This is a genomic window from Caballeronia temeraria (assembly GCF_001544795.2).
GTDB classification, from domain to species: Bacteria; Pseudomonadota; Gammaproteobacteria; order Burkholderiales; family Burkholderiaceae; genus Caballeronia; species Caballeronia temeraria.
Map to the genome: position 1 here is coordinate 57672 of NZ_FCOI02000002.1, position 56935 is coordinate 114606.

At 63.5% G+C, this 56935-nt stretch carries 52 protein-coding genes (1 of these 52 running past the window's edge); 19 read left to right on the forward strand and 33 right to left on the reverse strand.

All coding sequences use genetic code 11. The features are described 5' to 3' along the window. Positions 1 to 165: 165 nt before the first annotated feature. The 17 genes from AWB76_RS02720 to AWB76_RS02800 all read right to left on the reverse strand — a co-directional run bounded on the left by AWB76_RS02720 (position 166) and on the right by AWB76_RS02800 (position 20369). Positions 166 to 699: an ATP synthase subunit I gene (locus AWB76_RS02720; RefSeq protein WP_061158604.1), complete on the reverse strand. Its 534-nt coding sequence runs from the start codon at positions 697 to 699 to the stop codon at positions 166 to 168. Between the two features lie 224 nt (positions 700 to 923). Beyond that, positions 924 to 2060 carry an SLC13 family permease gene (locus AWB76_RS02725; RefSeq protein ID WP_061158605.1) on the reverse strand — a complete coding sequence of 379 codons (1137 nt, stop codon included), beginning with the start codon at positions 2058 to 2060 and terminating at the stop codon, positions 924 to 926. A gap of 13 nt (positions 2061 to 2073) precedes the next feature. Beyond that, positions 2074 to 2976, reverse strand: coding sequence for a ParB/RepB/Spo0J family partition protein (locus AWB76_RS02730; RefSeq protein ID WP_061158606.1), 903 nt, complete (start codon positions 2974 to 2976; stop codon positions 2074 to 2076). Between the two features lie 45 nt (positions 2977 to 3021). Further along, positions 3022 to 3801 (reverse strand): ParA family protein, encoded by a 780-nt coding sequence (locus tag AWB76_RS02735; protein ID WP_061158607.1) that lies wholly within the window; start codon positions 3799 to 3801, stop codon positions 3022 to 3024. A gap of 78 nt (positions 3802 to 3879) precedes the next feature. Further along, on the reverse strand, positions 3880 to 4545 hold the full coding sequence (gene rsmG / locus AWB76_RS02740; protein WP_061158608.1) for a 16S rRNA (guanine(527)-N(7))-methyltransferase RsmG: 666 nt from the start codon (positions 4543 to 4545) through the stop codon (positions 3880 to 3882). After that, positions 4542 to 6506 carry a tRNA uridine-5-carboxymethylaminomethyl(34) synthesis enzyme MnmG gene (gene mnmG, locus AWB76_RS02745; protein ID WP_061158609.1) on the reverse strand — a complete coding sequence of 655 codons (1965 nt, stop codon included), beginning with the start codon at positions 6504 to 6506 and terminating at the stop codon, positions 4542 to 4544. Before mnmG ends, rsmG begins: the two co-directional genes overlap by 4 nt. Before the next feature lie 155 nt (positions 6507 to 6661). After that, positions 6662 to 7429: an ABC transporter ATP-binding protein gene (locus AWB76_RS02750; RefSeq protein ID WP_061158610.1), complete on the reverse strand. Its 768-nt coding sequence runs from the start codon at positions 7427 to 7429 to the stop codon at positions 6662 to 6664. Then, positions 7429 to 9201, reverse strand: coding sequence for a branched-chain amino acid ABC transporter ATP-binding protein/permease (locus tag AWB76_RS02755; protein WP_061158611.1), 1773 nt, complete (start codon positions 9199 to 9201; stop codon positions 7429 to 7431). Before AWB76_RS02755 ends, AWB76_RS02750 begins: the two co-directional genes overlap by 1 nt. A gap of 4 nt (positions 9202 to 9205) precedes the next feature. Next, entirely contained in the window at positions 9206 to 10261 is a 1056-nt protein-coding gene (locus tag AWB76_RS02760; protein ID WP_061158612.1) for a branched-chain amino acid ABC transporter permease, read from the reverse strand. A gap of 146 nt (positions 10262 to 10407) precedes the next feature. After that, the gene (locus tag AWB76_RS02765; protein WP_061158613.1) at positions 10408 to 11580 is read right to left on the reverse strand and encodes an ABC transporter substrate-binding protein; all 1173 of its coding nucleotides are present in this window, start codon (positions 11578 to 11580) and stop codon (positions 10408 to 10410) included. Between the two features lie 262 nt (positions 11581 to 11842). Continuing rightward, positions 11843 to 13009, reverse strand: a complete 1167-nt coding sequence (locus AWB76_RS02770; RefSeq protein WP_061158614.1) for an ABC transporter substrate-binding protein — start codon at positions 13007 to 13009, stop codon at positions 11843 to 11845. A 521-nt stretch (positions 13010 to 13530) separates the two neighbouring features. Then, positions 13531 to 14502, reverse strand: coding sequence for a branched-chain amino acid ABC transporter permease (locus AWB76_RS02775; protein WP_061158982.1), 972 nt, complete (start codon positions 14500 to 14502; stop codon positions 13531 to 13533). Then, positions 14502 to 15386 (reverse strand): branched-chain amino acid ABC transporter permease, encoded by an 885-nt coding sequence (locus AWB76_RS02780; protein WP_061158615.1) that lies wholly within the window; start codon positions 15384 to 15386, stop codon positions 14502 to 14504. The genes AWB76_RS02775 and AWB76_RS02780 overlap by 1 nt, the downstream gene beginning before the upstream one ends. 102 nt (positions 15387 to 15488) lie before the next feature. Next, entirely contained in the window at positions 15489 to 16709 is a 1221-nt protein-coding gene (locus tag AWB76_RS02785; RefSeq protein WP_061158616.1) for an ABC transporter substrate-binding protein, read from the reverse strand. 75 nt (positions 16710 to 16784) lie between these two features. Next, positions 16785 to 17546 (reverse strand): ABC transporter ATP-binding protein, encoded by a 762-nt coding sequence (locus AWB76_RS02790; RefSeq protein ID WP_061158617.1) that lies wholly within the window; start codon positions 17544 to 17546, stop codon positions 16785 to 16787. Beyond that, complete coding sequence (locus AWB76_RS02795; protein ID WP_008352429.1) at positions 17543 to 18322, reverse strand: ABC transporter ATP-binding protein; 780 nt, start codon at positions 18320 to 18322, stop codon at positions 17543 to 17545. Before AWB76_RS02795 ends, AWB76_RS02790 begins: the two co-directional genes overlap by 4 nt. 370 nt (positions 18323 to 18692) lie before the next feature. Continuing rightward, positions 18693 to 20369 (reverse strand): GMC family oxidoreductase, encoded by a 1677-nt coding sequence (locus AWB76_RS02800; RefSeq protein ID WP_061158618.1) that lies wholly within the window; start codon positions 20367 to 20369, stop codon positions 18693 to 18695. Positions 20370 to 20773: 404 nt separating this feature from the next. Here AWB76_RS02800 and AWB76_RS02805 point away from each other — a divergent pair, with 404 nt between their 5' ends. Further along, complete coding sequence (locus tag AWB76_RS02805) at positions 20774 to 21676, forward strand: LysR family transcriptional regulator (protein WP_061158619.1); 903 nt, start codon at positions 20774 to 20776, stop codon at positions 21674 to 21676. Positions 21677 to 21781: 105 nt separating this feature from the next. After that, on the forward strand, positions 21782 to 22312 hold the full coding sequence (locus AWB76_RS02810) for a class IV adenylate cyclase (protein WP_061158620.1): 531 nt from the start codon (positions 21782 to 21784) through the stop codon (positions 22310 to 22312). Here AWB76_RS02810 and AWB76_RS02815 read toward each other — a convergent pair. Beyond that, positions 22270 to 22773, reverse strand: a complete 504-nt coding sequence (locus AWB76_RS02815) for an Lrp/AsnC family transcriptional regulator (RefSeq protein ID WP_061158621.1) — start codon at positions 22771 to 22773, stop codon at positions 22270 to 22272. The two genes, AWB76_RS02810 and AWB76_RS02815, sit on opposite strands and share 43 nt — an antisense overlap. A gap of 249 nt (positions 22774 to 23022) precedes the next feature. Then, on the reverse strand, positions 23023 to 23253 hold the full coding sequence (locus tag AWB76_RS02820; protein WP_061158983.1) for a DUF3717 domain-containing protein: 231 nt from the start codon (positions 23251 to 23253) through the stop codon (positions 23023 to 23025). 178 nt (positions 23254 to 23431) lie between these two features. Here AWB76_RS02820 and AWB76_RS02825 point away from each other — a divergent pair, with 178 nt between their 5' ends. Beyond that, positions 23432 to 24118: a response regulator transcription factor gene (locus AWB76_RS02825; RefSeq protein WP_014192702.1), complete on the forward strand. Its 687-nt coding sequence runs from the start codon at positions 23432 to 23434 to the stop codon at positions 24116 to 24118. Positions 24119 to 24198: 80 nt separating this feature from the next. Then, positions 24199 to 25653 carry a sensor histidine kinase gene (locus AWB76_RS02830; protein WP_061158984.1) on the forward strand — a complete coding sequence of 485 codons (1455 nt, stop codon included), beginning with the start codon at positions 24199 to 24201 and terminating at the stop codon, positions 25651 to 25653. A 55-nt stretch (positions 25654 to 25708) separates the two neighbouring features. Here the strand turns inward: AWB76_RS02830 and AWB76_RS02835 are convergent, their stop codons facing one another. The 8 genes from AWB76_RS02835 to AWB76_RS02870 all read right to left on the reverse strand — a co-directional run bounded on the left by AWB76_RS02835 (position 25709) and on the right by AWB76_RS02870 (position 35850). Next, positions 25709 to 26179 carry an SET domain-containing protein gene (locus AWB76_RS02835; protein ID WP_061158622.1) on the reverse strand — a complete coding sequence of 157 codons (471 nt, stop codon included), beginning with the start codon at positions 26177 to 26179 and terminating at the stop codon, positions 25709 to 25711. A gap of 180 nt (positions 26180 to 26359) precedes the next feature. Beyond that, on the reverse strand, positions 26360 to 27472 hold the full coding sequence (locus AWB76_RS02840; RefSeq protein ID WP_061158623.1) for an NADH:flavin oxidoreductase/NADH oxidase: 1113 nt from the start codon (positions 27470 to 27472) through the stop codon (positions 26360 to 26362). A gap of 91 nt (positions 27473 to 27563) precedes the next feature. Then, positions 27564 to 28286 carry a glutamine amidotransferase gene (locus AWB76_RS02845; RefSeq protein ID WP_061158624.1) on the reverse strand — a complete coding sequence of 241 codons (723 nt, stop codon included), beginning with the start codon at positions 28284 to 28286 and terminating at the stop codon, positions 27564 to 27566. Between the two features lie 153 nt (positions 28287 to 28439). After that, on the reverse strand, positions 28440 to 29084 hold the full coding sequence (locus AWB76_RS02850; protein WP_061132508.1) for a MarR family winged helix-turn-helix transcriptional regulator: 645 nt from the start codon (positions 29082 to 29084) through the stop codon (positions 28440 to 28442). 728 nt (positions 29085 to 29812) lie between these two features. Beyond that, positions 29813 to 30925, reverse strand: a complete 1113-nt coding sequence (locus tag AWB76_RS02855) for a YbdK family carboxylate-amine ligase (protein WP_061158625.1) — start codon at positions 30923 to 30925, stop codon at positions 29813 to 29815. Between the two features lie 42 nt (positions 30926 to 30967). Continuing rightward, positions 30968 to 32170 carry a cation:proton antiporter gene (locus AWB76_RS02860; protein WP_061158626.1) on the reverse strand — a complete coding sequence of 401 codons (1203 nt, stop codon included), beginning with the start codon at positions 32168 to 32170 and terminating at the stop codon, positions 30968 to 30970. A gap of 824 nt (positions 32171 to 32994) precedes the next feature. After that, on the reverse strand, positions 32995 to 34797 hold the full coding sequence (gene mnmC / locus AWB76_RS02865; protein ID WP_061158627.1) for a bifunctional tRNA (5-methylaminomethyl-2-thiouridine)(34)-methyltransferase MnmC2/FAD-dependent 5-carboxymethylaminomethyl-2-thiouridine(34) oxidoreductase MnmC1: 1803 nt from the start codon (positions 34795 to 34797) through the stop codon (positions 32995 to 32997). 18 nt (positions 34798 to 34815) lie between these two features. After that, positions 34816 to 35850: a VTT domain-containing protein gene (locus tag AWB76_RS02870; RefSeq protein ID WP_061158985.1), complete on the reverse strand. Its 1035-nt coding sequence runs from the start codon at positions 35848 to 35850 to the stop codon at positions 34816 to 34818. Positions 35851 to 36147: 297 nt separating this feature from the next. Here AWB76_RS02870 and AWB76_RS02875 point away from each other — a divergent pair, with 297 nt between their 5' ends. Next, on the forward strand, positions 36148 to 36426 hold the full coding sequence (locus tag AWB76_RS02875) for an HU family DNA-binding protein (protein WP_008352404.1): 279 nt from the start codon (positions 36148 to 36150) through the stop codon (positions 36424 to 36426). A 76-nt stretch (positions 36427 to 36502) separates the two neighbouring features. Here AWB76_RS02875 and AWB76_RS02880 read toward each other — a convergent pair whose 3' ends face one another. Continuing rightward, positions 36503 to 37759: a GTP-binding protein gene (locus AWB76_RS02880; RefSeq protein WP_061158628.1), complete on the reverse strand. Its 1257-nt coding sequence runs from the start codon at positions 37757 to 37759 to the stop codon at positions 36503 to 36505. Positions 37760 to 37895: 136 nt separating this feature from the next. After that, complete coding sequence (locus AWB76_RS02885) at positions 37896 to 38339, reverse strand: lytic transglycosylase domain-containing protein (RefSeq protein ID WP_061158629.1); 444 nt, start codon at positions 38337 to 38339, stop codon at positions 37896 to 37898. A 601-nt stretch (positions 38340 to 38940) separates the two neighbouring features. On the opposite strand from AWB76_RS02885, the gene gspD reads away from it, so the two are divergent. From gspD to AWB76_RS02945, 12 genes are all read left to right on the forward strand, one after another. Next, a complete protein-coding gene (gspD, locus tag AWB76_RS02890) occupies positions 38941 to 41331 on the forward strand; it encodes a type II secretion system secretin GspD (protein WP_061158630.1) in 2391 nt (796 codons plus the stop codon). Beyond that, a complete protein-coding gene (gene gspE, locus AWB76_RS02895) occupies positions 41328 to 42815 on the forward strand; it encodes a type II secretion system ATPase GspE (protein WP_061158631.1) in 1488 nt (495 codons plus the stop codon). The genes gspD and gspE overlap by 4 nt, the downstream gene beginning before the upstream one ends. A gap of 4 nt (positions 42816 to 42819) precedes the next feature. After that, positions 42820 to 44037 carry a type II secretion system inner membrane protein GspF gene (gene gspF, locus AWB76_RS02900; RefSeq protein WP_061158632.1) on the forward strand — a complete coding sequence of 406 codons (1218 nt, stop codon included), beginning with the start codon at positions 42820 to 42822 and terminating at the stop codon, positions 44035 to 44037. Continuing rightward, complete coding sequence (locus tag AWB76_RS02905) at positions 44037 to 44450, forward strand: hypothetical protein (protein ID WP_061158633.1); 414 nt, start codon at positions 44037 to 44039, stop codon at positions 44448 to 44450. The genes gspF and AWB76_RS02905 overlap by 1 nt, the downstream gene beginning before the upstream one ends. Before the next feature lie 153 nt (positions 44451 to 44603). Next, the gene (gspG, locus tag AWB76_RS02910; RefSeq protein ID WP_061158634.1) at positions 44604 to 45074 is read left to right on the forward strand and encodes a type II secretion system major pseudopilin GspG; all 471 of its coding nucleotides are present in this window, start codon (positions 44604 to 44606) and stop codon (positions 45072 to 45074) included. Positions 45075 to 45091: 17 nt separating this feature from the next. After that, positions 45092 to 45565: a GspH/FimT family pseudopilin gene (locus AWB76_RS02915; protein WP_061158635.1), complete on the forward strand. Its 474-nt coding sequence runs from the start codon at positions 45092 to 45094 to the stop codon at positions 45563 to 45565. Further along, on the forward strand, positions 45565 to 45954 hold the full coding sequence (gene gspI / locus AWB76_RS02920; protein WP_061158636.1) for a type II secretion system minor pseudopilin GspI: 390 nt from the start codon (positions 45565 to 45567) through the stop codon (positions 45952 to 45954). The genes AWB76_RS02915 and gspI overlap by 1 nt, the downstream gene beginning before the upstream one ends. Next, the gene (locus AWB76_RS02925) at positions 45932 to 46606 is read left to right on the forward strand and encodes a PulJ/GspJ family protein (protein WP_074171282.1); all 675 of its coding nucleotides are present in this window, start codon (positions 45932 to 45934) and stop codon (positions 46604 to 46606) included. Before gspI ends, AWB76_RS02925 begins: the two co-directional genes overlap by 23 nt. Beyond that, positions 46603 to 47721 (forward strand): type II secretion system minor pseudopilin GspK, encoded by a 1119-nt coding sequence (gene gspK, locus AWB76_RS02930; RefSeq protein WP_061158638.1) that lies wholly within the window; start codon positions 46603 to 46605, stop codon positions 47719 to 47721. The genes AWB76_RS02925 and gspK overlap by 4 nt, the downstream gene beginning before the upstream one ends. Positions 47722 to 47757: 36 nt before the next feature. Further along, complete coding sequence (gene gspL / locus AWB76_RS02935) at positions 47758 to 49095, forward strand: type II secretion system protein GspL (protein WP_061158639.1); 1338 nt, start codon at positions 47758 to 47760, stop codon at positions 49093 to 49095. After that, the gene (locus AWB76_RS02940) at positions 49092 to 49595 is read left to right on the forward strand and encodes a type II secretion system protein M (protein ID WP_061158986.1); all 504 of its coding nucleotides are present in this window, start codon (positions 49092 to 49094) and stop codon (positions 49593 to 49595) included. The genes gspL and AWB76_RS02940 overlap by 4 nt, the downstream gene beginning before the upstream one ends. Further along, a complete protein-coding gene (locus tag AWB76_RS02945; protein ID WP_061158640.1) occupies positions 49592 to 50371 on the forward strand; it encodes a type II secretion system protein N in 780 nt (259 codons plus the stop codon). Before AWB76_RS02940 ends, AWB76_RS02945 begins: the two co-directional genes overlap by 4 nt. On the opposite strand, the gene AWB76_RS02950 is transcribed toward AWB76_RS02945, so the two are convergent. Beyond that, positions 50372 to 51904: an efflux transporter outer membrane subunit gene (locus tag AWB76_RS02950; protein ID WP_061158987.1), complete on the reverse strand. Its 1533-nt coding sequence runs from the start codon at positions 51902 to 51904 to the stop codon at positions 50372 to 50374. 186 nt (positions 51905 to 52090) lie between these two features. Next, a complete protein-coding gene (locus AWB76_RS02955) occupies positions 52091 to 52366 on the reverse strand; it encodes a hypothetical protein (RefSeq protein WP_061158641.1) in 276 nt (91 codons plus the stop codon). Positions 52367 to 52573: 207 nt separating this feature from the next. Between AWB76_RS02955 and AWB76_RS02960 the strand changes: the two genes are divergently transcribed. Together AWB76_RS02960 and AWB76_RS02965 are read left to right on the forward strand one after the other, a co-directional pair. Beyond that, positions 52574 to 53068, forward strand: coding sequence for a MarR family winged helix-turn-helix transcriptional regulator (locus tag AWB76_RS02960; RefSeq protein WP_061158642.1), 495 nt, complete (start codon positions 52574 to 52576; stop codon positions 53066 to 53068). Between the two features lie 126 nt (positions 53069 to 53194). Further along, positions 53195 to 54757: a DHA2 family efflux MFS transporter permease subunit gene (locus AWB76_RS02965; RefSeq protein ID WP_061158643.1), complete on the forward strand. Its 1563-nt coding sequence runs from the start codon at positions 53195 to 53197 to the stop codon at positions 54755 to 54757. A 1-nt stretch (position 54758) separates the two neighbouring features. On the opposite strand, the gene AWB76_RS02970 is transcribed toward AWB76_RS02965, so the two are convergent. Together AWB76_RS02970 and gshA are read right to left on the reverse strand one after the other, a co-directional pair. Further along, complete coding sequence (locus AWB76_RS02970; RefSeq protein WP_061158644.1) at positions 54759 to 55316, reverse strand: hypothetical protein; 558 nt, start codon at positions 55314 to 55316, stop codon at positions 54759 to 54761. Between the two features lie 133 nt (positions 55317 to 55449). Further along, positions 55450 to 56935, reverse strand: partial view of a glutamate--cysteine ligase gene (gshA, locus tag AWB76_RS02975; RefSeq protein ID WP_061158645.1) — the 3' portion only. Its footprint extends 134 nt past the window's final position; 1486 of the gene's 1620 nt are visible here — the last part of the coding sequence; its start codon lies beyond the right edge, outside the window; it ends in the stop codon at positions 55450 to 55452.

Sequence of the window (56935 nt, forward strand, 5' to 3'; positions counted from 1 at the left end):
ACCCAAATTGTCAAAAATCTTTCGCCGCCCATCGCTTCCGAGCCGCCGCTTCGCGTCGCGGCTCCGGGGCAAGGGGCCCGAGTGCGGTACACGGTCCGCACTTGTTCATCCGTGATGCTACTTGCAACCTGTGCTGCAGGCACTTACCTGGGACGTCAAGAATCGTCACCGCAGCGCCATTGCCACCCAGTAAGTCTTGAGAGCGACGATGTACGTGACGAGCAGCGGCAACCACAACGCGCTCTTGTACCAGTACGCGACCGCCACGAACATGGCGATCGTCGCTCCCATCTTGAGCGCCTCGCCGATCATCCAGCTCATGATCGTCTCCGCGCCGCTCTTTGCGCTCAGGCGCGCGGCGAACAAGGCGCTCGGCACCCAGCAGATTGCTCCCCCCAGAAATGCGGACAGCGCAGCATCGCCCGGCGGCTTGTAGAACAGCCACCACAACAGCGTCGCACCCAGGGACAAAACCATTTGCGCTGCCACCACCTTAAACGGAGTGACACGCGATGGACGACTCACCTCGGGCCCAAACAGCTTCTGTGCCTGATCCCGCGTGAGCGGAACGATATTGTTATCTTGCGCTTCGGCATCCCACGATTCGCTCGACGAAGGGCGCGGCTGATTTCCGGAGGCGTTTTCATCGCCGGCTGAGTGAGCGTCCGGCGCTCGATTTTGCTCTCGCACCGCCTTCAAACCTTCAACCTAAAAGTCCCGGGAAATCACCTTGCGCTTTCGCTGCGCTTTCGAGGTGGCCTAGCTGATAAATCCGGGCGATTGTAAGCGATTGTTGTCACGGATTCAATAGTTTAGGTGCGTCAAAAACCAAGCAGACGAACCTTAAAAATTGGTCTCGAAAGCGAGACTTTCCTTGCAATTGCAAGGAGATTCTCAGTCCGTAGCGAAGCATTCGCCGGCGGTCAGATGAGCGCCCAGCCGATGACCGTTGCCACGATCCAGAACGGTATGGACACCATGTGAAACGGCATCCACATGCCTTTTTCGCCTGAAAGTCTGACGGCGATGAGATTCGCGAGCGAGCCGATCGCGATGCCGAAACCGCCGACGCTCACGCCGAACGCGAGGGCGCGCCAGTCCCTGGAGAACTCCGCGAGCACGATCGCGGCGGGCACGTTGCTGATCGCTTGGGATAGCACGGCGCCCGCTGCATAGGCGCGCACGGGCGTATTGATACCGATATGCGCGATGCCCGCGTGAATCGACGGCAACGCGGCCGCGCTGCGCAGCACGATGAACATCATCACGAAGATGAGCAGCAACAGCCAGTCGATCTTGAGAACGACTTCGCGGCGCCACACCAGGAAAACGAGCGCGAGGGCGGCAAGCGCGGGGCCGGCATGATGCGCGTCGGCGAGCGCGACGAACGCCGCGAATGCAAGCACGCTCACGCCGCACAGAAGAAGGTCGACGCGATGCTCTTCGACATCGCCGGACAAATCGAGCGGCGTGGCGCGAAACATCGCGAAGGTGACGATGCCGAGCAGCGCCATCAATGCGGCGCACAGCGGCAGCATCGTCCAGACGAAGGCCGGGAAGCCGACGCCGCTCGTCTGCCACAGGAAAAGGTTCTGCGGGTTGCCGAGCGGCGTGAGAATCGAGCCTGCGTTGACCGAAAGCGCGATCACGATGACGAGCCGCTTGATCGGCAAGGGCGCGAGCTTGTGCAACGACAACGCGAGCGGCACGACGGCAAAGAGCGCGACGTCGTTGGTCAGCACGGTCGACAGCCCCGCGGCGAGCGCCACGAGCAGCAACGCCAGCGTGCGCTCGCCATGAATGTGATGCACGAGCCGATGCGCCGACCACATCAGGAATCCTGACAATTCGATCGCTTTCGTCAGGATCAAAAGGCCGGCGAGCGTGAGCACGGTCTGCCAGTCGACGAGGCCGGGCAGCGACGACAACGGCCGCGGATGCGCGATCTGCAGCACGATGAGCGCGAAGACGAGGATCGCGAGAACCGGCTCTTTCGAGACGGCTCTCCAGATACGCGCCAGAACGTCGAAACGTGCGCGCTTGGCGTGGAACTCGGACAAGATGCGCGCGAAATCAGGCTGCCGGGGTCGGCGTTTCGACGCTGCCGCGCAGCTTCGTCAGAATGCCCTCGAGTGAGTCGAGATTGCCGAAATCGATGGTGAGCTTGCCGCGCCCTCGTCCGCCCAGCTTGATCTTGACGTTCGCCGCGAGCAGGTCCGACAACTCTTCTTCCAGCCGGCGAGTATCACGTCCGCCGTCGTTTGCGGCGCGTGCTTTTGTCGCGGGGGCTTCCTTGGTCGTCGCCGCAACGAGACGCTCGGTTTCACGCACCGACAAGCGTCGATTCACGACGTGATTGGCGAGCTGGATCTGCGTCGCGGCATCGACGGCGAGCAGCGCGCGCGCGTGGCCCATGTCGAGATCGCCGGCGAGGAGCATCGTCTGAACGGGTGTCGCCAGGTTTAAAAGGCGCAGCAGGTTCGATACGGCGCTGCGCGAACGCCCGACCGACTCGGCCGCCTGTTCGTGCGTGAAGCTGAATTCATCGAGCAGACGCTGAATGCCCTGCGCCTCTTCCAGCGGGTTCAAATCCTCGCGCTGGATGTTTTCGATCAGTGCCATCGCGGCGGCGGCCTGATCTGGCACGTTTTTTACGAGCACCGGCACTTCATCGAGACCGGCGATGCGCGCCGCGCGGAATCGTCGCTCGCCCGCGATGATTTCGTAGCGATCGTCGCCGATGGAGCGCACGAGAATCGGCTGCATCAGCCCTTGCGCGCGGATGCTCGCTGCGAGCTCCTGAAGCGCGCCTTCGTCCATGCGCGTTCGCGGCTGGTACTTGCCCGCCTGCATCTTGTCGAGCGGCAACACCGATGGCGTTCCCTCGCCGCGCACGGCTTCCGTAATGTCGACGCTGCCGCCGAGCAATGCATCCAGGCCTCGGCCCAAACCCTTCTTTTTCATTACAGCGCTCATTTCGGTTCCTCCGTCGGCGTTCCCTGCCGCATCGAATGGGTTTGTTTAGTGCATGTCGAGCGAACGTACACGCTCGATCATTTCCGCGCCGAACTGGATATAGGCCTGCGCCCCGCGCGACGACTTGTCGAACACGACGCCCGGCAGCCCGTAACTCGGCGCTTCGGCAAGGCGCACGTTTCGCGGGATCACGACATCGAACAATTTGCTGCCGAAGTGTTCCTTCAGTTGATCCGACACTTGCTGCTGCAGCGTAATCCGGGGATCGAACATGACGCGCAGCAGGCCGATCACCTTCAACTCACGGTTCAGGTTCGCGTGAACCTGCTTGATCGTGTTCACGAGGTCGGACAGCCCTTCCAGCGCGAAATATTCGCATTGCATGGGGATCACCACGCCGTGCGCCGCGCACAACGCATTGAGCGTCAGCAGCGAAAGCGCCGGGGGGCAATCGATCAGCACGAAGTCATAGTCATCGACTACTTCGTCGATTGCAGCGCGAAGAATGCGTTCGCGGTTCTCCATATGCACGAGCTCGACTTCGGCGCCCGCGAGTTCGCGGTTCGCCGGCAGCACGTCATAGTCGACGGCTTCCGGACGCGTGCGCGCGTCACGCAGCGTCACGCCATCGACGAGAACCTCGTAGACGGTGTTTTCGCACGCTGCCTTGTCGATACCGCTGCCCATCGTCGCGTTGCCCTGCGGGTCAAGGTCGATCAGCAGCACACGCTGGCCGAGCCCCGCGAGACTCGCCGCGAGATTGACCGCAGTTGTGGTCTTTCCAACGCCGCCCTTCTGATTTGCGACGCAGAAGATTTTTGCCATCGTTTTGTGTCCTCGTTTCTCTTCGCTGTCAGAAGATCAGCGTGCCTGGAATGGCGGATGAAAACCCTCAACGGACCGTCATATCGGCTCGACGGTAATCTCGACGAGATGCCGCTCCGCGTCGAGCATCGGCACGTTCAGACGCTCAATGCCCAGCACGGTGGCGCCCGGCGGGACGCGCGCGGCTTCGGCGTCGGGCCTCACACCCTTCATCGCGAGAATCCGTCCGTTGTCCGCAACCAGATGACGCGAAAGTGTAACGAAATCGGAGAGCTCTGCGAACGCGCGCGACACGATTACATCGAATTTTTCTGGTACTTCGATTCCCGGACGTAAACTTTCGACGCGCCCCGTCACTACCGCAAGATTGTTCAGACCTAACTGAACCTTCACCTGCGACTGAAACGCGGTTTTCTTGTGGACGATATCGTTCAACGTGACATGCAATTCCGGCAGCGCGATCGCCAATACGATTCCCGGTAAACCGCCGCCGGAACCGACGTCCAGCGCAGCCGCGGGTTGACGCGCCGACACCGCCGGGACGATCGCGAGCGAATCCAAAATGTGCTGGATCATCATCTGATGTGGATCGCGGATCGCCGTCAGGTTGTAGACGGAATTCCATTTGCCGAGCAGCGCAACGTAATCGAGCAGCTTTTGACTTTGCGACGAAGACAGCGTGAGACCGAGTTCGGCGACGCCCTTCTCGAGCGTCGTTGTGAGAGATAAGCTTCGCTCCGTCATTGAACCGCCGTCGTGTTACCGGAGGTTGAATCGTCGCCCGTCGAATTGCGGCCGCGACGGCCCGCGCCGCGCTTCAGATGAACCATCAGCAGAGAAATGGCAGCCGGTGTGATGCCGGAGATACGCGACGCCTGACCGATCGTCTCAGGGCGGTGCTGAATCAGCTTCTGGCGAGCTTCGAAGGACAGCCCGCGCACTTCGTTGTAGTCGAGCGCGTCAGGCAAGCGCGTGTTTTCCTGCGCGCCGTTGCGTACGATTTCGTCCGCCTGACGGTCGATATAGCCTTGGTACTTCACGCCGATCTCGATCTGTTCCTTGATTTGGGCGAGCAGAACCGGATCTTCGGCAAGCGGCGTCTCCGGACCGCACGCGCCATCGCGGAGCGCACAAATTCCATCGTACGAAACACCCGGACGGCGCAGCAGATCCGCCAAACTGTATTCGTGGTCGATTGGTTTACCGAGCAAAGTCGTCGCTTCTTCCGCGGGCAGCGTCTTCGGATTCACCCAAGTCGAACGAAGACGCTGTGTTTCACGTGAAACAGCATCGCGCTTGCGGCTGAATGCATCCCAGCGGATATCGTCGACGACGCCCAGCTCACGGCCAATCTCCGTCAGACGCATATCCGCATTATCTTCGCGGAGCGACAGACGATATTCTGCCCGGCTCGTGAACATCCGATACGGCTCCGACACGCCACGCGTGACGAGATCGTCGACGAGAACGCCCAGATACGCCTGATCGCGGCGCGGGGACCACGCTTCCTTCCCTCGCACGTGCAAACCAGCGTTGATACCCGCCAGCAACCCTTGCGCGGCGGCCTCTTCGTAACCGGTTGTGCCGTTGATCTGCCCTGCGAAGAACAAACCGTTGATCGCCTTCGTTTCGAGCGACGCCTTCAGCCCGCGCGGATCGAAGTAGTCGTACTCGATCGCATAGCCTGGGCGAAGGATATGCGCATGTTCCAGACCGCGCATCGAGCGGACGAGATCGAGCTGGACATCGAACGGAAGGCTCGTCGAGATGCCATTCGGATAGAACTCGTTCGTGGTGAGACCTTCCGGCTCCAGAAAAATCTGGTGAGCGTCTTTGGAAGCGAAACGATGAATCTTGTCTTCGATCGACGGGCAATAACGCGGCCCGACGCCTTCGATAACGCCCGTATACATCGGCGAGCGATCGAGACCTGAACGGATGATGTCGTGCGTCTGAGCATTCGTATGCGTCACCCAGCACGGCATTTGACGCGGATGCTGCTCTACCCGCCCGAGGAACGAGAAAACCGGAATCGGATCGAGATCGCCCGGCTGCTCTTCGAGCTTCGAAAAATCGATCGTACGGCCATCGATGCGCGGCGGCGTGCCGGTTTTGAGGCGGCCTTGCGGCAGCTTCAGCTCCTTGAGACGCGCGGAAAGCGAGATCGCAGCCGGATCGCCCGCGCGACCACCGACGTAGTTATTCAGGCCGACGTGAATCTTGCCGTCCAGGAACGTGCCCGCCGTCAGCACGACTGCGCGCGAACGGAATCGAAGCCCGACTTGGGTCACGGCACCGACGACGCGGTCCCCTTCGACCATCAAATCGTCGACGGCCTGCTGAAACAGCCACAAATTCGGCTGATTTTCGAGTCGATGGCGGATCGCCTGCTTGTACAGGAGGCGGTCAGCCTGCGCCCGGGTCGCCCGAACCGCCGGTCCTTTCGACGAATTGAGAATCCGAAACTGAATTCCCGATTCGTCCGTCGCGGCCGCCATAGCGCCGCCGAGAGCGTCGACTTCCTTGACGAGATGCCCTTTGCCGATTCCGCCAATCGACGGGTTGCAGCTCATCTGGCCTAGCGTCTCGATGTTATGGGTCAAAAGCAACGTTTTGCAGCCCATTCGAGCCGAGGCAAGCGCCGCCTCGGTGCCCGCGTGACCGCCGCCGACGACGATCACATCAAATTCTGTGGGATAAAGCATTGAGATATCGTGTACGAACGACACGAACCTAGAGAGGGAATAGCTTTGAATTATAACGGTTTCTCCCGCCCTCGAATTCGACCGGGCGGCTGAAGGCGAAAAAAATGGCGTGTTTCACGTGAAACACGCCACCAGATGACACCGCAAGCGTCGCGCTATGCGACCTTTTTCGTCAGACCAAGATAAGTTTCGATGACTTGCGGGTCGTGCTGAAGCGCATCGGCACTTCCCTCCAGCGCAAACTCGCCGGTTTCGAGAACGTAGCCGTAATCGGAAATCTGCAGGGCCGCCCGAGCATTCTGCTCGATCAAAAGGGTCGCGACGCCCGTTTGTCGCAGCGCGCTGATGATGTGAAAAATCTCCTTCACGATCAGCGGTGCCAGCCCGAGGCTCGGCTCGTCGAGCATTAGCAACTGCGGCTTTCCCATCAATGCACGGCCGACGGCCAACATCTGCCGCTCTCCGCCCGAAAGCGTGCCCGCCGCCTGCTTCCTTCGCTCTTTCAGACGCGGGAAAAGCGCAAAAACATGATCCATCTGATCGAGATAATTCCGCTCGCCCGCCTTCTTCCGTCGATACGCGCCGAGCACGAGATTGTCTTCGACGGCCATCGTCGCGAACAACTCGCGCTTTTCCGGCACGAGGCACATTCCACGTGAAACACGACGCTCAATCGCCAAGGCCGAAATATCCTCGCCGAGATAACGCACCACGCCCTTCGCGTGTCCCGTTTGCGGCAACGCGCCCATGATTGCATTGAGCAGCGTCGATTTCCCCGCTCCGTTCGGCCCGATGACCGATACGATCTGCCCTGCCCCGACGGTGAGCTTGCCGTCGTGCAACGCTTCGACTTTGCCATAGCGGACGGACAGGCCATCCACTTGCAGAATCGGGTTTCCTACTGCGTTCGATACGTTTGCCATCATTCCACCCCGCCCAAATAGGCTTCGAGCACCGCCGGATCCTTTTGAACATCTTTCGGCAATCCTTCGGCGATCTTGGTGCCGAACTCCATCACCACCAGCCGATCCGTCAGATTCATCACGAAATCCATGTCGTGCTCGACCAGAAGAATGCTCATCCCCTCGGCGCGAAGTTTTCGCAGCAAATCGGCGAGTTGTAATTTTTCTTGATACCGCAAACCGGCTGCCGGTTCGTCGAGCAGCAAGAGTGTCGGATCGCAGCACAGCGCCCGCGCGATCTCCATGATCCGCTGCTGACCGAGCGCGAGACTGCCGGCCTCACTGTAAATATGTTTGTCGAGACCGACGCGCTTGATCTGCTTCGCCGCCTCGGCCATCAATCGCGTCTCTTCGGCTGCATTCAGACGCACGACGCTGCGCCAAACGCCGGTGTTGCCCCGCAGATGTGCGCCGATCGCGACGTTTTCCAGAACCGTCATCCCGGGCAGCATCTTGACGTGCTGAAACGTCCGTCCTATGCCGCGTTTGACGATTTCCCGGGAAGTCAGCTTCTCGATGCGTTCGCCGTGGAAACTGATCGCGCCGCTGGTCGCCTGAAGAACGCCCGTGACCAGATTGAAGGTCGTGGACTTCCCCGCACCGTTCGGTCCGATCAACCCGATGATCTCGCCCGCCTTCACCTCGAAGCTCACGTCGTTGACCGCGACCAGCCCGCCAAACTGCTTGCGCGCCTTTTCTACGACGAGCAGACGTTCGCCGGCTGCTGGTTTGCTGCGTTGCGGCAAAGCATCGCCATGATCCGGCACATGCGCACGCGGCCCGCGCGGAAAGAGACGCGCCACGAAAGGCCACACGCCCTGTCGCGCATATTGCAGGAGCAGCACCATCACGACACCGAAAACGATCACCTCGAAATTGCCGTTAGCGCCGATCAGCTTCGGCAGCAGCGTCTGCAGGTAATCCTGCAGAACGGTGAGGATCGTCGCCCCGAGAATCGCACCCCAGACATGTGAGACGCCGCCCACCACCGCCATGAACAGGAATTCGATGCCGTGATTCAGCCCGAACGGCGTCGGGTTCACCGCCCGCTGCAAATGGGCGTACAGGAAGCCCGAAATGGCCGCCAGAACCGCGGCGTAGATGAAGATCACCACGCGCATCCACGCCGTGTTGACGCCCATCGCCTCGGCCATCGTGCCGCCGCCGCGCAGCGCACGAATGGCACGGCCAGGCCGGCTATTAAGCAGATTCTGAACGGAGATCACCGCGAGCAGCACGACAACCCAGATCAGGTAGTAGATGCTGCGCCCCGATTCCAGCTCCCAGCCGAACACGCTGAGAACCGGAATGCCGTTGATGCCGTCGTACTTGCCGAGCAGCTCCATGTTGCCGAACAGATAGAACAGCGACAGTCCCCACGCGATCGTCCCGAGCGGCAGGAAGTGCCCGGACAGACGCATCGTGATGAGGCCCAGCAGCAACGCGATAAACGCCGTCAGCACGACGCCCGCGATCAGCGCGAGCCACGGCGAGACGCCATAGCGCGTCGTCAGGAAGGCCGTCGCATAGGCGCCTACGCCGACGAACGCGGCCTGTCCGAAGCTCGTCATCCCGCCGATGCCCGTCAGCAGCACCAACCCGATCGCGACGATCGAATAGAGGCCGATGTAGTTCAGCAGCGTGATCCAGTACTCGGGCACGGCGACCGGTCCGGGCAGGATCGGCAACGCGAAGACGATCAGCAGAAAGATCCAGAAAGAACGGAATTTCATCGGCTTACTCCTCGTCTTCATCGGAATGCGGGCTCGCCAGGCTTCGCCACAGCAGGACCGGAATAATCAACGTGAAGACGATCACCTCCTTGTACGCGCTCGCCCAGAACGACGAATACGATTCGAGCAGTCCCACGAGCAGCGACCCCGCCGCCGCGAGCGGATAGCTCACCAGACCGCCGACGATAGCGCCCACGAAGCCCTTCAGACCGATCAGGAAGCCCGAGTCGTAGTAAATCGTCGTGATGGGCGCCACGAGCACGCCGCAGAGCGCGCCGAGGCCCGCCGCGAGCGTGAACGCGAGCCGCCCTGCCTGCGTCGTGCCGATGCCCACCAGCCGCGCGCCAAGGCGATTCACCGACGTCGCGCGCAACGCCTTGCCGGAGATCGAGCGATCGAAGTAGAAGTACAGCGCGGCGATCAGCACGACCGCCGTGCCCACGACCCACAAGCTTTGCCCGGAGATCGAGACGCTGCCGATATTGAAGTTGGCATCGGAGAAGGCCGTCGTGCGCGAGCCTTCCGCGCCGAACATCACGAGGCCGAGGCCGACCATCGCGAAGTGCACGGCGACCGCCACGATCAGCAGCAACAACGTGCTCGCTTCCGCGATCGGTTCATACGCCAGCCGATAGACGAACGGTCCCATCGGCACGACGATCAGAAGCGTGAGCGCGATCTGCGCGATCATCGGCAGAGGCTGCGCGAAAACGGCCTGCGTGATGCCCCACACCGCGACGGGAAACAGCAGATACTTGCCCGCCAGAACGGCGAGCAAACGCCCTTTCTGATGATATCGCGCAGGATGCCGAACGATGCCGGCGAGTTCGGCGACGAAACAGCCGACGCCCATCGCGATGAGCAAATAGCAGGTGGCGGGCAGCTTCTGCGTCTGCAGCGCGGCCAGCGTGAGTGCGCCATACGCGACGAACTCGCCCTGCGGAATGAAAATGACGCGTGTCACGGAGAACACGAGCACCAATGCGAGCGCGAGCAACGCGTAGATCGCGCCCGTGGTGATCCCGTCCTGCGCGAGGATCGCCGCAATCGATAAGTCCATTACTTCCTCTTCGGGGCTTCTATCAAACAGGCCGCGATACGACAGCAGCCGGAACATGGTCAAAGCGGCGCGCCGTTGCCGGTGCGCCGCTCGTTCATCTTGAAAATAGGAAACACGAACGCGCGATCAAGCGCGTCCCGTCAAGCTCAGTCGTTAAGCAGCTTCCACTTGCCATCGACGATCTGCACCATCACGCGCGCGCGATTGTCGAAGCCGTTGTGATCCGTCGGCGTCATGTTCATGATGCCGTGCGACACCGGCAGATCCTTCAGGTTTTCCAGCGCGGCGCGCAGCGCTTCGCGGAATTCCGGCGTGCCCGGCTGGCCCTTCTTCAGCGCTTCGGGAATCGCGCGCTGGAGCATCTGGCCGGCATCCCACGCGTGGCCGCCGAACGTCGAGAGCGAACCCGCGCCGTAGGCCTTCTCATACGCTTCCTTGTACGCCGCCGACGACTTCTTCACCGGATTGCTGTCCGGCAGCTGCTCGGTCACGAGCACCGGACCGGCGGGCAGGATTTCGCCCTCGCAGTCCTTGCCGCACACGCGCAGGAAGTCGTTATTGGCGACGCCGTGCGTCTGATAGACCTTGCCCTTGTAGCCGCGCTCCTTCAGCGCCTTCGCCGGCAGCGCCGACGGCGTGCCCGCGCCCGCGATCAGCACCGCGTCGGGGTTCGCGCCCATCGTCTTCAGCACCTGGCCCGTGACGGACGTGTCCGTGCGGTTATAGCGCTCGTTCGTGACGATCTTCAGCTTGTGCGCGGCGGCCGCCGTGTTGAACACGTTGTACCAGCCGTCGCCGTAGGCATCCGCGAAGCCGATGAAGCCCACCGTCTTCACGCCGTGCTTCTCCATGTAACTCGCGATCGCATCGGCCATGAGCGCGTCGTTCTGCGGCGTCTTGAAGACCCACGCCTTCTTCGCATCCATCGGCGCGATGATCGCGGCCGATGCGGCCATCGAGATCATCGGCGTCTTGCCTGCGGCGGCCGCATCGATCATCGCGAGCGAATTCGGCGTGACGGTCGAGCCGACGATCGCATCGACGTGATCTTCGTCGATCAGCTTGCGCGTGTTCTGCACGGCGCGGCTCGTGTCGGAACCGTCGTCGAGCACGATCCATTCGACCGACTTCCCGCCGATTTCCTTCGGCAGCAGCGCGACGGTGTTTTTCTCGGGAATCCCGAGCGATGCGGCCGGCCCCGTCGCCGAGAGCGTCACGCCGATCTTCACCTGCGCGAAGGCCGCGCCCGCACCCGCGAACAGGCTGCCCGCGATGGCGAGCGCGATGCCCGTCTTCATCCATGCTTTCTTCGTTTTCATTGCTTGTCTCCAAACGCGCACACTGGCGGTGCGTTGCTGCGAGTTGTTATCGATGCGACTTTCCAGGCCAATCAAAGAGCCGCCCCAATCTATTTACCGCGTTACTGCGTGCCAAGGCTGGTTTTCCCTGACCATTCGCACCATCGCGAGCGAGGCTGTGCGCCCTCTTCTTCGCAACGGCTTCCCACTGCACAGCGCAGAAAAAAGGCGCGTTCGAAACGACGCGCCTTTTGTTCTCCGGATCAGTTCACATGCGATCCCGTCAGTTGCCCGAGAGCTTCCACTTGCCGCCGGCGATCTCCACCATCACGCGCGCGCGCTGGTCCAGTCCGGAGTGATCGTTCGCGCTCATGTTGAAGATGCCGTGCGACGCGGGCAGATTCTTCGTCTCTTCGATGGCCGCGCGCAGCGCTTCGCGAAACGCCGGCGTGCCCGGCTGACCCTTCTTCAGCGCGATCGGAATCGCGCGCTGCAGAATGAGGCCCGCGTCCCACGCGTGACCGCCGAAGGTCGACACCGAACCCGCGCCATACGCGCCTTCATAGGCCTTCTTGTAGGTGAGCGCGGCCTGCTTTACGGGATTGCTGTCCGGCAGCTGCTCCGCCACCAGCAACGGTCCCGCGGGCAGGAACGTGCCTTCGCAGTCCTTGCCGCACACGCGCAGGAAGTCGTTATTGGCGACGCCGTGCGTCTGATAGATCTTGCCCTTGTAGCCGCGCTCCTTGAGCGTCTTCTGCGGCAGCGCGGCCGGCGTGCCCGCGCCCGCGATCAGCACCGCGTCCGCGTTCTGCGACATCATCTTGAGCACCTGGCCCGTCACCGATGCGTCGTTGCGCGCGAAGCGCTCGTTCGCGACGATCTTCAGCTTCGCGAGATCGGCGGCCTTCGAGAATTCCTTGAACCAGCTCTCGCCGTAGGCATCGGAAAAGCCGATGAACGCCACCGTCTTCACGCCGTGATTCGACATGTGCTGCGCGATCGCGGTGGCCATCAGGATGTCGTTCTGCGGCGTCTTGAAGACCCACGCCTTCTTCGCATCCATCGGTTCGACGATGCTCGCGGCGGCGGCCATCGAGATCATCGGCGTGTGCGTTTCGGCGGCGATGTCGGTCATCGCGAGCGAGTTGGGGACGACCGTCGAACCGAAGAGCGCATCGACGTGATCTTCGCTCGTCAGCTTGCGGGCGTTTTTCACGGCCTGGGTGGAGTCGGTGGCGTCGTCGAGAACGATGTATTCGACCTTTTGCCCGGCGATTTCCTTGGGCAACAACGCGACCGTGTTCTTTTCCGGAATGCCGAGCGACGCCGCCGGGCCCGTTGCCGAGACCGTCACGCCGATTTTCACGTCCGCCCAAACCTGATTGCTGAATACCGCCGATAATGCCGCGACAGCCATTGCGGCCGTCTTAACGCGTAAAGCCCACTTCATTGATTTGCGCCCCGTAAATCGTGTTTCTGCGTGAAGAACTGCCTGCGAATATGCCCATGATTCGCGCCCGCTTCGAATCGCCGACCAACGGGTCGGGAAATGCAGTTTAGCGGACGAAAGCGCCGCGCAGCAAGCGTTTTGAAGGGTTCGTGGTGCGCTTGAGCGTTGTTTTTTCGACGCTTTTGCAATGCCGCCGCGCAGATCCGGAAACCCTCGGGAAAACCCCGCCTAAAATGCCCGGCGGGATTTATTCGTATTATCGACGGGCAAATAAAAAAGCGCTGTTGGACTCATCCAACAGCGCTTTTCGGTTGGGCACTTTGTGCCTCATGTCTCCTCGTTCTCCACCTCAAAAAATCTGGGTGCAACAGAACTAGGACGCATGTTAAAGAACGCAACAGTGCCCGGCAACCTAGCATTTACCCTAGTGGTGCACAAAAGCACCTTAACGGGGCGTATTTCTTGCAATACAGCGCGCATCTCGCAAATGCCGATTGATTCGCAATTCAAACTAAATCGCGTCACCCTTGCAGCGGCCGAACGCGCGCGACGATCTCCCCGACGATCCCGCGACGGAACGCCAGCACGCACGCGATGAAGATAACGCCCGTCACGATCGTCACCGATTCGCCCAGCGAGTTGAACCACGACACGCCGGTGAGCCGCGCCATGCCGCTGCCGATATCGCCGAGCCGGTCTTCCAGCGCGACGATGATCGCCGCACCGAGCAGCGGGCCGAACATCGTGCTCATGCCGCCGACGAGCGTCATCAGGACGACGAGACCGGACATCGTCCAGTAGGCGTCGCCGAGCGTCTCGAAGCCGAGCACCAGCGTCTTCATCGAACCGGCGAACCCCGCGAGACCCGCCGACAGCACGAACGCGAGCAGCTTGTAGCGCGCCGTGTCGTAGCCGAGCGAGATCGCGCGCGGCTCGTTCTCCTTGATCGCGATCAGCACCTGCCCGAACGGCGAATGGACGATGCGCACGATCAGCGCGAACGCGAGCAGCATCACGACGAGCACGACGTAATAGAGCGTGATGTCGTTGCCGAGATCGACGGCATTGAAGAGCTTGCCGCGCGGCACGCCTTGCAGACCGTCCTCGCCGTGCGTGAACGGCGCCTGCAGGAAGACGAAGTAGACCATCTGCGCGAGCGCGAGCGTGACCATCGCGAAGTAGATGCCCTGGCGGCGAATCGCGATCAGCCCGGCGACGAGACCGAGCAGCGTCGCCGCCGCCGTGCCCGCGATCACGCCGAGCTCCGGCGTGAAGTTGAGCGTCTGGATCGCGTAGCCGGTGACGTAGCCGGCGGAGGCGAGGAACATCGCGTGCCCGAACGACAGCAGCCCCGTGTAGCCGATCAGCAGATTGAACGCGGCCGCGAAGAGCGCGAAGCACAGCACCTTCATCATGAACAACGGATACACGCCGACGAACGGCGCCACGATCAGGCCGATCAGCAACAGGCCGTAGAGCGCTTTTCTCTGCATCATTTTTCCTTGCCGAAGAGTCCTGCCGGGCGAATCATCAACACGATCGCCATGATGACGAAGACGACCGTCGCGGACGCTTCCGGATAGAACACGCGCGTAAAGCCTTCGATCACGCCGAGCAGCAGACCCGTGAGAATCGAGCCCATGATCGAACCCATGCCGCCGATCACGACGACCGCGAACACGGTGATGATCATCGACTGGCCCATCAGCGGCGACACCTGAATGACCGGCGCGGCGAGCACGCCCGCGAACGCCGCAAGCGCGACGCCGAAGCCGTAGGTGAGCGTGATCATCATCGGCACATTGACGCCGAACGCCTCGACGAGCTTCGGGTTCTCCGTGCCCGCGCGCAGATAGGCGCCGATGCGCGTCTTCTCGATGACGAACCACGTCGCGAAGCACACGACGAGCGACGCGACGACCACCCACGCGCGATAGTTCGGCAGGAACATGAAGCCGAGATTGGTCGCGCCAGACAGCAGCGACGGCACGTCGTAAGGCTGCCCCGACGAGCCGTAAATGGAGCGGAACACGCCTTCGACCACGAGCGTGAGACCGAACGTGAGCAACAGCCCGTAGAGATGATCGAGCTTGTAGAGCCAGCGCAGCATCGAACGTTCGACGAACACGCCGAAGAGTCCCACCACGAGCGGCGCGAGCACGAGCATCGCCCAGTACGGAATGCCGAGGTAGGAATAGCCCATCCACGCGAGCATCGCGCCCAGCATGAAGAGCGCGCCATGCGCGAAGTTGATGACGTTGAGCAGGCCGAAGATCACCGCGAGCCCGAGGCTCAGGATCGCGTAGAACGAGCCGTTCACCAGCCCGAGCAGCAGCTGGCTCATCATCGCGGCGAGTGGAATGCCGAAAATTTCCATTGAACCTGCCGTCAGAAACGTGTTGACGCGGTTGCGGCGGCAAGGCGGCCCCGAGCCGCCTGCCGCGCGAACGCGCTGAAGCACTCGCTCACTACCGAACGCTTACTTCCAGAGCTTGCAGCGCGACTCCGCCTTCGTGCCGAACGCCTGATCGCCCGGAATCGTCGCGGTGATCTTGTAGTAGTCCCACGGCTCCTTCGATTCCGACGGCTTCTTCACTTCCATCAGGTACATGTCGTGGATCATCGAGCCGTCTTCGCGGATATAGCCCTTCGCGTAGAAGTCGTCGATCTTCGCCTTCTTGAGCTGCTCCATGACCTTGTCGCTGTCGGACGTGCCCGCGGCCTTCACCGCGTTCAGGTAGGTCGTGACGGCCGAGTAATCCGCGGCCTGCAGGCTGCCCGGCATCTTCTTCATCTTGCCGAAGTAGCGCTTCGCCCACGCGCGCGTCTTGTCGTCCTTGTTCCAGTACCAGCTATCCGTCGCCACCAGTCCTTGCGTCGTTTCGAGGCCGAGCGAGTGGATATCGGAGATGAAGATCAGCAGCGCGGCGATTTTCATCGACTTGGTGATGCCGAATTCCTTCGCGGCCTTGATCGAGTTGATCGTGTCGCCGCCCGCGTTCGCGAGGCCGAGCACCTGCGCCTTCGAGCCCTGCGCCTGCAACAGGAACGACGAGAAGTCCGACGCCGACAGCGGATGACGCACTTCGCCGAGCACCTGGCCGCCGTTTGCCTTCACGACATCGGCGGTATTCTTTTCGAGCGCCTTGCCGAACGCGTAATCGGCGGTCAGGAAGTACCACGTCTTGCCGCCCTGCTTGGTCACCGCGGAACCGGTGCCTTTCGCGAGCGCCATCGTGTCGTACGCGTAGTGCACCGTGTACGGCGAGCATTGCTCGTTGGTCAGGTTGTCCGCGCCCGCGCCGATGTTGATGTACGGCGTCTTCTTCTCCGCCGCGACCTGCGCGGTCGAGAGCGCCGTCGCCGAATTCGTTCCGCCGATGATCACGTTCACGCCGTCACGGTCGATCCATTCGCGCGCGCGCGACGCCGCGATATCCGCCTTGTTCTGGTGATCCGCATAGACGAGTTCGATCGGCTTGCCGTTCACTTTGCCGCCGAAGTCCGCGATCGCCATGCGGATCGCTTCGAGACCGCCCTGGCCATCGATATCCGCATAAAGGCCCGACATGTCGGTGACGAAGCCGATCTTCACGGTGTTGCTGTCGGCGGCGTTGGCGCTCGTGCTCATCACCGCCACACTCGCCGCCGCAGCCGCAAAGCACAGAGTAGAGAGGCGCGCGAGGGTCTTCTTTTTCATTCCAGTCTCCATGAGTTTTGATTTGATGCGGTGTTACTGGTGTTGCCCTTCTCAACCTGCCGTGTTGCGCGCGGCTCAGACGCCGAGCAGTTCGTGCAGCACCGGCATCTTCGCTTCGAGTTCCCCCGCGCCGAAATGCTCGACGATATTCCCGTGCTCCATCACGTAAAAGCGGTCCGCGAGCGGCGCCGCGAAACGAAAATTCTGTTCGACCATGACGATCGTGTAGCCGCGCGACTTCAGCATGAGGATCATGCGCGCGAGTGTCTGCACGATGACCGGCGCGAGACCTTCCGAGATTTCATCGAGCAGAAGCAGATTGGCGCCCGTGCGCAGAATGCGCGCGACGGCCAGCATCTGCTGTTCGCCGCCCGACAGACGCGTGCCTTGCGACGCGCGGCGCTCTTTCAGGTTCGGGAACATCGAATAGAGTTCGTCGAGCGACATCGCGTCTTTTGCGCTGCCGATCATCGGCGGCAAAAGCAGATTTTCCTCGCAGGACAAGCTCGAAAAAATGCCGCGCTCCTCCGGACAATAGCCGACCCCGTAATGCGCGATCTTGTGTGTAGCAAGGCCGATGGTTTCGTGTCCCGCGACGCGAATCGACCCCGTCCTTCGACCGGTCAAACCCATGATGGCGCGCAGCGTGGTCGTGCGGCCCGCGCCGTTGCGGCCGAGCAGCGTGACCACTTCGCCGCGGTTCACCTTGAGGTCCACGCCGTGCAGGATGTGCGATTCCCCGTACCACGCCTGCAGGCCCGAAATTTCCAGCGCAGGCACATTGCCCGCAGCGCCGTTCGCCTCGCGCGAGCGGCGCTCCTCCACAATCGTACTCATGCATGCGCTCCGGTGAGCGCCGCATCGGCGCTGCCCATGTAGGCTTCCATCACGAGCGGATTCTTCGACACTTCCGCGTAGCTGCCCTCGGCCAGCACCTCGCCGCGCTGAAGCACGGTGATGGTGTCGGAAATGCCCGCGATCACGTTCATGTTGTGTTCGACCATCAGGATCGTGCGGCCCGCCGATACTTTTTTGATCAGCGCCGTCACGCGGTCGACGTCCTCGTGGCCCATGCCTTGCGTCGGTTCGTCGAGGAGCATGAGCTCCGGCTCCATCGACAACGTGGTCGCGATCTCCAGCGCGCGCTTGCGCCCGTACGAAAGTTCGACGGTTTTCGTATCGGCGAAATCGGTCAGGCCGACTTGCGTCAGCAGATCCATCGCCCGGTCGTTGAGTGCATCGAGAGAACGTTCGCTGCGCCAGAAATGGAACGACGTGCCCAGTTGCCGCTGCAAGCCGATGCGCACGTTCTGCAGCACGGTCAAATGCGGAAACACGGCGGAAATCTGAAACGAGCGGATGATGCCGCGCCGCGCGATATGCGCCGGCCGCTCGCGCGTGATGTCCGTGCCATTGAAAACGATTTGGCCCGCAGTGGGCTCGAGAAATTTGGTGAGCAGGTTGAAGCAGGTGGTCTTGCCTGCGCCGTTCGGTCCGATCAGCGCATGGATCGAACCGCGGCGAACGCGCAGGTTCACGCCATTCACGGCCGTGAAGCCTTTGAATTCCTTCGTGAGTCCTCGCGTTTCAAGAATGGTGTCGCCGAGAATCATGTCCCCTTCCATGCGAAGTGAGACGCTTGGCAAACTCCGTTCGCCTGCGCCTTATTTTTTCTTTCCGCGCGCACCCGAACGTTGTCTCCATTCCGGTACTGCTTGCCTCGCGCGCCGCTGTTGCGGCCGCACAAAGCGTGCACGTGGCATGCCGAGCATCACTAATTCCGGGGCCATTGTCGCGCCAATGATGCAGCGCAATCATTGGGATTTGCACTTACTAACGATTTGCTTGGAGTGCCGTCGCATGCACGCAATAAGGGCATGAGAGCGCTTATTCCGCCCGCCTATAAGCATTCATCGATGCAGCGTCATGCGCGCGCCATCCGCATGTCATCTCAACATGTGAGGCGCGCGATTCATCCGCCGGTCATGCGAGCGCCGTCGCGATCACTTCCTGCGCTTCGAGGCCGCGCCGGTCTTCGCGGATCATGTCGCTCGCGCGCTCGGCGATCATGAGCGTCGGCGAGTTCGTGTTGCCCGATGTGATCGTCGGCATCACCGATGCATCGACGACACGCAGGCCGCGCACGCCGATCACGCGCAGGCGGCTGTCGACGACCGCGCCCGGATCGTTGTCCGTGCCCATGCGGCACGTGCCGACCGGATGAAAGATCGTCGTGCCGATACTGCCCGCCGCTTCGACGAGTTCTTCCTGCGTCTGGAACTGGATGCCCGGAAGAATCTCTTCGGGCGCGTATTGCGCGAGCGCGGGCGCGCCGGCGATGCGCCGAGTGAGCCGCAACGAATTCGCGGCGACTTCGCGATCGCGTTCCGTCGAGAGATAGTTCGGTGCGATGAGCGGCGCCGCATGCGCATCCGGCGATTCGATATGCACGCTGCCGCGCGATGTCGGCCGCAAGTTGCACACGGATGCGGTGAACGCGTTGAACGCATGCAGCGGCTCGCCGAAGCGTTCGAGCGACAGCGGCTGAACGTGATATTCGACATCGGCGCGCGTGATCGATGCATCGTCGGGATTGGACTTTGCGAATGCGCCGAGTTGCGATGGGGCCATCGACATCGGGCCGCTTCGCAGCAGCGCGTATTGCATGCCGATGAACAGCTTGCCCCACCAGTGCGCGGACAAGGTGTTGAGCGTGCGCACGCCGTTCACTTTGTACGCCATGCGCAATTGCAAGTGGTCCTGCAGATTTTCGCCGACGCCGCGCAGGCTCTTTATGACGTCGATGCCTAAACGCTGCAGACGCGCGCCATTGCCGATGCCCGAGAGTTCCAGTATCTGCGGTGAATTCACCGCGCCCGCGCTGAGTATCACTTCGTCACGCGCGCGCGCGATGTAATCCACATCGCCGCCGCGATATTCCACGCCGACGCAACGCGTGCCTTCGAACACGAGACGTTGCGTGTGCGCGCCGGTGATCGTCGTGAGATTCGGGCGCTTCATCGCTTCGCGCAAGAAAGCCTTCGCCGCGTTCCAGCGGATGCCGCCGCGCTGGTTCACATCGAAATATCCGACGCCCGTGTTGTCGCCGCGATTGAAGTCGTCGGTGGCGGGAATGCCGGTTTGCTGCGCGGCCCGCGCGAAGGTTTCGAGTATCTTCCACTTGAGGCGCTGCTTCTCGACGCGCCATTCACCGCCCGCGCCGTGCCATTCGTTCGCGCCCGCGTGATGGTCTTCGCTGCGTTTGAATATCGGCAACACCGAATCCCATGACCAGTTCGGATCGCCGCTGATATGCGCCCAATCGTCATAGTCCTCGCGCTGGCCGCGCATGTAGATCATGCCGTTGATCGACGAGCATCCGCCTAGCACTCTTCCGCGTGGGTAGGACAGTTTTCGGCCGTTCAGGCCGGGCTCCGGTTGCGTCTTGTAAAGCCAGTCCGTGCGGGGATTGCCTATGCAGTACAGATAGCCGACGGGGATGTGAATCCAGTGATAGTCGTCCTTGCCGCCCGCTTCCAGCAGCAGAACGTTCACGTTCGGGTCCTCCGTCAGGCGGTTTGCAAGCACGCAGCCAGCCGTGCCCGCGCCCACCACGATGTAGTCGAATTCGCCTTCGAGCTTGCGGGCGGTTTGTTTCATCGGGGTTTGTCTCCTTCTTTCTTGCTTTGTGCTTTTGTGTATGGCCTGTCGTCGTGTCGGTCTATTCGCGCTGCCCCTATGCGGGGCGGCAGTCACTTTCTTTGCTGCTGCAAAGAAAGTAACCAAAGAAAGCAGCTTCTCAGGCCCGCGGTCACACGCACGTTGGGTAGTTCTCTCGTCCACCGTGGCTCTCGCCTAAAGAGTGCCCTCATAGGCCCCATCCGGCCTGGATCGCGCACGGTCCGTCACATCGCGCCGCATTTCTGACTGGTTCAGCTCCAAACTGCTCCGCCCCTGCGCTTCGCGCGGGCGTTCGGTCCACTTTTCCTAGAGTACTTCTGCTTCGGTTTCTCTTTCCAATCAGATATGTTCAATTGGGATATAAGAAGCTTTAATATCAGGCGATGGACTACACCCTCCTCCGCGCCTTTCTCACCGTCGCCCGCGAAGGCAATCTCACGCGTGCCGCCGCTCAGCTGCATCTCACGCAACCAGCCGTCAGCCTCCAGATCAAAAACCTCCAGGAAATGCTCGGCGTCGTCCTCTTCTCGCGGACCTCACACGGGCTCCTCCTCACCCGCGACGGCGAAGCGCTCCTTCCTCACGCCGAACGCGCCCTCGTCGCCGCCGCCGACGTTCAACGTGCCGCCGCTGCATTGCGGCACGAAGTCAGCGGGACACTGCGCATCGGTACGATTCTCGATCCCGAATTTCTCCGGCTCGGCGGCTTTCTGCGGCAACTCGTCGAAACGCATCCGCGCATCGAGACCTCTTTGCGGCACGGTATGTCAGGCTGGGTGCTCGAGCGCGTCAGGGCGCGTGATCTCGATGTCGGCTATTACATCGGCGATCCAGCCATCGACGGCACCCGCGACGGCGAACGGTTTCACGTCGTCAAGCTCACGCCGTTTCTCTATCGCGTGCTCGCGCCGGCCGGCTGGCATCATCGGGTCAATAAAGGCAAGCGCAACTGGGCCGCGCTCGCCAAGCTGCCGTGGATCTGGACGCCGCCCGAATCCGCGCACAACCGGCTCCTGTCGCGCATCTTTCGCGAAGCAGGCGCAATGCCGGTGATCGTCGCCGAAGTGGATCAGGAACCGTCGATGCTCGATCTCGTGAAATCAGGCGTCGGTCTCTCGCTCGCGCGCGATTCGATCGCGCTCGCGCAAGCCCATGCGCACGCGCTGACCATCGTCGATGGCGTCACCGTGCCGACACAGTTGTCCTTCGTCGCGCTCGCGGAACGTCGCGAAGAACCGGCGATCGCCGCAGCGCTGCGGCTGATCGACGCGCAATGGGCCGTCTGAGGGCAAATCCCGACCTCGCGCGCAAGGACATTCAAGCGTCCTTCATCGATCGTCTGCTAGTCTGAGTGCTCTTTTTTTACATTCAACCGTGTTCTAGGAGTCTTCATGGCACGCAACATCGAAATCAAGGCGCGCGCGCATCAATTCGAGCAGTTGAGGGAACGCGCAGCCGCGCTCGCCCCCGACGCGCCGCTGGTTTTTCGCCAGCAAGACTTCTTCTACGACGTGCCCACCGGCCGCCTCAAGCTGCGCCAGTTCGACGACGGCACGCCGTCCGAGCTGATCTTCTATCAGCGCGACGACCGCGACGGCCCGAAAGTCTCGTATTACTCGCGCAGTCCTGTGACGAATCCCGAAGCCATGCACGCGCTGCTCGCGCAGGCGCTGACGACGCGCGGCATCGTTTCGAAGGAACGGCATGTATTTCTCGTCGGGCGCACGCGGATTCACCTCGACCGCGTGGACGGCCTCGGCGATTTCATCGAGCTGGAAGTGGTGCTCGGACAGGACGACGACGAAGCCGGCGGCGAAGAGGAAGCGCACGCCATGTTCGCGCGCCTCGGCGTGGCGCAGACGGATCTCGTGCCGCTCGCCTACGTGGATCTGCTCAGTCCCGAGGCGTCGTCGGCGAGGTGAGACAGCGGCAGCGGGCCGTTGCGCTTGAACGTCGTCAACACGATGTTCGAGCGCACGCTGTCGACGCCCGGCACGCGCATCAGCTTTTTCATCACGAAACCCGACAGCGCGTTCAGATCCGGGGCGACAATGCGCAATAAATAGTCGGCGTCGCCCACGGTTGCGTGGCATTCGAGCACTTCGGGCAGCATTTCGATCTGCTGCTGAAACTGCTCGATGATCGAATCGCCATGATGCTTCAGCTTCAGGCTCGTGAACGCCGTCACCCCGAGGCCGAGCTTTTCCGGCCGCAAGACCACCCGATATCCTTCGATCACGCCCGTCGCTTCAAGCCGCTGCAGACGCCGCCCGATCTGCGATGGCGAGAGCGGCACCTGCTCGCCCAGTTGCTGATGCGTGGCACGCCCGAAGCGCTGAAGCACGTCGAGCAGGGCGAGGTCGAAATGATCGAGTTCGAGCATGAGGCGGATATGCGCAAAAGCCGTGGTGAATGCGACTTTAGCGCAATCGCGAGTGCGCACTCACAAACCCCTCGCGCGAGAGGGCCGTTTTGCGCGTATTTTTCGAATGACTTACAGCAGCAAACAACGTAACGCACGTGTTACCAATCATGACATCGCGAAAGGTGAGATTTCGCGCGCAATCCCGTCAAATCGATATAAACGCAAGCATTCGAACAGCTAAAAGAAAGCTCGATCGTCAGTTACCTTTCAGTCTCGGCAACCATTCCTGAATCGATCGTAAGCTTCCCAGGCGGCGCGGGCTTCGTCGTCCAGCTGCTCAGGCGGCAGGCCGGACTGACGCTGTACAATCAGCAGCGCATAGGGCCTGGACAATGCGCTCGCCTCCTTGCAGAGGCTGAGTTCGTCGCCGCTAGACGGGGAGCGGCCGCGCCAGTAATTGATCGCGGCTTCGAGTTCGTTGATCGAGATGACAGCCATGTCCGGGCAGAAATACATTCGGTGTACGGCCGCTCGCGGCTTCAGGAACAGGGCCGCGCACGCCGCATGAAATGTGAGTTTTGAACCGGCTCGAGCCCGCGCCGCACCGTCGCGCATGTAAGCATGCCACCGGCGGCCCCGCCCGCTTGAGCTCAACCCATTGTACTTGAGCGACTCCATGCGAATCCTTCTGATCGAAGACGACCGCCCCATCGCGCGCGGCATTCAAAGCAGCCTCGAACAATCCGGCTTCACGGTCGACATGGTGCACGACGGCATCTTCGCCGAACAGGCGCTCGCGCAGAACCGCCACGAGCTCGTCATTCTCGATCTCGGCTTGCCCGGCATCGACGGCATGACGCTGCTCTCGCGTTTCCGCCAGAGCAATCGTCATACGCCGGTGATCATTCTCACCGCGCGCGACGAACTGCACGACCGCGTGCAAGGCCTGAACAGCGGCGCCGACGACTACATGCTGAAGCCCTTCGAGCCGCAGGAGCTCGAAGCGCGTATCCGCGCGGTCATGCGCCGCAGCGGCCCGCACGGCGACGTGCCGCGCCCCGAAGTGTCGCTGGGCGGCCTGCGTCTGTCGGGCGTCGATCGCCGCATCTTCAACGACGAACGTCCGCTCGAACTCTCGCCGCGCGAATTCGCGGTGCTCGAAATGCTGCTGCTGCGCCACGGCCGCGTCGTGAGCAAGGCGCAGTTGCAGGATCATCTGACGCACTTCGGCGGCGATCTCGGCGATACGGCCATCGAAGTCTATGTGCATCGCGTGCGCAAAAAGCTCGAGAACACGCGCGTGGAAATCGTGACGGTGCGCGGCTTCGGCTATCTGCTTCAGGAGATCCGGCAGGCGGCCTAACGCTTCTGCCGTCCACCGCCTTGCGATTTCCCACCCGCCGCGCGGGCGATCAGCGTTTCGCCCGCGAAGACTGGCTCGATCTGGCGCGATCGAAAGCCACCAAGACGCCGGCGCCGCCGAGTCTGCGGCGCACGCTGCTGCGCCGTCTCGCCGCGCCGTTGTCCCTGCTCGCGCTGATGTCCGGCCTCATGGCCTATTGGCTCGCGTGGCAATACACGCAGCATGTCGTCGACCGCTCGCTCGCGGATCTCGCCACCGCCATCTCCAAGCAGATTCAGCTCGCGGGCGTCGATGCGCCCGTCACCGTGCCGCCGCTCGCCCAGGCGATGTTCTCCGATCCCGTCGAGCAGCTCATCTACCGCATCAGCACCGGCGACGACGAAATCGCCGGCGAACCCGACCTGCCGCTCACCGGCACCAACGTCCGGCGCATTCACTACGCGTACGTCTTCGAGACGCACTTTCAGGGCGTCTCCGTGCGCGCGGCGCAAGTGCGCGTGCCGCAGCCGACCGGCAATCCGATCGTCGTCGAAGTGGCGCAGCGCGTCGGTTCGCGATATCGGATCGCGGTGGAGTTCCTCATCGCGATCATGATGCCGCTTCTGTTGCTGCTGCTCGCGGGATGGGTGATCGTGTGGCGCGTCGTGAATCAGCAGCTGAACCCGCTCACCGATCTCGCCGACGCGCTCAATCAGCAGACGCACATCTCGCTCGAACCCGTCGACGAAACGTATGTGCCCGGCGAAATCCGCCCGCTCACGAGCGCGATGAACGCCCTGCTCGTGCGCCTGCAAACCGCGCTCGACGCGCAGCGCAAATTCATCGCCGATGCCGCGCATCAACTGCGCACGCCGCTCACCGCGGTCAAGCTGCACGCCGAGCAGGCGCTCAGCTCGCGCGATCCGGCGAAGGCGGTCGAGGCGGTGAAGGAACTGCGGGCATCGGCGGATCGTGCGGTGCGCTTGTCGAATCAGTTGCTGTCGCTCGCACGCGCCGAGCCGGGCGAACAGGCGGCGCGTTTCGCCGATTTCGATCTCGCCGCGCTCGCCTTCGAAACCGGTGCGGAATGGGTGCCGCGCGCACTAGCGGCGCGCGTCGATCTCGGTTTCCAGCGCCTCGACGATCCCGAGAACGAGCATCCGCTGATCGTGCGCGGCAATGTCGTGCTCGCGCGCGAAGTGCTCGCCAATCTGATCGACAACGCGCTCAAGTACATTCCGCCGTTCCGCATCGAAGGCGCGCGCATCACGATGTCGGTCACGGAATGGACCGATGCGAACGGCCGCCGCTTCGGCGAAGTCGTCGTGGAAGACAACGGCCCGGGCGTGCCGCCGGATCAGCAGCCGGATCTCTTCAAGCGCTTTTTCCGCGGCGACGGACAAAGCGTGGAAGGCGGCGCGGGTCTCGGACTCGCGATCGTTCACGACATCCTGGCGCTGCACGGCGGCACCGTGCATTACGAAGATGCACCTGGCGGCGGCGCGCGCTTCATCGTGCGCATGCCGCTCAAGGACGAAAAACCGGCTGCGGAATGAAAAAGAGCCACGATCGCTTTCTTCGACCGTGGCTCTTTCCGAAACGTCGTGCGGCTTACTTCTTCTTTTTCTCTTTTTCTGCCTTCACCGCGAGCATGGTGCCGCGGCATTTCTTCGCGCCGCACCGGCATTCGTATTCTTTCTTGAGCTTCTTCGTGATGCGGCCTTCGATGACGAGACCGTAGTCGTAGTTCAGCTCTTCGTCCGCCTCGATGTCGCGCAGCGCGTGAATGAAGACGCGCCCTTCGACTTCCTCGGCCTCGCAATTCGGCGCGCACGAATGGTTGATGTACTTCGCGCTGTTGCCCTCGATCTTGCCGTCGATCACGCGGCCGTCGTCGAGTGCGAAGTAGAACGTGTGATTCGGCTCGTCCGGATTGTGCGGATGGCGACGCAGCGCTTCCTTCCACGAAATGCGCTCGCCCTTGTATTCCATCACCTGCTCGCCCGCGGCGATCGGTTTCACTGCAAACACGCCTTTGCCGTGCACGCCGGAGCGGCGAACGGTGACCCTGCGTGAACTCATCGAACGAATCCTTAAATAACGCTTCGCTCCCGCGCGATCGGGATGAACATCGGGATGAAAAAAAACGCGGTGGCTTCGATGCCGCCGCGTTCGCCCGGTTGAACCTTCGTGTTCAACACACCGGTATCCTACACTTTCAGCACGCGAATGCTCAACTGTCCAGGGGATACGAACCAAGTTTCAGCGCTGGCCGATTGTGATCTCGCCGAAGAGGTTCTTCTGGTCGCGCGGCTGCGAGCGCCAGTACTGCGGCGGCGCCGCGACGGTCGCGCCCAGCTCGGCGGCCGCGTGCCACGGCCAGCGCGGATCGTAGAGCATCGCGCGCGCCATCGCGACGTAATCCGCCTTGCCGCTCGCCACGATTTCCTCCGCTTCCTTCGCCTCCGTGATCAGGCCGACGGCCACGGTGGTCACGCCGGTCGCTTCCTTCACGGCCTGCGCGAACGGCACCTGATAGCCCGACGACAGCGGAATCTTCTGCAGCGGCGAAACGCCGCCCGACGAGACATCGACCCAGTCGACGCCGCGCTTCTTCAACTCCGACGCGAACGCGATCGTGTCTTCGATGCCCCATCCGCCTTCGACCCAGTCGGTCGCCGAGACGCGCACGCCGACTGGCTTGTCGGCGGGAAACGCGGCGCGCACGGCATCGAAAATCTCGAGCGGATAACGCATGCGATTGTCGAGCGAGCCGCCGTATTCGTCGGTGCGCTGATTGGCGATCGGCGACAGGAACTGATGCAGCAGATAGCCATGCGCGCAATGCACCTCGATGCCGTCGATACCGAGCCGCGCAGCCCGCTTCGCCGACGCGACGAACGCTTCCTTCACGCGAATGAGGCCGGCCGCATCGAGCGCGAGCGGCGGCGTTTCTTCGGGCTTGTGCGCAATGGCGGACGGCGCGTAGGTCATCCATCCGCCATCGGCGACGGAAATCAGCGCTCCGCCTTCCCACGGCTTGTGGCTCGACGCCTTGCGGCCCGCGTGCGACAACTGCATGGTCACCGCGATCTTCGAATACTGGCGGATCGCGGCGAGCACGGGCCGCAGCGCGGCTTCGGTGGCGTCGTCCCAAAGGCCGAGGTCGCCCGGCGTGATGCGTCCGTCGGGCTCGACGGCCGTCGCCTCGATGAACAGCATGCCCGCGCCCGACAACGCGAGCTGGCCCAGATGAATCATGTGCCACGCCGTGGCCTCGCCGCGCTCGGCGGAGTACTGGCACATCGGCGACACAAAAATGCGATTCGGGAGTTCGAGACTGCGTAGGCTCGTGGGAGTGAACAGCGCGCTCATGGCGATGACTCGTTGCGGGACAAGGAGCGATCGAGAATAGCACCGCACCTCACGACGCGCAGAAACGCCGATGGTTCATACCATCACACGTTCAGCGCGCGTTCATCGAAAAGCCGTCGAGCCATTCGCCGAACATCGCGCGGGCGGCGCGTTCGAGATTCGCGCCGTGACGCGCGGTTTCCTCGCGCAGCGCGGCGACGGTCGTGCCGCTTCTGACGATATCGCCGGGATACGTGACGAGCCAGCTTTCGAAGCGCTCCGTGAGCACTTCCGGATGGCATTGCAGCGCGAGCACGTGCTCGCCCCAGGTGAACGCCTGATGCGCGCACAGGTCCGTGGAGGCGAGCAGCGTCGCGTCTTTGGGGAGATCGAAGGTATCGCCGTGCCAATGGAAGACGGGCACGGGCGCGCCGTCGGCTTCGAGATGCCGCAGCGCGGACGCGCGCCCCGCGTCGGTGAGCGTGAGCGGCGACCAGCCCAGTTCGAGCTTGCCCGACGAATAGACGCGCGCGCCGAGCGCCCGCGCGATCAGCTGCGAGCCGAGACAGATGCCGATGGTCGGCAAGCCCGCCGCGATGCGCTTTTCGAGCATGGAAAGCAGCGGCGCGAGATGCGGATAATGCGCATCCTCGTGAGCGCCGATCGGCCCACCGAGCACGACGAGCAAGGAAGGATCGAGCGGATTGGGCGCATCGATGCGGCCGCGCCCGACGTCGAGATAGCGCACCAGATGGCCGCGATCGCCGAGCACGTGTTCGAGGCTGCCCAGATCTTCGAAATAGACGTGGCGAATCGCCAGGACTTCATGTTTCATCGGCGGCTTTCCGTAGGTCGACTGCGCGTGGCTCGGAACGATGTTGTGACGAGCCGCGCCTCGCGGTGAGGCGCGACGGGCACAGTCTAACCGACTCGCCGCGGCCCCACAGCGCCGGATGACGCCAACTGGCTTCTACCCCGTCTGCCCGGATCAGGCGACCTGGGCGAAGACCTTCCAGCTCTTCTTCTGCGTCGCGAGGTCGGCTTCTTCGTATACCGAACAGTCGAGACGCAGATCCGTGTCCGCCATGTCGATCTGAAGAAGCGCGCAGTGATGCGGCGTCTTCTTCGGATTCTTGCTCGCTTCGAAATGCGAGCACGACAGACACATGCGGTGCGCCGGAATCTGCTGCTGCGATTCGAGCTGACGGATGGTCTTGAGCAGCGTGCGATAGAACGCGACCTGCTCGTCCTCGCGCAGCGTGCCGACCGCCTTGGCGAGGAAGTCCGGCCATTGCAGCGCCTTCTTCGCCGCCGTGCGGCCGCGAGCCGTCAGACGGACCGCGAGCGCGCGGCCGTCGTCGAGCGCGCGACGCTTTTCGACGAGACCCTTGCCTTCGAGCGTGCTCACCGCATCGCTCGTGGTGGCGGCGGTCAATGCCGTTTCTCGCGCGATCTCGCCGAGCCGCATCGGCCCCTTGCGCTGCATCAGCAGAACGAGAATTTCACCCTGGGTCGGCGTCAGCCCCGCGCCTTCCGCCCATTCCCATGCCTGGCTGCGCATCGCGGTGCTCAGCCTCAGCAGGCCGTGGGTCACCCGCCCCGTCGCCTGCTCTCCGTAAACGCCTTCACTCATAATCTTTCGCTTGTTGTTCCGCTTATGTGTTTCGACGGCATGTTCGCGCCGATTGCCGCGAACACCTCGTTCTCGACGCTGCCCGCAAAAAAGTACTCCGAACCCGTTGCGAGCTGCGCTTCGTTCAAGGTCCCCGCCGTCTCAAAATTCAGGCGTGCCAAGCCAATTAGCGGTGCCTGATTGGGGACATTGCAACCCTCTTCGTTATGCGCCTTCTTATGGTCCTGCTCGTGGCGCTGTTTTCCTGCCGACTATAACGCTATGCCAGCAAAGTCGCCATTCTAAGCGACATAGAACAAACGTACACCTTAATTATCTATGCAGAACTGTGGATAACCCGTGGAAAAGCGTCTTCTTTGATTGCGGGCGTATTCTCGATAACACTCGGCACCCCTTTGGAAGCCTTCCGTTATGCAGAACTTCGTGTCGCGAGGCGTGAGAAAGTCACAGGGTTATCATCGCTCTAGTACGTTGAGTCTGCACCGCTTTTTGACGTTTTCCACAGAGCCGACAAGACTTGTTCACGACTATTACGAACGTATACGGATTGTTCGAAGCAAACCTTAGAACCATCGAATCGGTTCTTCTTCAAACGTTGCCGCGAGCGCATTATTCCCGTTGCCCGTCATGCATGTGTTTCATACGGACCCACGATAAAGGCCGCTTCGAAATGCTTCGAAGCGGCCTTTTGTCATGATTCGCTGATGCGTGTCAGCGAGCGAAACCCTTCATCGGCGCCATTGCAGACATTGCTGCCTGACCGCCTCGTGCAGCGACTTCTCCTTGTCCACCACGCCGCGCAACCAGGTCGCATCGTTCACGCCGCGCGCGATCTCGGCCACTTCCGCGAGCGCGGCTTGCGAGCCGAGCGCTTCGGCGTGCGGCGCGAGCACGTCGAGCGTCGCGAGAATGTCCTCGCCGATGGTCCGCCGCTCGCCCGTCTGCGGATGGATGCAGGTGCCTTCCAGCCCAAAGCGGCACGCCTCGAAGCGGTTGAACGTGTACACGAGGTAGTCGTCCTCGCGCGGCGTGAGCGGCTTGTCGAGCAGCAGATAGCGCGACAGCGTCTGGATGTAGCTCGCGATCGCCGCGGCCTTGTCGACGGACAACGGCGTGTCCATCACGCGCACTTCGATCGTTCCGAAGCCGGGCTTCGGCCGGATATCCCAGTAGAAGTCCTTCATGCTGTTGACGACGCCCGTGTTGACCATCTTCGAGAAGTACTCCTCGAAGCTGTCCCAGGTCAGTACGAAGGGCGCGCGCCCCGACAGCGGAAAAGCGAATACCGAATTCAGACGCGCCGAGTGGAATCCCGTGTCGACGCCCTGGATGTACGGCGACGAAGCCGAAAGCGCAATGAAATGCGGGATATAGCGCGACATCGAATGCAGCAGGAAGAGCGCGCTGTTCGGATCAGGACAGCCGATATGGACGTGCTGCCCGAACACGGTGAACTGCTTGGCAAGGTATCCGTACAGCTCGGAAATGTACTGAAAGCGCGGCGCGTCGTAGATCTGGCGGTCGCTCCATTGCTGAAACGCGTGCGTGCCGCCGCCGGCCAGCCCGACGTTGAGCTGGTCCGCCGCCGCGACGAGCACGTCGCGAATCTTGCGAAGATCGGTGACGGCCTGCTCGTGCGTCGTGCAGATGCCGGTCGACAGCTCGATCATGCTTTCGGTGATTTCCGGCGTGATATTGCCCGGGATCTTTTCGTCCTTGATGAGACGCATCAGATCCGATGCGGCGCGGGTCAGATCGTAGTCGTGCGTATTGACGACCTGGATCTCCAGCTCGACGCCGAACGTAAACGGTTCGGAGTTGATGAAAGGTTCGAGTGCCATGACGCCTCTTGAATGATCAATGCTTGAGCAGGACGGGCGCGCTTACTCGCGCCGCTCGCCCACGGCCGACAGGCTACGGTACACCAGGAAAGGCGACACGATTTGCAGCACGACGATCGAGCACATGACGATCGCGCGCAGTGTCGGATCGTAGTCCGGATAGAGCACGTACATGTCGTCGACGAGGAGATAGGCGAGCGCGGACATCGGCGAGAGCGCGACACCGAGCGCCGCGCCCTGCTTCCAGTTCAGGCCGCTCGGCTTCGCGAAAATCAGCACGCCGACCAGCTTGCCGATGAAACGCGCAACGATCAGCCCGATCGCCGCAACGCCGCCGAGCGCGATGTCGCGCCAGTGAAACGATGTCAGCGTCAGCGCAAACAGAATGACCGTGAGCAGCCATCCGGCCGAGCCGAAATGCGACGGCCAGAGCTGCGGGCGTTCATCGGCGTTCTTCACGATGATGCCCGCCGCGAGCAGCGCGAGAATCGTCGACAGCTTGAAGATGTGCGCGACCGCGATCGCCAGCAGCACGAGTCCGAAAAGCGCGACGAACGAATGCTCGTCGTTCGCGGGCAGGCGCCGCACCAGCATGTTGCAGGCGCGCGCGAGCAGGAACGCGAGCACGAGCGAGCCGATCAGCAGATAAAACGGCTGAAGGATCGTCGCGAACGCGTTGCCGTAAATTTCCTGATGCAGCACGCCGGCCGCGAGCTTTTCGACGACCACCGCGTACATGCTGTTCAACGCCGTCAGCGTCAGAAGGCGCTGCGTGACCTGGCCTTCCGCGCGCAGTTCGGTCTTCAGCTGAATGACCATTGCGGGCGACGTGGCCATCGCGATGGACGCGATCACGACCGACGGCATCGTCGGCACGTTGAGCAGCGTCAGCGCGATCAGCACGAGGCCGAACGTGAGCGTCGATTCCGCGATGCTCGACAGCACCAGATACGGATTGCGGCGGATCCAGCGCAAATCGAGCCGTCCGCCCAGTTCGAAGAGCAGCAGGCCGAGCGCGACATCGAGCAGCGGCCGCGACAGGCCGCCCGCGCTCGCGTCGATGACGCCGAGACCCGCGTTGCCGGCGATCAGCCCGATCACCGCGAAACCGGTGATGCGCGGCAGGCGCCACGCGCGCCATAGCAGCTCTCCGGCGAGTCCCGCGGTGACGAGCGCGAGACCGGCCCAGAAAATGGCATCGGGTTCGAGCGGCCAGGCGGGCAAAAATGAAAATGCCGAATTCATCGTATGGGCTTCTCCTTCGTTGCTGCAGCAGAGCGTGCACGTTCCGTTGCGTGACTCGCATCGGCGGCGCGCGCTCGCGGGCGAGGCGCATCCGCCTGGCTAGGCGAGCGTTGGTTCATTCAGGCGAATCGAAATGCGAACGAACACGGCGTCACGGCAGAACCGTGCACGAATTAGACGACGCGTCCGGCAGGCTGCGGGGCGCCTCGCATACCCTCAATGTCGCACCGGATATCTCCAATCCGTGTGACATGGGCGATGTATGCGGCGCCCGCTCGAATGCCGGGCCGGACACAGCAAACGACGATGCGGCTTCGTTGATCAGATTCTTGGCTCGCAACCATCGTTCCATTGAAGCGGACGCCATCTCGAAAATGGCGCGACGCAGGAAGAAGCGCGATTGTGCCATACCTCGGTTCCCCTGACAGAAAGTCCAAGCTCCTGATTCTTATGAAGTAAAAGCGACTGGCGCGCTCTAGCCCGGTTGGCAAGGCTGACCGGTTGCCTGTCTCGTAGCATTCCGGCATCGCGTTTACGGCTGGCCGATGACCTCGCCTTCAGGTGTTTACAGGTTTACTGTATATAAACGTAGTAGTGGTTAACAAAGCAACGTCTTTTCTGTGGATAACACCGCTTTTGTCTTTCCATTCAATCGTTTGGAAAAAGCAGAAGCGGGTCGTAAACATGTTGGCGCATCGCGGTCAACCCGGAACAACTTTTGGCCGCGTAAACCGGATGCCCGAGTTGTCCCGTTTACGTGCACAACGCGTTCACACGAGTTTCGCCGGCAATTCGACGCGTTATCCACAGCCCGCCGGGGACAACTAAGCCGCGACGATTTCGCCGTGACGCAATGCCTTCAGCAAAAAGCGGGCTGGATCGATGGCTTCGGCGAGTTCGCGCTCGATCGGCCACGGTTCGCCTTCGATCTGCGACGCGATCAGTTCAGCCGCGAGCGTCGCCCAAACGAGTCCGCGCGAACCGAACGCGAACGCGCCGTAGAGACCCGGCGTGCGCGGCAGATCGAGCGGCCACGCGCCCGAGAGCTGACGCGCGTCGCGGCGCGCGGCGTTTTCATCGGCGAGCTGGCCGATCATCGGCATGCGATCGCTCGTCACGCACCGGAACGCGACGCGGCCCGCGCGCACATCGGCCGGCACGCGCGAGAGATCCGGCAACATGCCCGCGACGCGTTCGATATTCTCCGCGTGCCCGGCTTCGCGAATCTCACGATCGGGATCGTCGATGTCGTATGTCGCGCCGATGAGCGTGCCGTCCGCGCCAAGCGGCACCGCGTAGCCTTCGCCGATCACCGGCATGCGCAACGGATCGAGCGCGCTTCGGTCGAGCAGCGTGAGCTGGCCGCGCACGCTGCGAGTCGGTTCGCCATACAAACCGGCGAGCCGCGCGGCGTCATGCGCGTTCGCCAGCACGACGACGGGCGCGCGCGCGATCACATCGCCGCTCGCGTCGAACGCGCGCCAGATGCGGCCATCGTGTTCAATGCGCGCCACTTCGGTGTTCATGCGCGGCGTGATCCGGGCCGAAGCATCGGCGATTTGCGCCGCGCATACGGCGGCGGGCGAGATCGCACCGCCGCGCGGAAAGAACCAGCCGCCGCGCGCGACATCGACGCCCGCGATGCGCGATGCGTCGGCGCGTGTCATCGGCTGCACGTAATCCGATGGATACGCGAAGCGCGCGATGGCGGCGGCGAGCGCGTCGGCGTCATCGGCGGTATCGGCGATCTGGAGCAAGCCCGCGCCGCTGCGATGCAAGTCGTGATTCGCGTCTTCGAGCGCGCGCCATCGGCGTAACGCGTAGAGAAATCCGGCGCGCGTGAGACGGGCGGCGACGCTGTCGTCGCGCCAGACGATCGGATGAAACACGCCCGCCGGATTGCCCGATGCATCGCGCGCGCAAAGCGCGTGGCGATCGATCAGCGTGACGTGCCAGCCGCGCCCGGCGAGCCGCGAACTCACGGCGCAGCCCGCGAGTCCCGCGCCGATGACGATCGCCTCGCGCGCGCTCGCTTCGCAAGGCAGCGGCGGGTCGTGGCGGCGCACGCGCCAGCGCGGCGCGAAGCGTGCAACGAGCCGCGATTCCGTTGCGTCCGGCAAGCATTCGAATCCCGACGATGCCAGCGCGCGTCGCAACATCGGATGAAGGTCTGGAGACGCGTTCGCGCAGACGGTTGCATCCTCGGCGGCGAAACGCGCGAGCGTCTTGCACAGCTTGCGCGGATCGCCGGACGCTTCGACGTGGAACGCATCCGCGCGCAGCCAGAGCTTCGCGAGCGTGTCTTGAATGTCTTCGCCGATGGCGAGCGTCAGCACGACGCGGCCTTCATCGAACTCCAGCCGATGAACGCCCGCGACGCGCATCGGCCAGGCGCGCGCGAGTTCGGCGGCGAGCGGCGATGCGTCATCGAGAGAAGGCGGATCGTTCAGCGCATTTAACCGCGCGATAGCAACGACATGAAGACGGCCGCAACGTGCATCGTCGTCGCGCCAGCGTTGCCAAAGCGGCAGAAAGGCGCTGAACGTCGTATCGACGAAAGTGAAGATGCGTTCATGCCGCCAGCGCGCAGGAAGATCGCGCGGCGCGAAAAACAGGGACTCGGTCATGCGAAAGATCGGGAAACATCAAGCGGAAGACGACCGGGCGATGGCACGGGCCGCGCCGTTCGCGGCGTCTTCGATCATGAGCGGCTCGAGCGTGTAGCCCGCCGCGCGCCATGCCTCGAGGCCGCCAAGGAGCGGCGCGACATCGGTGAAGCCGTGCGCCGTCAGTTCTTTGGCGGCGAGCGCGGCGGACACTTCGCTCGGGCAATCGCAGTAGGTCACGAGCTTGCGATCGCGCGCGATGCCGGCGAGTTGCGACGCGGCGTCATCGTGCAGCAGGAGCGCGCCGGGGATGGCGAACGGATCCATCGCGCGACGCTCGCGGCGGCGCACATCGATGACGAGCGGCGGCGGTTCGCCGTCGAGCAGCGCGCGCAGCATCGCGATATCGATGCGCGCCATGCGCAGCCTGCGCAACAGCGACACGCGCTGCCACCAGCGCACGGCGAGATACAGCGCGAGCGCGATGACCGCGAGCACGATCACGCCGCGCCCGAACAGATCGAGCCAGGCGAGCACGCGATCGACGAGATCCGCGAACATCGCGCCGAACGCAACGCCTAAGCCGGACCACAGCAGCGCGCCGAGCGTGTCGTACAGGAGAAAGCTGCCGAAGCCGATCCCGGTCGCGCCCGCGACGGGAATCGCAATGGTCGACAAGCCGGGGATGAATTTCGAGACCGCGAGGATGCGCACGCCGAAGCGGCCGAAGAAGTCGAGGCTGCGGTTCACGCAGGTATCGCGCGAGATCGAGAGCTTGCACATGAAGGCGAGCACGCGGCTGCCGTAGCGGCGCCCGAGCCAGAACCAGAGCGTGTCGCCGATGAGCGCGGCGATGCTGGCCGTGATCACGATCGCCGCGAGCGGCCACCATGCAGCCGATGGAAAGGCCGTCGCGAGTCCCGAAACCGGCCCCGATGCGAAGCTCGCGGAGACCGTGATGGCGCCCGTCAAAACCAATGTGGGCAAGGCTGGGAGCGGCAAGCCGAGGCATTCGAGCAGAACGTTGGCAAAAACCAACGGCAGGCCGTATTCGATGATCAGCTCGCGTAGCATGGATCGCACCCAGATGACCTGCGCCAAAAAAACGGCCGGGAGCCTCGAAAATATAAGGGTAAATCTTTGAAACCCTTATCCTGATTGGGTTTGCGCTGCGCTATCATACCAAGCGCCGCGTATAGAGGCGGCGTGAAGGCGACGAAGTGGAGCAATGCCGGTGAGATGGCGCGTAAGCACGCCGATTCGTCGGGCAGGCGCGCCAGAAGGCCGTCCCCACTCGACTGCACGGCTTGCGCACGTATAATCGGCGCGTTCGCGCTGTTCGTGTCAACCTAAACTGATAAAGGAACCTTAATGAACAAACAGGAATTGATCGACGCCGTAGCCGCGCAGACCGGCGCCAGCAAGGCTCAAACCGGCGAAACGCTGGATACGTTGCTCGAAGTGATCAAGAAGGCTGTCTCGAAAGGTGACGCAGTGCAGTTGATCGGCTTCGGCAGCTTCGGCTCGGGAAAGCGCGCAGCGCGCACCGGCCGCAATCCGAAGACCGGCGAGTCCATCAAGATTCCGGCCGCAAAGACGGTCAAGTTTACGGCTGGCAAGGCATTCAAGGACGCAGTGAACAAGCGGTAAGCATCTTGCCGATTGTGCGGCTACCCGAGGTAGCCAGTAGGACATAACCCGCCGTCGGCGGGTTTTTTTTCGTCCATCAATGCCGATGATCCTCGCAGTCGCAATCGGGACCGTGATCGTGGTCATGATCGTGATCCTCCACTTCCCACGCGGGGAACGGATCGGCGTAACGCTGCCAGGCTTCAGGGCCTTGCGCCCATTCGTCGTCGGTGAGCAGGCATGCGTCGAAACGATCCTGCCAGCCGGCGGGATCGAGATCGAGGCCGATCAGCACCAGCTCCTGCCGCCGGTCGCCGATGCTGTTGTCATCCGGATCGCCATACCATTCCGCGACGATTTCGGCTTCGAGTTCGGGGTCGTCGGTCGGCCATTCGCTGCGATCCTGCGCGGCCCACCACAGCCCCGCCGGACCATGCCGCACCGTGCCGCCCGCCTGCGACAGCGAGCCGCCGACATCGCTGCGCGTCGCCAGCCAGAAGAAGCCCTTCGCGCGCAGCACGCCGGGCCATTCCTGATGCAGCAGGTTCCATAGACGTTCGGGATGAAACGGCCGGCGCGCGCGATACACGACATGCCCGACGCCAGATGAATCGGACGCGTCGCCCGATTCGGGCTCGCCATTGAGAATCGTGAGCCAGCCGGGCGCGCTCGCGGTTGCATCGAAATCGAAACGGCCGGTGTTCAGCACGTCGCCCGAAGGCACGTTGCCCGCCTGTGTCCGAACCTGATGCGCGCGCGGATTGAGCGCACGCAGCATGCTCGCGATCTTTTCGATGTCGTCCGCACTGGCGAGATCGATCTTGTTGATGACGATGACATCGCAGAACTCGATCTGTTCGATGAGCGTTTCGACGACCGTGCGGTCGTCGTCCTCATCGTGGCCTTCCGGCGCGAGACCGCGCTCGGCGAGCGAGTCCGCCGACGCGTAATCGCGCAAAAAGCTCGCGGCATCGATCACGGTGACGAAGGTGTCGAGATGCGCGCGGCCCGCGAGCGTCGCGTCGTCGTCGTCGCCGAACGCGAGATGCTCGGCGATGGTCATCGGCTCCGCGCTGCCCGTTGTTTCGATGACGATCGCATCGAAGCGACGCTGCTCCGCGATCCACGTGATCGCGCTTTCGAGCGCTTCCATCGACGGGTCGCCGAGCGTGACGAGCAGGCAGCCGTTGGGCAGTTCGGTGGTTTCGCGATCCGCGCCGGAAGCGGCGTTGCCGAATGTCACCGCGCCGAGCGCGAGGCCTTCGGCGTTGGCGAGCAGGGCATCGACGAGCGTGGTCTTACCCGCGCCGGTGAATCCCGATAGCACGGTAATGGGCAATGGCGTCTGGTTCATCGCAATGGAGCGTGACAGGGAAGGGAGCGCGCGAGCGCGAGCCGGCGCTGCCGTTCGGGCGGCGCGGGCGATCGAATAGGGGATTTTGCATCAAATGCGCGCCGGGCGCGGCGCGCATGCGAGCGCGGACAGAACGTCAGCGCGTGGCCTGGAGCAGTTTCCAGCGGCGCAGGATCTCGATGATCTGCGCCGAGTACTTGTCGCGCAGCGCAGGTGTTTCGGAATGGTAAGCACCGACCGCCTGCCACGAATTGCCATACTTGTTCATCTTCTGGCGCAGATGCCATGCGGCGACGTAGACGCTCTTGCACGGTTCCATCAGCGTGCCGCTCGAGATGCCGTATTGCGCGAGCGTATTGAGATGGATCGAGTTGATCTGCATCAGCCCGTAGTCGGTCGAGCCGTTGGCGTTCTTGTTGATGGCGTCGGGCTTGTTGTGCGATTCCTGCCAGGCGATGGCGCGCAGGATGAGCGGATTGACCTTCTGATACTTCGCCGCTTCGTCGAAGCAGTCTGCGTGTGCGGAAGCGGCCGCCATGAGCGGCCCGCATATCGCCAGTAATCGCAATGTTTTCTTCATCTTCCTTCTACTCCATCCGCACGCGCGGAACGTCAAGCCGCCGTTGCGGCGCCGTGGCGCCAACGCGAACAAACCAACGTCCGCGGCCGGGCTGCATGGGGAAAACCCACCCTTTTTGTCACCGCCCGGAGTGCGGAACCGACCGTATCATACCGGCTGACGATTCCGGCCATAAGTTGGCTATCAGACATAGGCCCGTTCGATCAACTGAACCGCACATGCGCGCCAGCTCGCCGGCTCGTCAGTCGGACGTGTTCTAAATGTATGAATAATAAGACTTCTGGACGAGATATAATTCGGCTCCCGCGTACATCGGCCGATTCCTGGAGACGCCCAGATACGGTCTATCGGCAAGTTATTCGAAAGCTTGAGAGCGCCGGACGGGGTCGCACAGCGGCCAGGAAGCAATGTGGTCCGGAACGAATTGGCACAATTCCGTTACACAAAGCTGTTATCGTCATATTTTTAAAAATTATCGCGAGAGGCCGGGTCATCTCGTCCCGCACCCGCGATTGGCAGCGCTCTCGGCTGACGGGCGATGCTGCCTTGGCCGGCTCCCCAAAGACCCGGCTCTGACATCACATCCATGAGAAGACAACCTATGGCACTGCGTCGTCTCGCGACGGCAATGCTGGCGGCGGGACTTATCGTCGCGCAAGCCGCGTACGCGCAAGTGACGTTGAATTTCGTCAACGCGGACATCGACCAGGTCGCGAAAGCGATCGGCGCCGCTACCGGCAAAACGATCATCGTCGATCCCCGCGTCAAGGGGCAATTGAATCTGGTCTCGGAAAACGCTGTTCCCGAGGAGCAGGCGCTGAAGACGCTGCAGTCGTCGCTTCGCATGCAGGGCTTCGCGCTCGTGCAGGATCACGGCGTTCTGAAGGTCGTGCCCGAAGCCGACGCCAAGCTGCAAGGCGTGCCCACGTATGTCGGCAATGCGCCGGCCGCGCGCGGCGATCAGGTGATCACGCAGGTCTTTCAGCTGCACAACGAATCGGCGAACAACCTTCTGCCGGTGCTGCGTCCGCTGATCTCGCCGAACAACACCATCGCGGCCTATCCGGCGAACAACACGCTCGTCGTTACCGATTACGCCGACAACGTGCGCCGCATCGCGGGCATCATCGCGGGCGTGGACACGGCGGCGGGCCGCTCGGTCGACATCCTCACGCTGAAGAACGCCAACGCGATCGACGTCGCCGAGCAGATGAACAAGCTGCTCGATCCCGGCGCGGTCGGCAGCACGGACGCGACGCTGAAAGTCACCGTCACGCCGGATGCCCGCACGAATTCGCTGATGTTCCGCGCATCGAGCAGCGCGCGCCTCGCCGCGGCGAAGCAACTCGCGCAGAAGCTCGACGCGCCCACGTCGCAGCCGGGCAACATGCACGTCGTCGCGCTGCGCAATGCCGACGCGACGCGCCTCGCCAAGACGCTGCGCGGCATGCTCGGCAAGGGCAGCGGCAGCTCGGACAATACGTCGAACTCGAGCTCGAATTCGTTCGGGCAGAGCGGCGGCGGGCTCGGCAATTCGTCGATGTCCACCGGAACGTCCGGCACGCCGCCGCTTCCGGGCGGACTCGGCGGCAGCAGCTCGGGCAGCAGCAACAATCCGATGACGGGCGGCGCGGGCAACAAGGATTCGAGCTTCTCGTCGAACAAGGATAACGATTCCGGCAACGATCAGGGCGGCGGCATGATCCAGGCCGACGCCGCGACGAACTCGCTGATCATCACCGCGGCGGACCCGGTTTATCGGAACTTGCGCACCGTGATCGACCAGCTCGACGCGCGCCGCGCGCAGGTCTATATCGAAGCGCTGATCGTGGAGCTTTCCGCGACGAGCGGCTCGAACCTCGGTATCCAGTGGCAGGGCGCGCTGCTGTCGAACGGCGGCAACAATGCGCTTTACGGCAGTTCGAGCTTCGGCAGCGGGAATACGAACATTGTCGATCTGACCTTGCAGGGCAATGCGATCGCGCAGAATCCTTCAGCGCTCACGTCGACGTCCGGGCTGCTCGCGCAAGGTCTGAACATCGGCCTTTTGCACCGCTTCGGCAATCTGTTCGGTCTCGGCGGGCTGTTGCAGGCGCTGTCGACATCGGCGGATGCGAACATCCTCTCGACGCCTAACCTCATCACGCTCGACAACGAGGAAGCGAAGATCGTCGTCGGCCAGAACGTGCCGGTCGTGACCGGTTCATACGCGACGCCGACCGCGAACGCCGCGACCTCGGTCACCGCGTTCAACACGTTCGACCGCCGCGACGTCGGCGTGACCTTGCACGTGAAGCCGCAGATCACGGACGGCGGCGTGCTCAAAATGCAGATCTATCAGGAAGATTCGAGCGTCGACACCACCACGAAGAACGATCCGGGCGGCGTCACGATCAACACGCGCTCGGTGCAGTCGACCATTCTCGCGGATGACGGCGAAATCGTCGTGCTCGGCGGCCTGATGCAGGATCAGTACAACAACAACAACAGCAAGATTCCGCTGCTCGGCGACATTCCGTTCATCGGCAGCCTGTTCCGCAGCGAAGGCAAGTCGCGCACGAAGACCAATCTGATGGTGTTCCTGCGCCCGGTGATCGTGCGCGATCAGGCGACGGCCACGCAGATCGCCAACACGCGCTACGACTATCTGCGCAACCAGCAATACGGCTCGACGACGGATAACCGCATCGTCAAGGACCAGAACGTGCCGGTGATGCCGCCGAAACCGCTCGGACCTTCCGAAGGCGGTGGACCGCCGGCCCAAAATCTGCTGGACTGGAGCGATACGACGCGCGGTCCCGGCCCGAGCACGACGCTGCCGCAGAATCCGGATGCCGGCCCGGCGCCGCAGCCGATGCAGACCGCGCCGCAATCCACGCTGCCGCCGCAAAGCACTTACCCGGCGGCCCCGAACGGCGCGACCAACGCCATGCCGGCCAATGGCGCGACCCACGCCATGCCGGGCAACGCCGCGACAGGAGTCCATCCGTGAGTGCGGTCAACGATGCAGTCGAAAGCGCGGGCACCGCGGCGTCGCCGCTGGCGGCCCGGCTCGTGCCTTACGGCTTCGCGCGCACCGGGCAGATTCTGCTCGCGCATCAGCACGCGGACAGCATCGAAGTCTGGATCAGCGAGCGCACGACCGACGCGGCGCTCGCCGAAGTCGCGCGCAATTTCGGCGCGCTGTCGATCGTCCGCAAGCCCGCCGACGAACTCGCTGCGGCGATCAATTCGGCCTACGCGCGCAACGACGGCAGCGCCGCGCAGGTGGTCGGCGAAGTGGAAGGCGAAGTCGATCTGTCGCGCCTGATGCAGGACATTCCCGAAGTCGAAGACTTGCTGGAATCCGAAGACGACGCGCCGATCATCCGCATGATCAACGCGCTGCTCACGCAGGCGGCGCGCGAGCAGGCGTCGGATATTCACATCGAGCCGTTCGAGAACGCGTCGGTCGTGCGTTTTCGTGTCGATGGCACCTTGCGCGATGTCGTGCGCCCGAAGAAGGCGCTGCACGGCGCGCTGATCTCGCGTATCAAGATCATGGCGCAGCTCGATATCGCCGAAAAACGGCTGCCGCAGGACGGGCGCATTACGCTGCGCGTCGGCGGCCGTCCGGTCGATGTGCGGGTGTCCACGCTGCCGACCGGCCACGGCGAGCGCGCGGTGCTGCGTCTGCTTGAAAAAGACGCGCAGCGCCTGAATCTCGAAACGCTCGGCATGGCGCGCGACACGCTCGTCAACTTCGACAAGCTGATCGGCCGCCCGCACGGCATCGTGCTCGTGACCGGCCCGACCGGTTCCGGCAAGACGACCACGCTGTACGCGTCGATGTCGCGGCTGGAGACGACGACCACCAACATCATGACGGTGGAAGATCCGATCGAATACGACCTGTCGGGCATCGGCCAGACGCAGGTGAACGAGCGCATCGGCATGACGTTCGCGCGCGCGTTGCGCTCCATTCTGCGTCAGGATCCGGACATCATCATGATCGGTGAAATCCGCGATCTCGAAACCGCGCAGATCGCGGTGCAGGCTTCGCTCACCGGCCACCTCGTGCTCGCGACGCTGCACACGAACGACGCCGCCTCCGCCGTCACGCGTCTCACCGACATGGGCGTGGAGCCGTATCTGCTCGCGTCGTCGCTGCTCGGCGTGCTGGCGCAACGGCTCGTGCGGCAGCTCTGCCCGGTGTGCAAGGAAGAGCGCGTCGAGGAAGACGGCACGAAGCGTTACCATCCGGTCGGCTGTGAGCGATGCGGCCAGTCGGGCTATGTCGGCCGTCGCGGCGTGTATGAGCTGCTGCTGATCGACGAAGAGATTCGCCCGCTCATCCATCGCAATGCGGCGGATGCCGAGATTCTCGACGCGGGCCGCAAGCAGGGCATGCGCACGTTGCGCGAGGACGGCGACCGCTGGATCGCCTCCGGCGCGACGTCGATGGAAGAAGTGCTGCGCGTGACGGGCGGAGAATAAGCAGATGCCGGCATTCCGTTTCGAGGCGATCGATCACGCGGGCAAGACGCAAAAAGGCGTGCTCGATGCCGATAGCGCCCGCGCCGCGCGCAGCCAGTTGCGCACGCAGGGACTGACGCCGCTCGTCGTCGAGGCGGCGGGCTCGCGCACACGCGGCGAGCGCCAGCAGCGGCTCTCGCTCGGGCGCCGTCTGTCGCAGCGCGAACAGGCGATTCTCACGCGTCAGCTCGCAAGCTTGCTGATCGCGGGCCTGCCGCTCGGCGAAACGCTCCAGGTGCTCACCGAGCAGTCCGAACGCGATTACATCCGCGAACTGATGGCCGCGATCCGCGCCGAAGTGCTCGGCGGCCATTCGTTCGCCAACGCGCTCGCGCAGCATCCGAAGGACTTTCCGGAGATTTACCGCGCGCTCGTCGCGGCGGGCGAGCATACCGGCAAGCTCGGCCTCGTGCTGTCGCGTCTCGCGGACTATATCGAACAGCGTAATGCGCTGAAGCAGAAGATCATCCTGGCGTTCACGTATCCGGGCATCGTCACGCTCATCGCGTTCGGCATCGTCACGTTTCTGCTGAGCTATGTCGTGCCGCAGGTCGTGAACGTGTTCGCGAGCACGAAGCAGGCGCTGCCCTTTCTCACCATCATGATGATGGCGCTCTCCGCCTTCGTCCGAAGTTACTGGTGGGCGATGCTGATCGGCGTCGTGATTTTCGCGTGGCTCGTGAAAACCATTCTCGCGCGGCCCGGACCGCGCATGTCGTTCGACCGCTGGCTGCTCGGCGCGCCGCTGATCGGCAAGCTGGTGCGCGGCTATAACACCGTGCGCTTCGCCAGCACGCTCGCGATCCTGACCGCCGCCGGCGTGCCGATCCTGCGCGCGCTGCAGGCGGCGGGCGAAACGCTCAGCAACACGGCGATGCGCGAGAACGTCGACGACGCCATCGTGCGCGTGCGCGAAGGCTCGTCGCTGTCACGCGCGCTCGGCAACACGAAGACGTTTCCGCCGGTGCTCGTGCACCTGATCCGCTCGGGCGAAGCCACCGGCGACGTCACCACCATGCTCGACCGCGCCTCCGAAGGCGAAGCGCGCGAGCTCGAACGGCGCACGATGTTCCTCACGAGCCTGCTCGAACCGCTGCTCATTCTGGCGATGGGCGGCGTCGTGCTGGTGATCGTGCTCGCGGTGATGCTGCCGATCATCGAACTGAATAATCTGGTGCAGTGATGAACGCCCTTCAAACTCGCTTACTGACGCTCGCCGCGCTCGCGCTCTTTTGCGTGACGGTGACGTACTGGGTCGTCACGCTGACTTCGCGGCAGACCGCGCCGCTGCCCGCCGCGGCCGCGACGCGCGCGCCGTCGGTCGAACAGGCCGCGACCATTTTCGGCGGACGGCTGGATCGTCAGGCCAATTCGGACGTGCATCTGTTCGGCATTCTCGCGCTGCAGGGCGGCGCGGCGGCCATCGTGAGTTACGGCGGCGAGCCGGCGAAAGCCGTGTCGCTGGGCGGCCCGCTCACGCAAGGCGTGAAGCTCTCGGAAGTGCGCGCGCGCTCGATCATCATCGAGCGTAACGGCGTCAAATCGGAGATCTTCCTGCCGCAGAATCCGCCCGGCCCGACGATCTGGGTGCGCTGAGCGCGACGCGATGCCTCGCTTTCAGCCGAATCACGCGACGAAAGCAGATCGATAGAATGACCGGCGGTTCCGGCAAGACGAAAAGCCGCGCCGTGTTTTTAGTCACCGGGCAGAAGCCCGGAAACGATATTTTCAATTCAAGAGGTAGGACTCATGCAATTGTGGACCCAACGCCGCATGCACATTCAACAAGCTCAGGCGCAAGGCCGCCGCCAGCGCGGCTTCACGCTGATCGAAATCATGGTCGTGATCGCGATTCTCGGCATTCTCGCCGCGCTGATCGTGCCGAAGATCATGAGCCGCCCGGACGAGGCGCGCCGCGTCGCCGCGAAGCAGGACATCGGCACGATCATGCAGGCGATGAAGCTGTATCGCCTCGATAACGGCCGTTATCCGACGCAGGAGCAAGGTCTGCGCGCGCTGATCGAAAAGCCGACGACCGAGCCGGTGCCGAACAACTGGAAGGACGGCGGCTATCTGGAGCGTCTGCCGGCCGATCCGTGGGGCGGCCAGTATCAGTATCTTAATCCGGGCGTGCACGGCGAAATCGACGTGTTCAGCTACGGCGCCGATCAAAAAGCGGGCGGCGAAGGCAACGATGCCGACGTCGGCTCGTGGCAGTAAGACCGGCGGCATAGATCGTGAACGGGCATTCATCGGCGCGGCGTCAGGCGGGCTTCACGCTGCTCGAAATGCTCGTCGTCCTGGTGATCGCGGGTTTGCTCGTGTCGCTCGCGTCGCTGCAACTGACGCGCAACCCGCGCACGGACCTCAACGAGGAAGCGCAGCGTCTCGCGCTGCTGTTCGAATCGGCGGGCGACGAAGCGCAGGTGCGCGCGCGGCCCATCGCGTGGCAGCCGCTCGACGGCGGTTTTCGCTTCGATATGCGCACCGAAGACGGCTGGCGCCCGCTGCGCGACGATCTCCTTCGTCAGCGGCGCTGGGAAGGCGGCGTGACCGGCGTGTCGATCCAGTTTCTCGATTCGGACAAGACGGTGAGCCGGCTTGTGTTCGGCACCGAAGCCATCGACGCGCCCATGGAAATCACCTTGTTCTCGGCGGTGGGGCGCGTGACGATCGTCGGCAGCGGCAACGGCCGCTATCAGGTGCGGTGATGCGCGCGTCTCGTCGGCATCGGCGCGGCTTCACGATGATCGAAGTGCTCGTCGCACTGGCGATCATCGCGGTGGCGCTCGCCGCTTCGGTGCGCGCGGTCGGCTCGCTCGCGACGGGCGAAGCGGACCTGCATCGGCGGCTGCTCGCGGGCTGGAGCGCCGACAACGAACTCGCGCAGCTCAGGCTGTCGCGCCAGTTTCCGGCGATCGGCTCGCGCACCTTCGACTGTTCGCAGGGCAATCTGAAGCTCTCGTGCACGCAGCGCGTGAGCCAGACGCCCAACCCCATTTTCCGGCGCGTCGAGATGTTCGTCACGACGCCGGGCCGCTCCGGTTATCTGGCGCAACTGGTCACGGTGGTGGCGAATGAAACGAATCGCTCGCTCTGACCGCTCAGACAAGCAGCGCGGCTTCACGCTGCTGGAAATGCTGATCGCCATCGCGATTCTCGCGGTGCTCGCGGTGCTGTCGTGGCGCGGGCTCGACTCCGTGATTCGCGGCCGCGCGACGATCGAAAACGCGATGCAGGACGAGCGCATCGTCGCGCAGTTGTTCGACCAGATGCGCATCGACGCGCGCCAGGCCGCCACCGACGACGAAGCCGGCCAGCCCGCCGTGCAGGTCGGCAACGGCTCGCTGCAGATCGTGCGCGGCGTGTTCACGCCGGGCGCGGCGCCGCGTCTGCAAGTGGTGCGCTACAAGCTGTCGAACGGGCGCATCGTGCGCTTTGCGTCGCCGCCGCTGTCGAATGTCGGCGAAGTGCGGCGCGCGTTGCAGTCGGGCGACACGGGCAACGGCTGGAGCTCGATTCCGTTGATGGGCGGCGTGGCCTCGCTCGCGACGCGCGTCTACATCCCGGAAAAAGGCTGGACGACGCGCATGAGCGACGTGCTCTCGCAGATCAACCAGAACGACAACAACCTGAAGGTGCCGCAACTGGGCAATGCGCCGCTGGCGCGCGCGGTGTCGGGCATTCAGGTCGCGGTGGGCGCGCGCACGCTGCAAGTGCCGCTCACGCGCGTGTTCCTCGTCGGAGAATGAGCATGCGCGCCCTGAAGCGGAACAAGGAACGCGGCGTCGCGATCATCAGCGCGTTGCTCGTCGTGTCGCTCACGGCGATTCTGGTGTCGGGCATGCTGTGGCGTCAGCAGGTGCAGATTCGCCGCATCGAGAATCAGCGGCTGCTCGCGCAGGCGCAGTGGATTTCGCGCAGCGCGCTCGACTGGACGCGCCTCATCTTGCGCTCGGAAGCCGATACCTCGCCGACCGTCACGTATCTCGGCGGCGTGTGGGGCGTGCCGATCGCGAAGACGAAGCTGTCGGATTTTCTCGGGCAGATCGGCGAGGTGCGCGCGCAGCAGGGCGCATCGACGTATCTGTCCGGCTCGATCGAAGACGCGCAGGCCAAGTTCAACCTGCGCAACCTCGTATCGACGCCGACGCCCGGCGTGCTGACCATCAATGTCGCGCAGATTCAGGCGTTCCAGCGGCTCCTCACGATGCTCGGCATCAACGGCTCGCTCGCGAAGACGGTGGCGTTGCAGATGCGCGCGGGCCTCGCGCGCTCCGCGACGCGCTTTCAGACGCAGACGGGCAACAACTCGACGACGGCGAGCGGCACGAACAACGAAGCGACGACGCTCGCGGCGATCGCGCAGGGCGGCGGCACGGGCGGCGGCAATTTCACCGACGATCCGGGCCTGAAGGACGCGGACAGCAACGCGCCGGTCGCGCCCTTGCAGATGATCACCGTCGATTCATTGCTCGACGTGCCGGGCTTCTCGGCGGAAGCGGTCGCGAAGCTGAGGCCGTTCGTCACCGTGCTGCCGACGACGACCGCCGTGAACATGAACACCGCGCCCGCCGAAGTGATCGCAGCCGTGATTCCGGGCATGAATCTGTCGCAGGGACAGGCGTTCGTCGCGCGTCGCGAGACGGTGTTTTTTCACGACGTCGGCAACGTGCAGCTCGCGCTGACGGGCGCGGGCGTCAAGACGGTGTCGATCGATCCGAATGAGATGGACGTCACCACGAAGTATTTCGTGATCCACGGGCGCGTCGAGCATGAACGCGCGCAACTGGAGCGCACGACGCTCGTGTATCGCGATCCGACGACGCATACGACGCGTATCGTCTACACGCGCGACGCGCTGTGACGACGCTGCGCAGTCATTGATGAGAGGAAGTGGCCTTTGAGCACACTGATCGTTTTGTTACCGCCGCGCGATCCCGCGGTGCGCTCGGAAGAGTGGCATCTGCCGGATCTGCCGTTTCTGCTGCTCGACAAGCGCGGCGAGCCGCAACGCGTCGGCCGTGCGGCGCTCGGGCTGTTGCCGCGCGCGAGTGCGACGGTGCTGATCGTCGCCGCGCGCGACACGCTTTTGCTCGCCGCTTCCGTGCCGCCGCTCAAGGGGCCGCGTCTGCGGCAGGCGCTGCCGAACGTTGTCGAGGATCAGCTGATTCAAGACCCGCAGACGTGCCACATCGCCGTCGATCCGGTCGAACTCGCCGATGGCAAGCGCGTCGTCGCGGTCATCGATCGCGGCTGGTTCCGCTTCGTGATCGGCGCGTTTTCGGGCGCGGGGCATCGCAACGTGAAGGCCGTGCCCGCGACGCGCTGCCTGCCGGTCCCGGCTGCCGTGCCTGTCGATGAAACCGCCGAAGCCGAAGCGCCGCCGCTGCCGTTCATCGCCGGTTTGCTGGGTCACGTCGTGTCGACCGCGCCCGCGCTGATCGGCGAACTGGCCGCGCCGTCGCCCGCTTCGGTGGGTGCAGAGCGCATCGAGATCGCGATTGCGCGCGGCGAACGCGCGGCGCTCGGCGAAGGTCTCGCGCTGCCCGCCGATTCGATCGAAGCAACGCTCGCGGCGCTCGCGGGCCATCAGCCGGTGACGCTCTATTCGCTCGTCGATCTTCCCGGCGACGAGCCGCGCCTGTCCGGCTCGCGCAATGCGGCTGCGGCCGTCGCGGGCGCGCAGCCGCTCGCGTTCGAAGCCCTCGCGCGCAACGCGCTCGCATGCCGCTTCGACTTGTGCCAGTTCGAATTCGCCGCACAGCCGTGGCGTCTCGACCGCGCGACGATGCGCCGTCTGCGCGTGCCGATCGCGCTCGTGGCAGCGTCGATCGTGGTGTCGATCATCGGCGTCAACGTGCAATGGCTGCAGCTTTCTCGTCAGCGCGACGCCATCAGCGCGCAGGAAACCGAACTGCTGCTCAACGCCTTCCCGAAGACGACCACCGTGCTCGACGCGCCCGATCAGATGACGCGCAATCTCGATCGCCTGCGCGTGGCGTCGGGCGAGCTGTCGCCTTCGGACTTTCTTTCGCTCGCGGACGGTCTCGCGCGCTCGCTCGGTCCCGTGCCGGTGAACGGCGTTGCGGGGCTGGATTATCGCGAGCGTCATCTGGAAGTGACCTTCAAGCCGGAGACGAAGGTCGATCCCGATCTGTCGAAGCGCCTCGCCGCGAACGGCCTGAACGGTTCGATCGATACCAACACCGGCAAATGGATGATCAGGAGCGGCCAATGAAAGCGGAAATCGGACGTTCCCTGTCGGAATTCTGGGAAGCGCGCACGCCGCGCGAAAAGACCATCCTCATGTGGGGCGGGCTCGTGCTCGGCTTGGCGCTCGTGTATCTCGTGCTGTGGGCGCCGGCTTACGAAGGCCGCGCGCGGCTGCGCCAGACATTGCCTGCGATGCAACGCCAGCTCGCGACGATGACCGCGCAGGCCAATGACGCGCGCTCGCTCGCGCCCGCCGCCGAAGGCGTGATGCCGACCGGCGGCGCGCTGCGCGATGCGCTCGCGAAATCGCTCGGCGACAACGGCATGCAGCCGACGCAGGTTCAGGTGATCGGCTCGGCGGTGCAGATTCAGTTGAAGAACGCGTCGTTCCCGAACTGGACGGCGTGGCTCGACGACGCGCGCAAGCAGTTCAAGGTGCAGGTGTCGGAAGCGCACGTCACGGCGCTTAAGCCAGATGGCCAGGTGGATCTGACGGCATCGCTGCAACCGGCCGGCGCGAAATGAGCTACTGGACGCGACGAATCCGGCTCGCGCTGCCGGCGCTTTTCGTGATCGTGATTTCGGTCGCCGGCACGCTGCTCGCGATGATGCCCGCCGCGTGGATCGTCCCGCAGTTCTCGAAAGCGACGGGCGGCCACGTGAATCTGGTCGATCCGGCGGGCTCGCTGTGGAGCGGCTCGGCCACGCTGATGCTCGCGGCGGGCAGCGACGGCGCGGGCGCGACGCTGCTGCCGGGGCGCATCGAATGGACGACATCTTTCCTGCCGCTCTTCACGGGCCGCGTGCACATGACGATGCGTCAGACCGAGGCGATGCCCGATGCCGTGATCGTCGACGCCACCACGCGCGGCGCGATGGTCACCGCCGGCCAGATCGCCGTGCCCGCGACGCTGCTCTCGGGATTGGGCGCGCCGTTCAACACGCTCGATTTCGACGGCAACGTGCGGCTTTCGTGGACGGAGTTCCGCCTGCTGAACCGCAACGCGTACGGGCAAGTGGTCGTCACGCTCGACGACATGGCTTCGCGCGTTTCGCGTGTAAAGCCGCTCGGTTCGTATCGCGTGGCGTTGCAGGCGCAGGGCGCGTCGGCGACGATCGATCTTTCGACGAGCAAAGGCCCGCTCATGCTCACCGGCAATGGCGCGATCTCACAGGAATCGACGTCGTTCCAGGGCACGGCCACCGCCGCGCCGGATCAGCGCGAGAACCTCGCGGGGCTGCTCAACCTGCTCGGCCGCCATACCGATCCGGATACGGTCGCGCTGACCTTCATGCGCTGATCAGCGGCTGGCAGTTTGCGCCGGAGTCGAGGCAGGCGCGGGCGCTTCCACCGTGCCCGTCTCGCGATCCATCTGCGCGACATCCCAGCCGCCGCCGAGCGCCTTCACCAGTCCCACCGACGACACCATCCGCTGTCCCGCGATATTCGCGAGCTTCTGCTGCGCCGTGAACGCGGTGGTCTGCGCGGTCAGCACGCTGATGTACGCGACCGTTCCCGCCTTGTACTGATTGTTGATGATCGCGAGCGCCTGCTGCGCCGATTCGACGGCCTGCTGCTGCACGACGATTTCCTTCTCCAGAATGCGCAGCGACGCCAGATTGTCTTCGACGTCCTGGAACGCGGTCAGCACCGTCTGCCGGTACGTCGCGACGTCCTGATCGTAAGTCGCGCGCGCGGCTTCGGTGCGCGCCGAGCGCAGGCCGCCGTCGAAAATGGTCGCGGCGATATCGGGCCCGAGCGTCCAGAAACGCGATGGCGCGCGCAGCAATTGCGACAGCACCGAGCTTTCGAAGCCGCCCTGCGCGGACAGCGTGAGCGTCGGGAAATACGCGGCCATCTCGACGCCGATCTGCTCGTTCGCCGCCGCCGCCTTTCGCTCCGCCGAAGCGATATCCGGCCGCCGCTCCAGAATGGCCGATGGCATGTGCACGGGCACGGTGGGCGGCGTCGCGTCGAGCGGAATGGGCGGAAGCGAGAACGTGGACGCCGGTTCGCCGACGAGCACCGCGATCGCGTGCTCGTACTGCGCCCGCGTGACGCCGTTGTCGATGGCGGATGCCTGTGCGGACTGCAACTGCGTCTGCGCCTGAATCACGTCCGAACGCGCGACGATGCCCTGCGCGTACTGATTCTGCGTGAGCTTGAGCGATTGCTCGTAGGCCGCGACGGTGTCGTCGAGGAGCCGTTGCTGCGCGTCGAGCGAGCGCAACTGGAAATAGGTTTGCGCAAGCGTGGCCTGCGCGGACAGGCGCGCGTTGCCGAGATCGGCGGCGGCGCCTTGCTGCCCCGCCTTCTGCGCGGCAACGGTGCGCGACACGGTGCCCCACAAGTCCGGTTCCCACGAAGCGTCGAGCGAGAGGCTGAACTGGTTGTTGATCGCGCCGGTCTGGCCGAGGCTGGAACTGCTGGTCGACCGGTTGCCCGAACCGGTTCCGGAACGCGATGCCGAAGCCGACGCGCCGATCGTCGGGAAATACGCCGCACGCGCCTCGCCGACGAGCGCGCGCGCCTGACGATACGCCGCCGCGTACTGCGCGATGGTCTGGTTCGACTGATTCAGGCGCGCTTCGAGATCGTTCAGGCGATCGTCGTGATAGACCGTCCACCAGGTGCCGCGGTCGGTCTGATCGGCGGGCTGCGCGACTTTCCAGCCCTCGGGCGCTTCCTTGTAGCTGGCCGGGATCGTCGTCGTGGGGCGCTGATAATCGGGGCCGACCGCGCATCCGGCGATGAACATCGCGAGTGTGGCGGCGAGCGCCGTCGTGGTCAGGCGCGCGACGGCGGGAGCGGGAAAGGCGGGGCGATACGGCATCTGCTTGTCGATATTCCTGTCGGCGCCGCGCCGTTCGATATGACGGATGCGGCAAGCCGAAATGGTAACGGAACGCGACGAGCGCAAGGGATGAGCGCTCGTCAGGCAGACGTTAGCGTAACGGGTTCGCCGTAAGGCGGGTGTTACGCAGCGGGAGGAATCGGTTACGACGCGTTACGGTGGCGATCATCGGCCGCTGCCGGGACACGGCGAGCAGGGCGCGGCGAGCATCGGTCGCGTGTGCGCCTTTTTGGGCGCGGCCGCCGTCTTGCGCCGATGCCGGTTCTCGAACCATCCCATGCCCAGCACGACGAACGATCCGCCCGGCAGCAGGAACACGATCAGATACAACGCGAGTTTCCACGAACTCAGCTTCGGCGGGACGAAGTGACGGGAAGCGCTGGCGATCTTGCTGCTGATGGGGCCGAAACGTCGGCGGGCGGTGCGAACAAAGCGGGTCATCGGATGGTCCTTCGGGCGTCGGCGAACGACGGCTGGCGGTCAGAACATGGTCTCGGGCGGCGCGTATCGCGCGTAACTCGTTGCATAGAATAATATTGACTGTGCAACTAGTTTTCAAGATACTGCTGATTGCTTTTTCGCAATTGTTGCCTTATGGAGACGCGGCGCAGTGTCGCAGATTCGCCTCAGCCGTTTGACCGATGTCGCATGAATAGCGAACCGCTTTACGATCCCGCCACGATTCAGCTCGAAACGAGTCTCGGCTATTACCTCGCGAAGGCGCGCAACGTGCTCGTCATGCGCACCGATCAGGCGTTGAAGCCGCTCGATCTCACGTCGCCGCAAATCGGCGCGATCTTGCTGCTTGCGTCGGGGCGGGCGCGCACGCCGCTGGAACTGTCGCGCGAGCTGTCGTATGACAGCGGCTCGATGACCCGCATGCTCGACCGGCTCGAGAAGAAGGGTTTCGTCAGCCGGGCGCGCAGCGAAGTGGACCGTAGAATCGTCGAGTTGAGTTTGACGGAACGCGGGCGCGACGCCGCCGCGCGCCTGCCGGTGATCGGCGCCGCCGTGCTGAACGAGCAACTGACCGGCTTCAGCCGCGCGGAACTGAACCTGTTGATCGCGATGCTTGCACGCATCATCGGCAATACGCCGATGGGAGATTGCGCACCCTGCGTGCTGGATGATGAAATCACCTGATTGATCGGAAAAAACCCGAATGTTCTGTTCGGATTTCGCTGTCTGAGCAGAGAATGTCACGACAATAAATAGCTTGCATGCGATGCGCGCTTGGGGCGCCTGCACGCACGCACCGGAGATTCGACGATGTCCACATCCGCCACGGGCACGCCCGCCACCGCGCCCGCGCCCATGCCGCTCAAAGGCGGCATTCTCGCCCTGCTGACGATGGGCCTCGCGCTCGGCACCTTCATGGAGGTGCTTGACACGTCCATCGCGAACGTCGCGGTGCCGACCATTTCCGGCAACCTCGGCGTGGCGACGAGCGAGGGCACGTGGGTGATCTCGTCGTATTCGGTCGCCTCGGCGATCGCGGTGCCGTTGACGGGCTGGCTCGCGCGGCGCGTCGGCGAGGTGAAGCTCTTCACCATCTCCGTGCTGCTGTTTTCGATCGCGTCGGCGCTGTGCGGGCTCGCGCACAACTTCGAATCGCTGATCGCGTTCCGGTTGCTGCAAGGCCTCGTTTCCGGACCGATGGTTCCGCTGTCGCAAACCATCCTCATGCGCAGCTATCCGCCCGAGAAGCGCGGCCTCGCGCTCGGCCTCTGGGCGATGACCGTAATCGTCGCGCCCATCTTCGGCCCCGTGATGGGCGGCTACATCACCGATAACTACACGTGGCCGTGGATCTTCTACATCAACGTGCCGATCGGCATTTTTTCGGCGACGATCGCGTATTTTCTGCTGCGCGGGCACGAAACGAAGACGACGCAGCAGCGCATCGACGGCGTCGGGCTCGCGCTGCTCGTGATCGGCGTCGCGAGCCTGCAGATGATGCTCGACCTCGGCAAGGACCACGACTGGTTCGGCTCGAACTTCATCGTCACGCTGGCGATCGTGTCCGCGGTGTCGCTCGCGTTCATGTTCGCGTGGGAGCTGACGGAGAAGGAGCCGGTCATCGACCTTTCGCTGTTCCGCGACCGCAATTTCGCGATGGGCGTGCTCATCACGTCGCTCGGCTTTCTCGCGTTCTTCGGCTCGGTCGTGGTGCTGCCGTTGTGGCTGCAAACCGTGCTCGGCTACACGCCGTGGCTCGCCGGTCTCGCCACCGCGCCGGTCGGGATTCTGGCGCTCGTGCTGTCGCCGATCATCGGGCAGAACATGCATCGGCTGAATCTGCGCGTGGTCGCGAGCTGCGCGTTTCTCACGTTCGCGTTCGTGTCGCACTGGAACTCGACCTTCACGCTCGATACGCCGTTCCACCAGATCATCTATCCGCGCCTGATTCAGGGCATCGGCGTCGCCTGCTTTTTCGTGCCGATGACGACGATCACGCTCTCCAGCGTCTCCGACGAACGCCTCGCGGGCGCGGCGGGGCTGTCGAACTTTCTGCGGACGCTCTCGGGCGCGATCGGCACGGCGGTCAGCACGACGTTCTGGGAAAACGACATGATCCGGCATCACGCGCGTCTCACCGAATCGGTCACGCCGTATTCGGCCGGCACGAGCGCGTATTCGGATCTGCTTTCAGGACTCGGATTGTCGGGCCAGGCGCTGACCGCGCAACTGGATCGCGTGGTGTCCGCGCAGGCTTACATGATGTCGACCAACGACTTCTTCCGCATTTCGTTCTATGCGTTTCTCGTGCTGGCCGTGATGGTCTGGCTGACGCGGCCGAAGAAGGGTGCGTCAGCCTCGATGGGACACTGAACTATTGCGGCGTGAGCGGCGTCGCCGACTGTCCCGGCTGGCTTTCCAGATTCAGCGGAGCCGGCTGGTCCAGCGGACTGACCTGCACGCCGCTCGGCACGGGCGGGGGCGCCGGCGCGGCCTGACTGGCTTGCGGCGTTTCGGTTTTACGCAGTCCCGGCCCGTTCTTGATGAACTGCTTGAAATCCGCGCCCGCCTGCCACGGATTGGGCTGGCAGCCGAGCGGATTGTCGCAGTGCGCGGCGAAACCGATGGTCGCGGTGCCTTCGTTGGTCGGCGTCTTGGTGACCTGATACGCGAGCGCGCGCTTGCCGCTCGACGGCCCCGCCGTCTGGATGACCGAATCGGTGACCGTCTGAAGCTTGTACTCGGAGTGGTTCGTCACCCAGACCTGGGCGCGCGCCCACCACGCGTCGCATTCCGCCTTGCTCATGCAGGTGAGCGGTTGCGTGGCCTGCTCCATCGTCGTGCTGCTGACCTGGTCCTGCACCGCGCAGCCGCCCACTAGCGCGAGCGACGCGGCCCCCAGCGCGGCGGCGGCGTAGAACTTCTTTTTCATTACTCCCCCGATCGTCGAAAAGTCGGCCATATTTTGACCCCTCCAATCGGATGACGTTATGACGCGTTTCCCTCTGTTGCATAAGCCGGCAACTTTTGCCGATCCGCGCTGACGTCGGCGCGGAAAAACTGACTCACGCGTGCGCGGGATTCGGCTTGTAGTCCTGATAGGCCGCAACGAACGCGTCGAATGTTTCCGTGTCGCGGCTTTCGACCACGGCCTGTTCCACCAGCGATTTTGCCGCGAGCTCTTCCATCGCGCGTTCTTCGTCGACGGAAAGCGGACGCGCGCGGAAATCTTCCGCGTGACGCGTGCTGAGTTCGAGCGCGAATTCGTCGAAGGTTTGCCGCTTGTCGCGCATCGTCTGGAGCACGCGCGCGGACGGCGTCAGCGACGCATCGGCGATACGCGGCCGCAGCGCCACGAGCGCGCGCATGTGGTCGTCGTTGCCGTTGAGCGCATCGAGCGTCTGCGCGACGGGTTCGATCGCGTCGAACAGTTCTTCGGCCCATTGCTGCATCGGCACGGCGGCGCCGTCGCGTTGCAGCGCGAGGCCCGGCTTGCGGCCTTCCTTCGCCACCGCGCTGAAATTGCCGTTCGCCTCGATGCTCGCGTCGCGCGGCAGCAGCGGGCTGTCTTCGAGCGCGCAATAGAGCAAGTACGCGTCGAGAAAGCGGGCCGTTTCGAGCGAGATGCCGGTCGGCACGAACGGATCGATGTCGAGGCAGCGCACTTCGATGTACTGCACGCCGCGCTCGGCCAGCGCATGCAACGGACGCTCGCCCGACTGCGTGACGCGCTTCGGGCGGATCGTCGAATAGAACTCGTTTTCGATCTGCAGCACGTTCGTGTTGATCTGCACCCATTCGCCGTCGCGCTGCGTGCCGATGGCCACGTACGGCGCATACGGCTGGCTCACGGCTTTGGCGAGCACGTCGAGATAGGCGTCGAGCGTGTCGTAGCTCGGCAGCAGATCCGCCTGCGCGGGATTGTTCGTGTAGCCGAGATCGCTCATGCGCAGGCTGGTCGCGTGCGGCAGATAGAACGTGTCGGCATCGAACGTTTCCAGATGATGCGTCTTGCCTTCCACGAAGCGCGCGTTCAGCGCCGGCGACGCACCGAACAGATACATCAGCAGCCAGTTCGTGCGGCGGAAGTTGCGGATGAGCGCGAAGTAGCGCTCGGACTGGAAATCTTTCGCGGACAGCGTGCTCGCGTTGTCGAGCGTCTGCCACGCGCGCCACACGGCTTCGTCGAGCGAATAGTTGTAGTGGATGCCCGCGATGCATTGCATCGTGCGGCCGTAACGCAGCGCGAGCCCGCGCCGGTACACCGTCTTAAGCATGCCGATATTCGACGTCCCGTAATAGCCGAACGGAATCTCGTCCTCGGGCGGCAGCGAATTGGGCATCGAGTTGTTCCACAGCAGCTCGTCGCCCATATGCGCGAACGCGAACCGATGCAGCGCGTCGAGTCGATCGAGCGTGATCGCGACGTCGGATTCGGCGGGCGTGATCAGTTCGACGAGCGCTTCGGAGTAATCGGTCGTGATGAGCGGATGCGTCAGCGCGGAGCCGAACGAGCGCGGATGCGGCGTCATCGCCAGCTTGCCTTGCGGC

What these genes read in the sequence shown, in the direction of transcription:
- gspI (WP_061158636.1), top strand. Translation starts at nt 45,565, where the DNA reads ATGCGCGCGTCTCGTCGGCATCGGCGCGGCTTCACGATGATCGAAGTG.
- gspF (WP_061158632.1), top strand. Translation starts at nt 42,820, where the DNA reads ATGCCGGCATTCCGTTTCGAGGCGATCGATCACGCGGGCAAGACGCAA.
- AWB76_RS02825 (WP_014192702.1), top strand. Translation starts at nt 23,432, where the DNA reads ATGCGAATCCTTCTGATCGAAGACGACCGCCCCATCGCGCGCGGCATT.
- AWB76_RS02945 (WP_061158640.1), top strand. Translation starts at nt 49,592, where the DNA reads ATGAGCTACTGGACGCGACGAATCCGGCTCGCGCTGCCGGCGCTTTTC.
- mnmC (WP_061158627.1), bottom strand. Translation starts at nt 34,797, where the DNA reads ATGACCGAGTCCCTGTTTTTCGCGCCGCGCGATCTTCCTGCGCGCTGG.
- AWB76_RS02730 (WP_061158606.1), bottom strand. Translation starts at nt 2,976, where the DNA reads ATGAGCGCTGTAATGAAAAAGAAGGGTTTGGGCCGAGGCCTGGATGCA.
- AWB76_RS02770 (WP_061158614.1), bottom strand. Translation starts at nt 13,009, where the DNA reads ATGAAGTGGGCTTTACGCGTTAAGACGGCCGCAATGGCTGTCGCGGCA.
- gspD (WP_061158630.1), top strand. Translation starts at nt 38,941, where the DNA reads ATGGCACTGCGTCGTCTCGCGACGGCAATGCTGGCGGCGGGACTTATC.
- AWB76_RS02760 (WP_061158612.1), bottom strand. Translation starts at nt 10,261, where the DNA reads ATGGACTTATCGATTGCGGCGATCCTCGCGCAGGACGGGATCACCACG.
- AWB76_RS02765 (WP_061158613.1), bottom strand. Translation starts at nt 11,580, where the DNA reads ATGAAAACGAAGAAAGCATGGATGAAGACGGGCATCGCGCTCGCCATC.
- AWB76_RS02775 (WP_061158982.1), bottom strand. Translation starts at nt 14,502, where the DNA reads ATGCAGAGAAAAGCGCTCTACGGCCTGTTGCTGATCGGCCTGATCGTG.
- AWB76_RS02815 (WP_061158621.1), bottom strand. Translation starts at nt 22,773, where the DNA reads ATGCTCGAACTCGATCATTTCGACCTCGCCCTGCTCGACGTGCTTCAG.
- AWB76_RS02925 (WP_074171282.1), top strand. Translation starts at nt 45,932, where the DNA reads ATGAAACGAATCGCTCGCTCTGACCGCTCAGACAAGCAGCGCGGCTTC.
- AWB76_RS02820 (WP_061158983.1), bottom strand. Translation starts at nt 23,253, where the DNA reads ATGGCTGTCATCTCGATCAACGAACTCGAAGCCGCGATCAATTACTGG.
- AWB76_RS02870 (WP_061158985.1), bottom strand. Translation starts at nt 35,850, where the DNA reads ATGCTACGCGAGCTGATCATCGAATACGGCCTGCCGTTGGTTTTTGCC.
- AWB76_RS02960 (WP_061158642.1), top strand. Translation starts at nt 52,574, where the DNA reads ATGAATAGCGAACCGCTTTACGATCCCGCCACGATTCAGCTCGAAACG.
- AWB76_RS02735 (WP_061158607.1), bottom strand. Translation starts at nt 3,801, where the DNA reads ATGGCAAAAATCTTCTGCGTCGCAAATCAGAAGGGCGGCGTTGGAAAG.
- AWB76_RS02795 (WP_008352429.1), bottom strand. Translation starts at nt 18,322, where the DNA reads ATGATTCTCGGCGACACCATTCTTGAAACGCGAGGACTCACGAAGGAA.
- AWB76_RS02850 (WP_061132508.1), bottom strand. Translation starts at nt 29,084, where the DNA reads ATGAGTGAAGGCGTTTACGGAGAGCAGGCGACGGGGCGGGTGACCCAC.
- AWB76_RS02845 (WP_061158624.1), bottom strand. Translation starts at nt 28,286, where the DNA reads ATGAAACATGAAGTCCTGGCGATTCGCCACGTCTATTTCGAAGATCTG.
- AWB76_RS02970 (WP_061158644.1), bottom strand. Translation starts at nt 55,316, where the DNA reads ATGAAAAAGAAGTTCTACGCCGCCGCCGCGCTGGGGGCCGCGTCGCTC.
- mnmG (WP_061158609.1), bottom strand. Translation starts at nt 6,506, where the DNA reads ATGCTTTATCCCACAGAATTTGATGTGATCGTCGTCGGCGGCGGTCAC.
- AWB76_RS02805 (WP_061158619.1), top strand. Translation starts at nt 20,774, where the DNA reads ATGGACTACACCCTCCTCCGCGCCTTTCTCACCGTCGCCCGCGAAGGC.
- AWB76_RS02875 (WP_008352404.1), top strand. Translation starts at nt 36,148, where the DNA reads ATGAACAAACAGGAATTGATCGACGCCGTAGCCGCGCAGACCGGCGCC.
- AWB76_RS02810 (WP_061158620.1), top strand. Translation starts at nt 21,782, where the DNA reads ATGGCACGCAACATCGAAATCAAGGCGCGCGCGCATCAATTCGAGCAG.
- gspG (WP_061158634.1), top strand. Translation starts at nt 44,604, where the DNA reads ATGCAATTGTGGACCCAACGCCGCATGCACATTCAACAAGCTCAGGCG.
- AWB76_RS02955 (WP_061158641.1), bottom strand. Translation starts at nt 52,366, where the DNA reads ATGACCCGCTTTGTTCGCACCGCCCGCCGACGTTTCGGCCCCATCAGC.
- AWB76_RS02905 (WP_061158633.1), top strand. Translation starts at nt 44,037, where the DNA reads ATGAACGCCCTTCAAACTCGCTTACTGACGCTCGCCGCGCTCGCGCTC.
- AWB76_RS02800 (WP_061158618.1), bottom strand. Translation starts at nt 20,369, where the DNA reads ATGAAACAAACCGCCCGCAAGCTCGAAGGCGAATTCGACTACATCGTG.
- AWB76_RS02940 (WP_061158986.1), top strand. Translation starts at nt 49,092, where the DNA reads ATGAAAGCGGAAATCGGACGTTCCCTGTCGGAATTCTGGGAAGCGCGC.
- AWB76_RS02750 (WP_061158610.1), bottom strand. Translation starts at nt 7,429, where the DNA reads ATGGCAAACGTATCGAACGCAGTAGGAAACCCGATTCTGCAAGTGGAT.
- AWB76_RS02835 (WP_061158622.1), bottom strand. Translation starts at nt 26,179, where the DNA reads ATGAGTTCACGCAGGGTCACCGTTCGCCGCTCCGGCGTGCACGGCAAA.
- AWB76_RS02755 (WP_061158611.1), bottom strand. Translation starts at nt 9,201, where the DNA reads ATGAAATTCCGTTCTTTCTGGATCTTTCTGCTGATCGTCTTCGCGTTG.
- AWB76_RS02950 (WP_061158987.1), bottom strand. Translation starts at nt 51,904, where the DNA reads ATGCCGTATCGCCCCGCCTTTCCCGCTCCCGCCGTCGCGCGCCTGACC.
- gspK (WP_061158638.1), top strand. Translation starts at nt 46,603, where the DNA reads ATGAGCATGCGCGCCCTGAAGCGGAACAAGGAACGCGGCGTCGCGATC.
- AWB76_RS02855 (WP_061158625.1), bottom strand. Translation starts at nt 30,925, where the DNA reads ATGGCACTCGAACCTTTCATCAACTCCGAACCGTTTACGTTCGGCGTC.
- AWB76_RS02880 (WP_061158628.1), bottom strand. Translation starts at nt 37,759, where the DNA reads ATGAACCAGACGCCATTGCCCATTACCGTGCTATCGGGATTCACCGGC.
- AWB76_RS02790 (WP_061158617.1), bottom strand. Translation starts at nt 17,546, where the DNA reads ATGAGTACGATTGTGGAGGAGCGCCGCTCGCGCGAGGCGAACGGCGCT.
- AWB76_RS02885 (WP_061158629.1), bottom strand. Translation starts at nt 38,339, where the DNA reads ATGAAGAAAACATTGCGATTACTGGCGATATGCGGGCCGCTCATGGCG.
- rsmG (WP_061158608.1), bottom strand. Translation starts at nt 4,545, where the DNA reads ATGACGGAGCGAAGCTTATCTCTCACAACGACGCTCGAGAAGGGCGTC.
- AWB76_RS02965 (WP_061158643.1), top strand. Translation starts at nt 53,195, where the DNA reads ATGTCCACATCCGCCACGGGCACGCCCGCCACCGCGCCCGCGCCCATG.
- AWB76_RS02860 (WP_061158626.1), bottom strand. Translation starts at nt 32,170, where the DNA reads ATGAATTCGGCATTTTCATTTTTGCCCGCCTGGCCGCTCGAACCCGAT.
- AWB76_RS02785 (WP_061158616.1), bottom strand. Translation starts at nt 16,709, where the DNA reads ATGAAAAAGAAGACCCTCGCGCGCCTCTCTACTCTGTGCTTTGCGGCT.
- AWB76_RS02840 (WP_061158623.1), bottom strand. Translation starts at nt 27,472, where the DNA reads ATGAGCGCGCTGTTCACTCCCACGAGCCTACGCAGTCTCGAACTCCCG.
- AWB76_RS02780 (WP_061158615.1), bottom strand. Translation starts at nt 15,386, where the DNA reads ATGGAAATTTTCGGCATTCCACTCGCCGCGATGATGAGCCAGCTGCTG.